At 65.2% G+C, this 55,204-nt stretch carries 55 protein-coding genes and 1 pseudogene (1 of these 56 only partly in view); 32 read left to right on the forward strand and 24 right to left on the reverse strand.

Going from position 1 to position 55,204, the window contains the following annotated elements; translation table 11 throughout:
- Positions 1-13, forward strand: the final stretch of a protein-coding gene (locus ACVIIW_RS07335; protein ID WP_456705105.1) for an Eco57I restriction-modification methylase domain-containing protein. Its footprint begins 1,295 nt before the window's first position; only the last 13 of its 1,308 coding nucleotides appear in the window; the start codon falls outside the window, past its left edge; its stop codon occupies positions 11-13.
- Between the two features lie 224 nt (positions 14-237).
- On the opposite strand, the gene ACVIIW_RS07340 is transcribed toward ACVIIW_RS07335, so the two are convergent.
- The 3 genes from ACVIIW_RS07340 to ACVIIW_RS07350 all read right to left on the reverse strand — a co-directional run bounded on the left by ACVIIW_RS07340 (position 238) and on the right by ACVIIW_RS07350 (position 1,283).
- Complete coding sequence (locus ACVIIW_RS07340; RefSeq protein WP_456700131.1) at positions 238-516, reverse strand: DUF1488 domain-containing protein; 279 nt, start codon at positions 514-516, stop codon at positions 238-240.
- 211 nt (positions 517-727) lie between these two features.
- Complete coding sequence (locus ACVIIW_RS07345) at positions 728-1,024, reverse strand: hypothetical protein (RefSeq protein ID WP_456700132.1); 297 nt, start codon at positions 1,022-1,024, stop codon at positions 728-730.
- Complete coding sequence (locus tag ACVIIW_RS07350; protein ID WP_456700133.1) at positions 1,017-1,283, reverse strand: hypothetical protein; 267 nt, start codon at positions 1,281-1,283, stop codon at positions 1,017-1,019. The genes ACVIIW_RS07345 and ACVIIW_RS07350 overlap by 8 nt, the downstream gene beginning before the upstream one ends.
- 275 nt (positions 1,284-1,558) lie before the next feature.
- Between ACVIIW_RS07350 and ACVIIW_RS07355 the strand changes: the two genes are divergently transcribed.
- The 3 genes from ACVIIW_RS07355 (at position 1,559) to ftsZ (ending at position 3,734) form a co-directional block, all read left to right on the forward strand.
- On the forward strand, positions 1,559-1,693 hold the full coding sequence (locus tag ACVIIW_RS07355) for a hypothetical protein (protein ID WP_456700134.1): 135 nt from the start codon (positions 1,559-1,561) through the stop codon (positions 1,691-1,693).
- A 224-nt stretch (positions 1,694-1,917) separates the two neighbouring features.
- Positions 1,918-2,430: a hypothetical protein gene (locus ACVIIW_RS07360; RefSeq protein ID WP_456700135.1), complete on the forward strand. Its 513-nt coding sequence runs from the start codon at positions 1,918-1,920 to the stop codon at positions 2,428-2,430.
- Positions 2,431-2,477: 47 nt separating this feature from the next.
- The gene (ftsZ, locus tag ACVIIW_RS07365) at positions 2,478-3,734 is read left to right on the forward strand and encodes a cell division protein FtsZ (RefSeq protein ID WP_456700136.1); all 1,257 of its coding nucleotides are present in this window, start codon (positions 2,478-2,480) and stop codon (positions 3,732-3,734) included.
- Positions 3,735-4,028: 294 nt separating this feature from the next.
- Here ftsZ and ACVIIW_RS07370 read toward each other — a convergent pair whose 3' ends face one another.
- Complete coding sequence (locus ACVIIW_RS07370) at positions 4,029-4,832, reverse strand: hypothetical protein (RefSeq protein ID WP_456700137.1); 804 nt, start codon at positions 4,830-4,832, stop codon at positions 4,029-4,031.
- Positions 4,833-4,876: 44 nt separating this feature from the next.
- On the opposite strand from ACVIIW_RS07370, the gene ACVIIW_RS07375 reads away from it, so the two are divergent.
- Positions 4,877-6,199, forward strand: coding sequence for a DUF2235 domain-containing protein (locus ACVIIW_RS07375; RefSeq protein WP_456700138.1), 1,323 nt, complete (start codon positions 4,877-4,879; stop codon positions 6,197-6,199).
- Positions 6,200-6,407: 208 nt separating this feature from the next.
- A pseudogene (locus tag ACVIIW_RS07380) lies at positions 6,408-6,657 on the forward strand (PilZ domain-containing protein).
- 103 nt (positions 6,658-6,760) lie between these two features.
- Here ACVIIW_RS07380 and ACVIIW_RS07385 read toward each other — a convergent pair.
- The 5 genes from ACVIIW_RS07385 to cobS all read right to left on the reverse strand — a co-directional run bounded on the left by ACVIIW_RS07385 (position 6,761) and on the right by cobS (position 12,752).
- Positions 6,761-7,168 carry a hypothetical protein gene (locus ACVIIW_RS07385; RefSeq protein WP_456700139.1) on the reverse strand — a complete coding sequence of 136 codons (408 nt, stop codon included), beginning with the start codon at positions 7,166-7,168 and terminating at the stop codon, positions 6,761-6,763.
- A gap of 125 nt (positions 7,169-7,293) precedes the next feature.
- The gene (locus tag ACVIIW_RS07390) at positions 7,294-8,406 is read right to left on the reverse strand and encodes an NADH:flavin oxidoreductase/NADH oxidase (protein ID WP_456700140.1); all 1,113 of its coding nucleotides are present in this window, start codon (positions 8,404-8,406) and stop codon (positions 7,294-7,296) included.
- A 211-nt stretch (positions 8,407-8,617) separates the two neighbouring features.
- Positions 8,618-9,709, reverse strand: a complete 1,092-nt coding sequence (locus ACVIIW_RS07395) for an esterase-like activity of phytase family protein (protein ID WP_456700141.1) — start codon at positions 9,707-9,709, stop codon at positions 8,618-8,620.
- Positions 9,706-11,610 carry a cobaltochelatase subunit CobT gene (cobT, locus tag ACVIIW_RS07400; protein ID WP_456700142.1) on the reverse strand — a complete coding sequence of 635 codons (1,905 nt, stop codon included), beginning with the start codon at positions 11,608-11,610 and terminating at the stop codon, positions 9,706-9,708. The genes ACVIIW_RS07395 and cobT overlap by 4 nt, the downstream gene beginning before the upstream one ends.
- Before the next feature lie 143 nt (positions 11,611-11,753).
- Positions 11,754-12,752: a cobaltochelatase subunit CobS gene (gene cobS, locus ACVIIW_RS07405; RefSeq protein WP_456700143.1), complete on the reverse strand. Its 999-nt coding sequence runs from the start codon at positions 12,750-12,752 to the stop codon at positions 11,754-11,756.
- Positions 12,753-13,050: 298 nt separating this feature from the next.
- On the opposite strand from cobS, the gene ACVIIW_RS07410 reads away from it, so the two are divergent.
- The 5 genes from ACVIIW_RS07410 (at position 13,051) to ACVIIW_RS07430 (ending at position 17,426) form a co-directional block, all read left to right on the forward strand.
- Positions 13,051-13,710, forward strand: coding sequence for a DedA family protein (locus ACVIIW_RS07410; RefSeq protein WP_456700144.1), 660 nt, complete (start codon positions 13,051-13,053; stop codon positions 13,708-13,710).
- Positions 13,711-14,053: 343 nt separating this feature from the next.
- Positions 14,054-14,995, forward strand: a complete 942-nt coding sequence (locus ACVIIW_RS07415; RefSeq protein WP_456700145.1) for an ABC transporter substrate-binding protein — start codon at positions 14,054-14,056, stop codon at positions 14,993-14,995.
- Positions 14,996-15,060: 65 nt separating this feature from the next.
- A complete protein-coding gene (locus tag ACVIIW_RS07420; RefSeq protein ID WP_456700146.1) occupies positions 15,061-15,771 on the forward strand; it encodes an ABC transporter permease in 711 nt (236 codons plus the stop codon).
- Entirely contained in the window at positions 15,759-16,637 is an 879-nt protein-coding gene (locus ACVIIW_RS07425) for an ABC transporter ATP-binding protein (RefSeq protein WP_456700147.1), read from the forward strand. The genes ACVIIW_RS07420 and ACVIIW_RS07425 overlap by 13 nt, the downstream gene beginning before the upstream one ends.
- A 63-nt stretch (positions 16,638-16,700) precedes the next feature.
- Positions 16,701-17,426, forward strand: a complete 726-nt coding sequence (locus ACVIIW_RS07430; protein ID WP_456700148.1) for a Crp/Fnr family transcriptional regulator — start codon at positions 16,701-16,703, stop codon at positions 17,424-17,426.
- A 97-nt stretch (positions 17,427-17,523) separates the two neighbouring features.
- On the opposite strand, the gene atzF is transcribed toward ACVIIW_RS07430, so the two are convergent.
- Both atzF and ACVIIW_RS07440 read right to left on the reverse strand, forming a co-directional pair.
- Positions 17,524-18,909 carry an allophanate hydrolase gene (gene atzF / locus ACVIIW_RS07435; RefSeq protein WP_456700149.1) on the reverse strand — a complete coding sequence of 462 codons (1,386 nt, stop codon included), beginning with the start codon at positions 18,907-18,909 and terminating at the stop codon, positions 17,524-17,526.
- A gap of 112 nt (positions 18,910-19,021) precedes the next feature.
- Complete coding sequence (locus ACVIIW_RS07440; protein ID WP_456700150.1) at positions 19,022-20,239, reverse strand: citrate/2-methylcitrate synthase; 1,218 nt, start codon at positions 20,237-20,239, stop codon at positions 19,022-19,024.
- Between the two features lie 78 nt (positions 20,240-20,317).
- Between ACVIIW_RS07440 and ACVIIW_RS07445 the strand changes: the two genes are divergently transcribed.
- Complete coding sequence (locus ACVIIW_RS07445) at positions 20,318-21,412, forward strand: citrate synthase/methylcitrate synthase (protein ID WP_456700151.1); 1,095 nt, start codon at positions 20,318-20,320, stop codon at positions 21,410-21,412.
- A 183-nt stretch (positions 21,413-21,595) separates the two neighbouring features.
- On the opposite strand, the gene ACVIIW_RS07450 is transcribed toward ACVIIW_RS07445, so the two are convergent.
- A complete protein-coding gene (locus ACVIIW_RS07450; protein ID WP_456700152.1) occupies positions 21,596-22,228 on the reverse strand; it encodes a J domain-containing protein in 633 nt (210 codons plus the stop codon).
- 159 nt (positions 22,229-22,387) lie between these two features.
- Here ACVIIW_RS07450 and ACVIIW_RS07455 point away from each other — a divergent pair, with 159 nt between their 5' ends.
- Complete coding sequence (locus ACVIIW_RS07455; RefSeq protein WP_456705106.1) at positions 22,388-22,663, forward strand: BolA family protein; 276 nt, start codon at positions 22,388-22,390, stop codon at positions 22,661-22,663.
- Positions 22,664-22,679: 16 nt separating this feature from the next.
- On the opposite strand, the gene ACVIIW_RS07460 is transcribed toward ACVIIW_RS07455, so the two are convergent.
- From ACVIIW_RS07460 to ACVIIW_RS07470, 3 genes are read right to left on the reverse strand one after another with little or no spacing between them, the layout of a single operon-like run.
- Positions 22,680-23,984: an HlyC/CorC family transporter gene (locus tag ACVIIW_RS07460; RefSeq protein ID WP_456700153.1), complete on the reverse strand. Its 1,305-nt coding sequence runs from the start codon at positions 23,982-23,984 to the stop codon at positions 22,680-22,682.
- A gap of 29 nt (positions 23,985-24,013) precedes the next feature.
- The gene (gene aroB, locus ACVIIW_RS07465) at positions 24,014-25,162 is read right to left on the reverse strand and encodes a 3-dehydroquinate synthase (protein ID WP_456700154.1); all 1,149 of its coding nucleotides are present in this window, start codon (positions 25,160-25,162) and stop codon (positions 24,014-24,016) included.
- Between the two features lie 10 nt (positions 25,163-25,172).
- Positions 25,173-25,766, reverse strand: coding sequence for a shikimate kinase (locus tag ACVIIW_RS07470; RefSeq protein ID WP_456700155.1), 594 nt, complete (start codon positions 25,764-25,766; stop codon positions 25,173-25,175).
- Between the two features lie 169 nt (positions 25,767-25,935).
- On the opposite strand from ACVIIW_RS07470, the gene ACVIIW_RS07475 reads away from it, so the two are divergent.
- The 4 genes from ACVIIW_RS07475 to ACVIIW_RS07490 all read left to right on the forward strand — a co-directional run bounded on the left by ACVIIW_RS07475 (position 25,936) and on the right by ACVIIW_RS07490 (position 30,077).
- Positions 25,936-26,082 (forward strand): hypothetical protein, encoded by a 147-nt coding sequence (locus ACVIIW_RS07475; protein ID WP_035669499.1) that lies wholly within the window; start codon positions 25,936-25,938, stop codon positions 26,080-26,082.
- 17 nt (positions 26,083-26,099) lie between these two features.
- Complete coding sequence (gene xerD, locus ACVIIW_RS07480; protein WP_456700156.1) at positions 26,100-27,068, forward strand: site-specific tyrosine recombinase XerD; 969 nt, start codon at positions 26,100-26,102, stop codon at positions 27,066-27,068.
- A gap of 182 nt (positions 27,069-27,250) precedes the next feature.
- Positions 27,251-28,213 (forward strand): acetyl-CoA carboxylase carboxyltransferase subunit alpha, encoded by a 963-nt coding sequence (locus ACVIIW_RS07485; RefSeq protein ID WP_456700157.1) that lies wholly within the window; start codon positions 27,251-27,253, stop codon positions 28,211-28,213.
- A 328-nt stretch (positions 28,214-28,541) separates the two neighbouring features.
- A complete protein-coding gene (locus ACVIIW_RS07490) occupies positions 28,542-30,077 on the forward strand; it encodes a L,D-transpeptidase family protein (RefSeq protein ID WP_456700158.1) in 1,536 nt (511 codons plus the stop codon).
- A gap of 103 nt (positions 30,078-30,180) precedes the next feature.
- Here ACVIIW_RS07490 and secA read toward each other — a convergent pair whose 3' ends face one another.
- On the reverse strand, positions 30,181-33,021 hold the full coding sequence (gene secA, locus ACVIIW_RS07495) for a preprotein translocase subunit SecA (protein ID WP_456700159.1): 2,841 nt from the start codon (positions 33,019-33,021) through the stop codon (positions 30,181-30,183).
- 137 nt (positions 33,022-33,158) lie between these two features.
- On the reverse strand, positions 33,159-33,377 hold the full coding sequence (locus ACVIIW_RS07500; protein ID WP_456700160.1) for a hypothetical protein: 219 nt from the start codon (positions 33,375-33,377) through the stop codon (positions 33,159-33,161).
- On the opposite strand from ACVIIW_RS07500, the gene ACVIIW_RS07505 reads away from it, so the two are divergent.
- The 3 genes from ACVIIW_RS07505 to ACVIIW_RS07515 all read left to right on the forward strand — a co-directional run bounded on the left by ACVIIW_RS07505 (position 33,376) and on the right by ACVIIW_RS07515 (position 36,099).
- Entirely contained in the window at positions 33,376-34,317 is a 942-nt protein-coding gene (locus ACVIIW_RS07505; protein WP_456700161.1) for a peptidylprolyl isomerase, read from the forward strand. The genes ACVIIW_RS07500 and ACVIIW_RS07505 overlap by 2 nt on opposite strands.
- A 124-nt stretch (positions 34,318-34,441) precedes the next feature.
- A complete protein-coding gene (gene argJ, locus ACVIIW_RS07510) occupies positions 34,442-35,683 on the forward strand; it encodes a bifunctional glutamate N-acetyltransferase/amino-acid acetyltransferase ArgJ (protein WP_456700162.1) in 1,242 nt (413 codons plus the stop codon).
- 5 nt (positions 35,684-35,688) lie between these two features.
- Positions 35,689-36,099, forward strand: a complete 411-nt coding sequence (locus ACVIIW_RS07515) for a (deoxy)nucleoside triphosphate pyrophosphohydrolase (protein WP_212427824.1) — start codon at positions 35,689-35,691, stop codon at positions 36,097-36,099.
- Positions 36,100-36,154: 55 nt separating this feature from the next.
- On the opposite strand, the gene ACVIIW_RS07520 is transcribed toward ACVIIW_RS07515, so the two are convergent.
- Positions 36,155-37,024, reverse strand: a complete 870-nt coding sequence (locus ACVIIW_RS07520) for a methyltransferase domain-containing protein (RefSeq protein ID WP_456700163.1) — start codon at positions 37,022-37,024, stop codon at positions 36,155-36,157.
- Positions 37,025-37,067: 43 nt separating this feature from the next.
- Here ACVIIW_RS07520 and ACVIIW_RS07525 point away from each other — a divergent pair, with 43 nt between their 5' ends.
- The 4 genes from ACVIIW_RS07525 to ACVIIW_RS07540 are packed head-to-tail and all read left to right on the forward strand — an operon-like array spanning position 37,068 to position 39,530.
- On the forward strand, positions 37,068-37,865 hold the full coding sequence (locus ACVIIW_RS07525; protein WP_456700164.1) for a ComF family protein: 798 nt from the start codon (positions 37,068-37,070) through the stop codon (positions 37,863-37,865).
- A gap of 47 nt (positions 37,866-37,912) precedes the next feature.
- Complete coding sequence (gene grxC, locus ACVIIW_RS07530; protein WP_456700165.1) at positions 37,913-38,188, forward strand: glutaredoxin 3; 276 nt, start codon at positions 37,913-37,915, stop codon at positions 38,186-38,188.
- Complete coding sequence (locus ACVIIW_RS07535; RefSeq protein ID WP_456700166.1) at positions 38,185-39,063, forward strand: carbon-nitrogen hydrolase family protein; 879 nt, start codon at positions 38,185-38,187, stop codon at positions 39,061-39,063. The genes grxC and ACVIIW_RS07535 overlap by 4 nt, the downstream gene beginning before the upstream one ends.
- On the forward strand, positions 39,060-39,530 hold the full coding sequence (locus ACVIIW_RS07540; protein ID WP_456700167.1) for a DUF1178 family protein: 471 nt from the start codon (positions 39,060-39,062) through the stop codon (positions 39,528-39,530). Before ACVIIW_RS07535 ends, ACVIIW_RS07540 begins: the two co-directional genes overlap by 4 nt.
- Here the strand turns inward: ACVIIW_RS07540 and ACVIIW_RS07545 are convergent.
- The 3 genes from ACVIIW_RS07545 to ACVIIW_RS07555 all read right to left on the reverse strand — a co-directional run bounded on the left by ACVIIW_RS07545 (position 39,527) and on the right by ACVIIW_RS07555 (position 41,939).
- Complete coding sequence (locus tag ACVIIW_RS07545) at positions 39,527-40,426, reverse strand: EamA family transporter (RefSeq protein ID WP_456700168.1); 900 nt, start codon at positions 40,424-40,426, stop codon at positions 39,527-39,529. The genes ACVIIW_RS07540 and ACVIIW_RS07545 overlap by 4 nt on opposite strands.
- Positions 40,427-40,683: 257 nt before the next feature.
- The gene (gene ubiG, locus ACVIIW_RS07550) at positions 40,684-41,457 is read right to left on the reverse strand and encodes a bifunctional 2-polyprenyl-6-hydroxyphenol methylase/3-demethylubiquinol 3-O-methyltransferase UbiG (protein WP_456700169.1); all 774 of its coding nucleotides are present in this window, start codon (positions 41,455-41,457) and stop codon (positions 40,684-40,686) included.
- A gap of 14 nt (positions 41,458-41,471) precedes the next feature.
- Positions 41,472-41,939, reverse strand: coding sequence for a PH domain-containing protein (locus ACVIIW_RS07555; RefSeq protein ID WP_456705107.1), 468 nt, complete (start codon positions 41,937-41,939; stop codon positions 41,472-41,474).
- Positions 41,940-42,091: 152 nt separating this feature from the next.
- Here ACVIIW_RS07555 and ACVIIW_RS07560 point away from each other — a divergent pair, with 152 nt between their 5' ends.
- The 3 genes from ACVIIW_RS07560 (at position 42,092) to prfA (ending at position 47,028) form a co-directional block, all read left to right on the forward strand.
- Positions 42,092-43,348, forward strand: coding sequence for an aspartate kinase (locus ACVIIW_RS07560; protein ID WP_456700170.1), 1,257 nt, complete (start codon positions 42,092-42,094; stop codon positions 43,346-43,348).
- Positions 43,349-43,616: 268 nt separating this feature from the next.
- Positions 43,617-45,884 carry a phosphoenolpyruvate--protein phosphotransferase gene (ptsP, locus tag ACVIIW_RS07565; RefSeq protein WP_456700171.1) on the forward strand — a complete coding sequence of 756 codons (2,268 nt, stop codon included), beginning with the start codon at positions 43,617-43,619 and terminating at the stop codon, positions 45,882-45,884.
- 58 nt (positions 45,885-45,942) lie between these two features.
- Complete coding sequence (prfA, locus tag ACVIIW_RS07570) at positions 45,943-47,028, forward strand: peptide chain release factor 1 (RefSeq protein WP_456700172.1); 1,086 nt, start codon at positions 45,943-45,945, stop codon at positions 47,026-47,028.
- A gap of 15 nt (positions 47,029-47,043) precedes the next feature.
- Here prfA and ACVIIW_RS07575 read toward each other — a convergent pair whose 3' ends face one another.
- Positions 47,044-47,523: a MarR family winged helix-turn-helix transcriptional regulator gene (locus ACVIIW_RS07575; protein ID WP_456700173.1), complete on the reverse strand. Its 480-nt coding sequence runs from the start codon at positions 47,521-47,523 to the stop codon at positions 47,044-47,046.
- Positions 47,524-47,633: 110 nt separating this feature from the next.
- The gene (locus ACVIIW_RS07580) at positions 47,634-48,032 is read right to left on the reverse strand and encodes a hypothetical protein (RefSeq protein WP_456700174.1); all 399 of its coding nucleotides are present in this window, start codon (positions 48,030-48,032) and stop codon (positions 47,634-47,636) included.
- 469 nt (positions 48,033-48,501) lie between these two features.
- Between ACVIIW_RS07580 and ACVIIW_RS07585 the strand changes: the two genes are divergently transcribed.
- The 4 genes from ACVIIW_RS07585 to ACVIIW_RS07600 all read left to right on the forward strand — a co-directional run bounded on the left by ACVIIW_RS07585 (position 48,502) and on the right by ACVIIW_RS07600 (position 53,360).
- A complete protein-coding gene (locus tag ACVIIW_RS07585) occupies positions 48,502-49,836 on the forward strand; it encodes a substrate-binding protein (RefSeq protein WP_456700175.1) in 1,335 nt (444 codons plus the stop codon).
- Positions 49,837-49,936: 100 nt separating this feature from the next.
- Entirely contained in the window at positions 49,937-50,812 is an 876-nt protein-coding gene (locus ACVIIW_RS07590) for a branched-chain amino acid ABC transporter permease (RefSeq protein WP_456700176.1), read from the forward strand.
- An 11-nt stretch (positions 50,813-50,823) separates the two neighbouring features.
- Positions 50,824-52,665: a branched-chain amino acid ABC transporter ATP-binding protein/permease gene (locus ACVIIW_RS07595; RefSeq protein WP_456700177.1), complete on the forward strand. Its 1,842-nt coding sequence runs from the start codon at positions 50,824-50,826 to the stop codon at positions 52,663-52,665.
- On the forward strand, positions 52,662-53,360 hold the full coding sequence (locus ACVIIW_RS07600) for an ABC transporter ATP-binding protein (protein ID WP_456700178.1): 699 nt from the start codon (positions 52,662-52,664) through the stop codon (positions 53,358-53,360). The genes ACVIIW_RS07595 and ACVIIW_RS07600 overlap by 4 nt, the downstream gene beginning before the upstream one ends.
- Here ACVIIW_RS07600 and ACVIIW_RS07605 read toward each other — a convergent pair whose 3' ends face one another.
- The gene (locus tag ACVIIW_RS07605) at positions 53,361-53,786 is read right to left on the reverse strand and encodes an HIT family protein (RefSeq protein ID WP_456700179.1); all 426 of its coding nucleotides are present in this window, start codon (positions 53,784-53,786) and stop codon (positions 53,361-53,363) included.
- A gap of 91 nt (positions 53,787-53,877) precedes the next feature.
- Between ACVIIW_RS07605 and prmC the strand changes: the two genes are divergently transcribed.
- Positions 53,878-54,774, forward strand: a complete 897-nt coding sequence (prmC, locus tag ACVIIW_RS07610) for a peptide chain release factor N(5)-glutamine methyltransferase (RefSeq protein WP_456700180.1) — start codon at positions 53,878-53,880, stop codon at positions 54,772-54,774.
- Positions 54,775-55,204: the final 430 nt, after the last annotated feature.

A 55,204-nucleotide genomic window follows, 5' to 3' on the forward strand; every position in this document is an offset into this window, starting at 1 on the left:
GAGTCGGGTCTAATTGCGTCACAACTAAGGATGACCGCGCCCGCCCAATTTCCGCTATACCCGCCCCGCGAGCATCACCCGGAGGCGCATCCCATGGAGCACGCAGCCAGCCTAGCCCCCAAAAACCTCGTCATCTGCTGTGACGGCACCGCCAACGAGATCGGAGAACATCTCCAACGTCCTGAAGCTCTGTCGCTACAAGACGGAAAAGACCTACGCGATAGCTCACCGCCTCCCCTACCCCCGAAAATCAATGCTCCGCAGCACGATCCCCGGCGGCGTGCCCTCGAACTCCGTCGCCCTATACTTGCTCGCGGCGCGGGCTTCGATGCGGTCGCGAAGGCGGGTGAACTGGGCTTCGCGCTCGTGAGGGCGGGTCTGCGGGCCGCGTTCGAGATCGTCCATGGCGGAGGTCGAGATCGCGCAGGGGATTTCCTTCGCGCCGTCCTGCATCGAGAACTGGACGATGCCGCGGTCCTGTTCATGGCCGATGAAACGGCCGCTGGTGAGGGGCATGGGATACCTCCTTTACGACTCTAAGGTCGTACCGGCCTTGGTTCGCAATTGCCCACGGGCGCAGGGAGCCACTGGCCGGTCGGCTTCATTCAAGCACGGCTGCGGCACGCGCAGCTACAACAACTCACTGCGGTGACTATGGGTCCGATCTGCGCTTCGCTGGTCCGGGACGACAGCACCTTGCGTAACGACAGCTAGGTCGCGGCGGGCCTCAGCCTTCTTCGCCTAATCTCGAAAAATTGTCGAGCAGCGCGGCCACCAGGGCGCGGTGGCGGGTGTCTTCGGGCGGGAGGCTCGCGGCGTAGAGGTTGAGGAGATAGCGCGCCTTCACGGCGGCTTCGGACCAGGAGGCGGCGGGCACCGTCAGCATGCGGCTTTCGAGATCGGCCTCGCGCTCGCGCAGCTCACGGACATTGTTCTCGACCTCCGCCAGCACGCGGCGCAAATCGGTGGCCTTCTGCGCGGCCATGCCGCGATGCTTGTCGAGATCGACGGGTTGATCAGTCATGGGCGACGCTCGCGTCGGCGGCTATCGCATCCGCAAGGTCGACAGAGCCGATCGACAAAAGCTCGGTGGCGCCGCGCATGCCTTCGACCGGAACGGTGATCATGGTGGCGATGCGGCGCCAGACCTCGAACGACAGGCCGTCGATCGTCTCCTCGTCGGTGACGACATCATAGGCGCCCGCCGGCAATTCGCGCGCGATGCCGCGGAGGTGAAACGGATGCTTGAATGTCACGGTTTCATGCCGCGAGCGGATGGTCATGCGCGCCTGCCTTTTCGCAAGTGGGCCCCAACCGACGCCGACTGTAGCGAGCATGCGCCCGTTGCGCGGCAATAGCCAGCACTATCGTCACCGCCGCTCTGCGCGGCGAGGCCGCAAACGTGCGCGGCGTTTTAGGCCTCGCTATTGCGGTGACGCGGGCGTAGGCTCGCTTGCATCATCGCATCTCCCGCCACGGCACCGACCGTCTGCACGCCGTGCGGGCGTGCAGAGCGATCCGGCGAACCGGATGAGCTCAACCATCAGAGGAGGGCGACATGGCCAAGGGACAGCAACGCAGCAATCGCGAAGCCAAGAAGCCGAAAAAGGACAAAGCCAAGGTGATCGCCGCGGCGCCGAGCCGCAAGGACGCGGCCTGGCAGCCGGAAATCGGCCAGGGGAAGAAGAAGTAGGGATCGGAAGTGCGCTTACCCTCCCCTGGAGGGGACCTGGAGGGGGAGGGTAAGAAAGGCAACCGTCTCCTCTCACCCGGAGGCGCATCACGTGGCGACGCCACCCGTAAACAGTCCCCCTCGCCCGTTAACCCTGCATTAACCAACGCAGCCTAGCCTGCTGCAATCGTCCAGCCATCATTAGCCCGAAATGCCCTTCCCGGTTCGCTCCAGGAGAAGCGCCGATGTCTGTTGCGTTGTTGACGTATGCCGATCTGGGTGCCCGCCTCGCGATCTCGCGCGAGGCGGCGCGGTCGTTGGCGCGACGGCGCCGTCTGCCGCGCTCGCGGTCGGCTGACGGCAAGGCCCTGGTGACCGTCGATTTCTCCGAGCTGCGCTACACGCCCCGCCCGCGAACGGGCCGCCGGGCGGACCCCATCGCTGTCTCCATGGCAAGGATCGACGCCATCAAGACCGCGGCCTTCAAGGCGGAGATCGCGCGGCTCCAGGACGTCGCAACCGCCTACAGGCAGGTGTTCGAGCGCGAGCGTGATCGCGCCGAGCGCCTCGCCGTCGAGCTGCAGCAGGCGACCGCCGAGGCGACGGCCGCCAATGCGTGGGCGGCACGGCTGGAAGACGACATGGCGGCGCTGCGGACCGATCGCCGCCCGGGCGGCTTGCTCGCGGGATTCGCGGCGCGTCGGCTGGGACATCTGGCCGCGGCCATCGTGCAGGCAGACCGCGCGGCGCGCGGGTAACACTCTTTCTTCAATCCCCGGCTTGCCGGACCAATCGCGAGGAAAAAATGGCTGGGAATACCGACATCCATGAAATGAAAGCCCGCATCGTCGTGTTCGGCGTCGGCGGCGCCGGCGGCAATGCCGTGAACAACATGATCACGGCCGGGCTCGAGGGCGTCGAGTTCGTCGTCGCCAACACCGACGCACAGGCGCTGGCGATGTCGAAGGCGCGGCGACTGATCCAGCTCGGCACCAAGGTGACCGCGGGCCTCGGCGCCGGCTCGCAGCCGGAACTGGGACGCGCCGCGGCCGAAGAGGCGATCGATGCGATCCGCGAGCAATTGGCCGGCGCGCACATGGTGTTCGTGACGGCCGGGATGGGCGGCGGCACCGGCACCGGGGCGGCACCCGTCGTCGCCAGGACCGCGCGCGAGCTCGGCATTCTCACCATCGGCGTGGTCACCAAGCCGTTCTACTTCGAGGGCCAGCGCCGGATGCGCTTTGCCGAAGCCGGCATCGAGGAGCTGCTGAAGACGGTCGACACCCTCCTGATCATCCCGAACCAGAACCTGTTCCGGGTGGCCAGCGAGAAGACCACATTCGCCGATGCCTTCGCCCTGGCCGACCAGGTGCTCTACTCGGGCGTCGCCTGCATCAGCGACCTCATCGTCAAGGAAGGCCTGATCAATCTCGATTTTGCCGACGTCCTCTCCGTCATGAAGGAGAAGGGCAAGGCCATGATGGGACGGGGCGAGGCCTCCGGCGAGAAGCGCGTGCTGGCCGCCGCCGTCGCGGCGATCTCCAATCCGCTGATCGAGAATCCCTCGATCAAGCGCGCCAGCGGCCTCATCATCTCCATCACCGGCGGCAGGGATCTCATGCTGTACGAGGTCGACGAAGCCGCCACCCGCATTCGCGACGAGGCCGACCCGGACGCCAACATCATCGTCGGCGCGTCCTTCGACGAAAGCCTGGAGGGCATCGTCCGCGTCTCGGTGGTGGCGACCGGGATCGACAATCTCGACCCGGCGCAGGCGCTGCCGGTGGAAACCGCCCTCACACAGCTCGCCGGAAAGCTGCGCAATGACGGCCGGCGCATCGCCGATCGCATCGAGCGCAGCGCACCGCTTCCGCAAGTGGGCAGCCCGCCGCTCCGCCCGCAGCCGCACCACCCCGTGGGGCCTCCGGCCCGGTTGGGTCCGGACCATGCGCGCCACGCGGCGATTCAGCCGCTCGATCCCTACGGCCGCGCGCCCGCGCGCAATGCGCCCGACGAGACCGTTCTCGATATCCCGGCCTTCCTGCGCCGCGCCGCCAACTGAGCGGTGGCGAGCCGGGTCGCCAATGCCGGAACCAACGCTTGCGACGCGACAACGCGCTGAGACCAGCCGTGTTCTCGTCACGCATGCGGTGGGCTCCCTCTCCCGCTTGCGGGAGAGGGTTGGGGAGAGCGTGGCTCCGCAATGGGACCCTCCCAATGTGGAGAGAGCCCCCACGCGGCGCTTCGCGCCGACCTCCCCCGCAAGCGGGAGAGGTTGAGCGAGCCCGCGGCCCGATCGGTCCAACCAAAAGCTATTCTGCACCAGAAGTCCGCGCGCCTGGAGCGCGCGGCTGCTTCACGCGGCCGTGCTGCGCGGGCTCTCCGCGACGTCCTTCTTGTCCGGCTCCTTGTCGCGCGACAGCCAGGCCGGAAAGCGAAGCAGGCGTTCGTTGGGGTCTTTCGGCAGCTCGATCGGCGGCGCTTCAACGGCCGAACTCGGCAAGTCCAGCGCCGCCTGCCCCGAGCGCACCGCATCCGCGCGCTGATCCAGCTCGCGCAACAGGGGATCGAGCACGCTGTCGATCTCGGTCGCCACCGATACCAGGAAACTGTTGAGCTCGCGCGCTTCGGGCACCACGGCCGTGGCCTGCTCGATCGCCTTGGAGAGACCGTCGACGACGGGCGCAAACGCGCCGGCGGCTTGCTTGATTCGCGTCTTGATGACTTCGATCTCGGCCAGGACGCGCTCACGCTCCCGCCTTTTCTTCTCCTCGCCGAGGCGCGCTTCGATTTCGGCGATCTGGGCCGCCAGGGTCGTGGCTTCGGATGCGAGCGCATCGCGCCTGCCGCGCGCGCGATCGAGATCGCGGCTGAGATGGTCCACTAAGTCGTCCTTTCCGAACATGGCTTTGCTCCCTAGGACAGGCGTCTTGCCCTGTAGGACGGCCTTGGCGCGAACCGCCAGCCTCGCCACCAACCGGATGGCCGGATCGGCCGAAACAGGCATCAACTTCAGTCGCGTCACATGAGCCGACATGGTGATCCCCCCATCGTCAACATTAGGCGACCGCATGGTTAACAGGGGGTTAACATCAACAGACGATGCGGCGATGGGACTGCATCCCCGCGGCGTCGCCTTCGTCTCCTCGCTCGCCCCCATTTCCGCTATACTCGCCCCGGTAGCATCACCCGGAGGCGCATCCCATGGAGCACGCAGCCAGACCCGAACCGAAAAACCTCGTCATCTGCTGTGACGGCACCGGCAACGAGATCTCGGAGAACATCTCCAACGTCCTGAAGCTCTATCGCTGCCTGCGCAAGACCGAGAGGACGCATCCGCGGCAGATGGTGTTTTACGATCCCGGGGTCGGCACGGTGACGGAGCCGTCGACCTGGAACAGGTGGAAGTCCAACATCAAGACGGTGCTGGGGCTCGCCACCGGCTACGGGCTCGACGACAACGTGCTCTCGGCCTATGGCTTCCTGGTCGAGCATTATGCGCCCGGCGACAAGATCTTCCTGTTCGGGTTTTCGCGCGGCGCCTACACGGTGCGCGTGCTGGCGGGGCTGATCCACAAGGTCGGGCTGATCTCGCCGGAGCAGGCGAACCTCGCAGGCTCGGGCCTCATCGCCTACAAGCAATATTCCGGGCTCGGGCGCGGCAACGACATCGAGGACCTCAAGGACATCGCGGTCGACGAGCAGGGGCCGCTGCCGAAGGACGCATTCGACCTCGCCGCGCAGTTCGCGCGCATCACCTCGACGCGCTGGCCGACCATCCATTTCATCGGCGTCTGGGACACGGTGGCGAGCGTGATCGTGCCGCGGCGCGACGTGTTCTTCCTGGTGTTCAGCCTGGAGGAGCTCGCCTTCACGCTGCGCAATCCCAGCGTCAACATCTTCCGCCAAGCGATCGCGATCGACGAGCGGCGCTGCATGTTCCGCCTGAAAGCGTACGAGGAGCCGCAGCAATTCTGGAGCCATCGCTACGTGCGAGACGAGAAGAAGGTGCCGCAGGACATTTTGCAGGTCTGGTTCGCCGGCGTGCATTGCGACGTCGGCGGCGGCTATCCGGAAGCCGAGAGCGCGGAATCGAAATATCCGCTGCTGTGGATGATCGAGGAGGCTGCGAAGGCGGGCCTGAACTTCAACCCGCGCACCGTGAACCAGCTGGCCTGGGGCATCCAGCGCAAGGCCTCGCCGTTCAGCTATGTCGCGCCCGCGTACACCGGTAGAGCCGGCAAGCTGCACGATTCCATGAGCGCGGCCTGGCGCGTGCTGGAGTATCTGCCGAAGAGCGCGACATACAAGGAGTGGCCGGAGCGCAAGGTCTTTGCAGGGTTCTACATCCCCGACAGCGAACCGCGCTTCATCCCCCAAGGCGCGCATGTGCATGAGAGCGTGCTGAAGCGCATGGCGGTCGAGCCCGGGTATCGGCCGGTGAATTTGCCGCGGGAGTACGTGACGGTGCCGATGCCGGTGGCGCCGGGCGTGGATCTGACCGCGGGCGGGGAGGTTGTGAGCTAAAGTAGTGCCACCCTCCCCTGGAGGGTGGGCATCCCGCTACCGCCGCTTTCTCCGATCACCGCTACTTTTCATTAAAATTCTCCGCCGCGCCTTAGGCTGATCGCAGAAATTGCTCCGCCATCATTGGAACCCTGCCACCGCGCCTTGCTTTGGCATGAGCGAAAAACTTTTTCGGATCATGCCGCCGCGGACTTGGAGGAGAGTGCCAATGCATCCGCGTCGACATGCCCGTGTCAAACCCGCCGGCCTGGTGTCCCGCCAGGCCAAGATCATCACCGACCCGCGCGCGCCCGTGATCGTCTGCACGCTGATCGACTATTCGCCGGGCGGGGCCTGCGTCGATCTCGGCGGCCAGGTGAAGATTCCCGATCGGTTCGAGCTGCTGCACGTGAACACCAAAAAGCGCTGCAAGCCGCATCGCCTGGAAGCGCGGCACGCGGGTGGGCGTGGTGTTTTGAGAGTGATGGATTCGCAAGCCTCACTCCGTGGGAGGCGCCCCCTCCCCCGCAAGCGGGAGAGATTAAAGGAGCCCGCGGCACGACTGTTCTCTAGCAACTGTTCTTAGGCCCGCATCCTTGCCTTCGCGCCCGCGACGATCTGCATCGCCACGCCGGCGATCCAGGCGATCAGCACCAGCAGGGTCAGCGCGTCGTGCGGCTCGAGGCGGAGCACGATGACGGCGACGGAGGCAAGTGACGCCAGCGTGGCGCACAGCGTGCCGGCGGAGCTCAGGAATTCCGCGGCATCGATCTGGCTGTGCGCGTCATCGAAGGGCAGTTGCGGCGTGTCGATGCCGAGATAGAAGCCGACGACGCCGAGCAGCATCATCAACAGCAGAAAGCCCTGCGTGGTGAGCGAGGTGAAGGCCGATCCGACATAGGCGCCGACGAACAGCCCGCACGCGGCACCGGCCATCGCGAGGCCCAATCGCTCGAACACGTGGGCGGTCTTGCGAACACGAAACCGCATGGCGGACCTCCGTGATGCCCCTGACATCGGGAGGTTAGGCCCATTTTGCGACCGGTGGAAGGCGAGGAGAGTTACGGATACGTGAGGACTCCGTGACTTCGCCCGTTGTCACGGGGTGACGAAAATCACCGCGCCCCGAACGTCGTCTTGCCGAACAGCGCCTTCTGCGTCGCAGGCTGCGAGCGCCAGTATTGCGGCGGGGCTTCGACTTCGCCGCCGACTTCCGCAGCGGCGTGCCAGCCCCAGCGGGGATCGTAGAGCATGCCGCGGGCGAGTGCGATCATGTCGGCCTTCCCGGAGGCGATGATCTCCTCGGCCTGCCTGGCTTCCGTGATCAGGCCGACCGCGATGGTGGGCAGCCCGGTCTCACGCTTGATCGCTTCTGCGAACTGCACCTGATAGCCGGGGCCGAGCGTGATCTTCTGCAGCGGCGAGACGCCGCCGGAGGAGGCGTCGATCCAGTCGACGCCGCGCGCCTTCAACGCTCTGGCAAACTGGATGGTCTGCGCCAGGTCCCAGCCGCCCTCGACCCAATCGGTCGACGACACCCGCATACCGACAGGCTTGTCGTGCGGGAACACCGCGCGCACCGCGTCGTAGATCTCGAGCGGGAAGCGCATGCGGTTTTCAAGTGACCCGCCATAGTCGTCGGTGCGCTTGTTGGAGATCGGCGACAGGAATTGATGCAGCAGGTAGCCGTGCGCGCCGTGCAGCTCGATGGCGTCGATGCCGATGCGCTCCGCGCGTTTCGCCGCCTCGACAAAGGCCTCGCGGATGCGCGTCAGACCGGCCGCATCGAGCGCGACCGGCGCCGCCTCGCCTTCCTTGTGCGGGATCGCCGACGGCGCCACCGTCTGCCAGCCGCCTTGCTGCTCGGCGATCAGCTGGCCGCCGTCCCAGGGCCGCGCACTCGACGCCTTGCGGCCGGCATGGGCGAGCTGCATCCCGATCGCGGTGGAGGAATGCTTGCGCACGGAGGAGAGGATCTGCTTCAGCGCGGCCTCCGAGGCGTCGCTGTAGAGGCCGAGGCAGCCCGGCGTGATGCGGCCGATCGCCTCGACATGGGTCGCCTCGATGCAGAACATCGCCGCGCCCGACAGCGCGAGATTGTTGATGTGGGTGAAATGCCAATCGGTGGGAACGCCGTCTTCGGCCGAATACTGGCACATCGGCGACACCACGACGCGGTTCTTCAGCGTCAGGCCGCGCAGCTTGATCGGGGAAAACAGGGCGCTCATGCAGAATCCGGGACGGGAGGAATGGAAGCGATTGCATGAAGTTTAGTGGCGCACGCGCGAATTGCGAGCTGCGCGGGCGGCATGGCAGCCGTGACGCCATGCATGCGGGTGTGGTGTGATGTCGCCCCCTACGGATGAATGGGTCGCAGGACGGCGCGGGGCGTTCAAGCCGATCGCCGGCTCGCGGGTGTGAACGCGGGTTCGCGTGCGCTCACTCCACCAGCGTGAACTGCAACAGCAGCGTCCGCTGCAGCATCGAGAAATTATCGTCCGACACCATGGTCAGAACGGTCTCGCCGTCGGGCGTGACGTGGAAGTCGATGCCCTCCATGTTGTCGATCTCGTGGCCGAGATCGGCCTCGAACACGACGGGGCCGTCGACCAATGCGCCCGGCGCGATCGCCTTCAACGGTAACGAGCGGATGCGGATGTTGATGCCCGTGAACCAGGAGAATTTGCGCTCGAGGATGAGCAGCTCGCTCGATGGCAGCAGCACGGCATCGCTGATGAACTGCTTGTCGGAGCGCCTGATGCTGAACTGGCCGGGCGATGGACCGCCGAGCAGGAAGCCGATCAGATTGCCGTCGGCGTCGAAGCCGCCTTCGGACATCGCGATCAGCGTGCCCGCGAGCGGCTGGCCTTTCATGTCCCGGGGTACGAACACCAGCGCCTCGAGCCCCTTGTTGTAGGGCAGCTTGCGGATCGCCTGTGGCGTCGGCAGCACCTCGCCGCGGGCGCGCGTGCCACCCTTGGCAAAGTCGAAACGCATGATCTGGTTGACGCGTTCGAGCCCGACATAGACGAGCGAGCCGTCACGCGCGAGCGACTCGGTATCGTACCAGAGCCGCTTCTCCGTGATCGGACGCCCCTCGCCGTTCAGCATCGGCGCAGCCTCGACGTCGTCGAGCCCGGCCATCTTGCCGCCGGAATAGCGGATGGCGCCCGTGAACCAGGTGCCCTGATCCGACAGTGAGAGGAAGCGCTCGCCTTTGTCGTCGAGGAAGCGAAGAGCAGAGAGGCCGCCGAAGCCGCGATGCGGCGAGGTCAGCACCAGACCGCTACGATAAGCGAGCTGCCCGAAGCGCGTGCGCGCACGGTCGCGCGGCTCGAAATCGGGAATCGGCCGCGCGTTGACCTCGATGCCGACAGGTGCGGTGACCGCGTGCTCGGGCTGCGCCGGCCTTTGGTCCGGCTGAGCCTGCTTGGCCGTCGACTGCGCCTGCGCGAGCCGCGACAGAGCGAGAGTGGAAAATCCCGCCGCCGCGTGGCCGAGAAAGAAGCGGCGGGATGAGTGCGTGCTCACGAATGCAATTTGCGTCGCGGGCGACCGGCCGGCTGTGAGGGCGCCGTGTTGGTTTCGCTGAAGAGTTCAGCGAGCTTCTCGGTGATGGCGCCGCCGAGCTCTTCGGCGTCCACGATCGTCACGGCGCGGCGGTAGTAGCGCGTCACGTCGTGGCCGATGCCGATCGCGATCAGCTCGACCGGCGAGCGGGTCTCGATCTCCTCGATGATGTGGCGCAGATGCCGCTCGAGATAGTTGCCGGGGTTGACCGACAGCGTGGAATCGTCGACCGGCGCGCCGTCCGAGATCATCATCAGGATCTTGCGCTGCTCGGGCCGGCCGAGCAGGCGCTTGTGCGCCCAGTCGAGCGCCTCGCCGTCGATGTTCTCCTTCAGCAGGCCCTCGCGCATCATCAAGCCGAGGTTTTTCCGCGCACGGCGCCAGGGCGCGTCGGCGGACTTGTAGATGATGTGACGGAGATCGTTGAGACGGCCGGGATTGGCCGGCTTGCCGGCGGCGAGCCACGCCTCACGCGACTGCCCGCCCTTCCAGGCGCGCGTCGTGAAGCCCAGGATCTCGACCTTGACGCCGCAACGCTCCAGCGTGCGCGCGAGAATGTCGGCGCAGGTGGCGGCAACCGTGATCGGGCGGCCGCGCATCGAGCCGGAATTGTCGAGCAGCAGCGTGACGACAGTGTCGCGGAACGTCGCCTCCTTCTCGTGCATGAAGGACAGCGGGTGATAGGGATCGGTCACCACGCGCGAAAGCCGCGCGGGGTCGAGGATGCCCTCTTCGAGATCGAACTCCCAGGCGCGATTCTGCTGCGCCATCAACCGGCGCTGCAGCCGGTTGGCGAGGCGCGCGACGATGCCCTGCAGATGCGCGAGCTGCTTGTCGAGATAGGCGCGCAGGCGCTCCAGCTCGTCATGGTCGCAGAGATCTTCGGCGGCGATGACCTCGTCGAATTTCGGCGCGAAGGCGTGGTATTCCGGCCCGCGCGGCTCGTTCCTGCCGTGCGAATTCGGACGTGTCGCCTCGCCCGGCGTCTCGTCGTCGCCGAGCTCGCCGTCGTCGAAGCTATCAGACGTCGAGGCCTGCGCGCTTTCCATCGCGCTGTCGCTCATCTCCTCGGATGAGGCCTGCGCCTGGTCCGCGCTCATCTCCTGCGCGGCGTCGGAATCGGGCGATCCCTCCGCGCCGGACTGATCGTTGTCGCCGTCCTGGTTCTCGTCGTTGTCGTCATTGTCCTCGCTGTCGGCGCTGCGCTCGTCGCCGAGCTCGAGCGCGGTCAGGAGATCATGCACGGCATCGCTGAACTTGGTCTGGTCCTCGACCACGCGGTCGAGCCGGTCGAGCCGCTTGCCGATCTTGTCTTCGAGGATGGGCCGCCAGAGATCGACCATCTTCCGCGCGGCGGCGGGCGGCGCCAGGCCCGTGAGGCGCTCGCGCACCAGCATCGCCAGTGCGTCGGCCAGCGGCGCGTCGGCGCGGTCGGTGATCTCGTCGAACTTGCCGCGATGGAAGTGGTCGTCGAGCATCGCGGTGAGGTTTTTCGCGACGCCAGCCATGCGGCGCGCGCCGATCGCCTCGACGCGGGCCTGCTCGACCGCCTCGAACACGCCACGTGCCTGCGGATTGCCCGGCATCAGCTTGCGATGCAGCTTGGCGTCGTGGCAGGCGAGCTTGAGCGCGATGGAATCGGCGTGGCCGCGCACGATCGCCGCATCGCGTTTTGTCATCTTTCGCGCGGGTTCGGGCAATCGCGCCTTGCCGGGCGCAAGACCCGGGCGCTCGGCCGCGAAGCTCACGTCGAGCTCGGGCGTCTTCGCGATGGCCTTCAGACAGGACGCCACCGAGCGCTTGAACGGCTCGGTCGGGGCTTCCTTGGTGTTACGGAATTTGGAGTTGGAGGGCGTGCTCATCTCGATCTCACCGTCGTCCCGGCGAAAGCCCGGATCCATAACCACCGGCGGTCATGACTTCAGAGAAATTGGCCACGTCGCTTCAATCGAGACATCACGCGGCATGGGCCCCGGCTTTCGCCGGGACGACATACCGAGAGAGATCAGCTGAGCGCCACGTTGACTGCGGATTCCGGCAGCTCCGCGTTGAAGCAGCGCTGGTAGAACTCGGCGACCAGGGGCCGCTCGAGCTCGTCGCACTTGTTGAGGAAGGTGACGCGGAACGCGAAGCCGATATCGCCGAAGATGTCGGCATTCTCGGCCCAGGTGATCACCGTGCGCGGGCTCATCACCGTCGACAGGTCGCCGTTGGCGAAGGCGTTACGGGTGAGATCGGCGAGGCGCACCATCTTGTTGACGATGTCCTTGCCTTCCTGGGTGCGATAGTGCTTGGCCTTGGCCAGCACGATCTCCACTTCCTCGTCGTGGCTGAGATAGTTGAGCGTGGTGACGATCGACCAGCGGTCCATCTGGCCCTGGTTGATCTGCTGGGTGCCGTGGTAGAGGCCCGAAGTATCGCCGAGGCCGACCGTGTTGGCGGTCGAGAACAGGCGGAACGCCGGATGCGGCTTGATCACCTTGTTCTGGTCGAGCAGCGTCAGGCGTCCCGAGACCTCCAGCACGCGCTGGATCACGAACATCACGTCCGGGCGGCCGGCGTCGTATTCGTCGAACACCAGCGCGACGTTGTTCTGGAGTGCCCAGGGCAGGATGCCGTCGCGGAATTCGGTGACCTGCTTGCCGTCGCGGACCACGATGGAGTCCTTGCCGACGAGGTCGATACGGCTGATGTGGCTGTCGAGATTGACGCGCACGCAGGGCCAGTTCAGGCGGGCGGCGACCTGCTCGATATGGGTGGATTTTCCGGTGCCGTGATAGCCGGTGACCATCACGCGGCGATTGCGGGCGAAGCCGGCGAGAATGGCAAGCGTGGTGGCGCGGTCGAAACGGTAGTCGGAATCGACTTCAGGCACATGAGGATCGACTTCGGAATAGGCCGGCACTTCGAGATCGCTGTCGATCCCGAACACCTGGCGCACCGACACCTTCATGTCGGGCATACCGGAAACTTCCTCAACTTTGGACATTGCGGCGGTCGTCATCAATCCTCCGAGGCCCCGGGCGGTCCCGAGACCAGTTATTTGCACAAGGCTGCGGCTGGGTGCGGCTGCGAACCTACCAGAGACAACGTGCCGGCAGAAGCCCGCGGCCCAATCAAAGTTCCGTTGTCTTTTCATTTAGATAGGCAAGGAACGCGATTTTTGGAAGGCTGCCCTGCAAATCGCGCCCAAATTTCGGCCCGGATAGGCACGCCCGGCCCGGGCGAATGGCACTTTCACCACCGCTCCTTACTTGTGTAAGGGTCTGAACCCGAATGCTCCAGCCCGCTACAGAGACGACGTGACGTCCTTCCTTGATCCCCTCATTTCCTTCGTTTCGGTCCATGCGTGGCTCGCCTACCTGACCCTGTTCCTGGCGGCCCTGCTCGAAGCGGTGCCAGTGGTGGGATCGGTGATCCCCGGCTCGACCATCATCCTGGCGCTGAGCGCATTGGTTCCCGGCGGGGACCTGAAGCTGCAATGGGTGCTGCTCGCAGCCGCCACCGGCGCCGTGCTGGGCGACGGCTCGGCCTATTGGCTCGGACACCGGCAGCAGCGCAAGATCCTCAACACCTGGCCGCTGGCCAATCATCCGCGCGTGATCCAGGAGAGCGAGACCTTTTTCCACCGCTTCGGCGCCTGGGCCGTATTCTTCGCCCGCTTCGTGCCGCCCATTCGCGCCTTCGTGCCGATCACGGCGGGTGCGCTCGACATGCCGCCGGCAAAGTTCTATGCGGTCAACATCCCCGCGATCCTGGTCTGGGCGCCGGTTCATGTGCTGCCGGGCGTGCTGGCAGTCTCGGCCTTCCACGACTATTTCGGCGTGCCGCACCAGGGGCATCTGGGCAAGCATCTCTGGATTCTGACCGTCGTGGCGGTGGCGATCGTACTGGGCGTGGCGGTCTGGATTTATCGCCGTCGGCAGAACGGCGTCGTCGCCGAGGCGAAGCCGCGGGCCTGATGGCGCAACGCCGGCCGTCGAGTCGCGTCCACCACGTTGCGTCTCTCGAGCACGATGGCGGGATCGCCGGCGTTGGATGAGGGCCGCAAGCACACAGCACAACAGGCGGGCAAACAGAGCTCTCTGTTGCCCAAACTGTGATCCGCCACGGCTCCGCAATGCGCAAATGTTCGTCAGCGAGGCGCGTTGTCGATTAATTGCTTCCCGGCGCATCGGCTTCGGATGACCCTCTCCCGATCACAGGCTGGCCATTGCGGTCGCCGAGATGACCGAAGGTGGTTGAATGCGCTCGAAACCAGCTGTTCGCAGGGTCTTGTTTGCGATCTCTGCCTGTGCGGTCATCTTGAATCCTGCTTCCCAAGCCACAGCCGAAGAGGTTCTGAAGGCACGGCTTGCGCAGAACCTGGGCCCGATCTCGGGCCTCGCGATTGTCGCCAAGGCGAACGGCCTGTTCGGCAAGCAGGGGCTCGACATCTCGGTCGCGAATTTCACCAGCGGAAAGCAGTGCCTGGACACGGTGATCGGCGGAGGCGCCGATATCGCGACCACGGCCGAAGCTCCGGTCACGGCGGCCGCGATGGCGCAGCAGCCGATCGCCTTCGTCGCCGGCATGGAGTACTCGGATCTGAAGACGATGACGGCCGCGTCCGCCGCAATCAGGACGAAAGAGGATTTGCGCGGCAAGCGCATCGGCTTCACGGCGGGAACCGGTAGCGAGGTCTACACCTCGGTTCTGCTGAAGGCGGCGGGATTGACGGCCAAGGACGTCATGCTTGTCAATCTTCGCCCCCAGGAGATGCTTCCCGCTCTGGCGGCCGGGAGCATTGAAGCCTTCGACACCTGGGAGCCGCACGTCGCGAATGCAAAGAAGGCGCTCGGTGAGGGTGCCGTCCTGCTCGATACGAAGGGAATCTACTCCGAAACCTTCAACATCGTCGTGACACGATCCTATCTGGAGGCAAACCCGGCAGTGTTGAGCAAATTCCTGGCTGCGCTCATTGAAGCGGAAGGCTGGGTCAAAGCCCATCCGGACGAAGCGATCGACATCGTTGCCGCGGCGACCGGCATGAAGCGCGATGAGCTTGCGCCGATCTGGTCGGATTACGTCTATCACCTGCGCCTCGACGACAAGCTGCTGGAGACTCTGAAAACGCATGCTGCCTGGCGGCTCGAAACCGGCAATCACCCGCCGGGAGCGGCGATGCCCGATTTCTCGAAGATCATTGCGGCGGCACCGCTGAAGGCGCTTGATCCCGCACGTGTGACGCTTTCGGTCGATCCATGAGCACCGGAGGGAGCAGCCGCACGACCTCGGCCGAACGTCTGAGCGTGCTTGTCGGCGCGCTCTCCGTGCCGGCCTTCGTCGGCGTATGGGAGTTGATCGCTCGGTCGCGGATCGTCAACGCGGTGCTGTTTCCACCGCCTTCCACGGTCGCGGTGGCCGTCCTTGATTGGATCCACAGCGGCCAGTTTTTGGGCGACCTCTCTGCGAGCTTGTTCCGTGTCACCGCAGGTTTCCTGATCGGGACGGCGGGCGGGATCATGCTCGGCGTCCTGACGGGCCGGTTCAGGCTGGTCTCGAGCCTGCTCTCCCCGTTGTTTCACATCCTCCGCCCAATCCCACCGATCGCCTTTGTGCCCATCGTGATCCTGTGGTTCGGGTTGTCCGAGGCCGGCAAGCTCTTTCTCGTCGTCTGGGGTGTGTTCTTCACCGTATGGCTCGCGACCCATATCGGCGTTCAGAAGGTCGATCGCGGGCTCGTTCGCGCCGCGCAGATGCTCGGCACGCCACGCCGGCAAATGCTCACGGAGATCATCCTGCTGGGCGCGCTTCCCTATATCGTCGTCGGCCTGCGCACCGCCGTCAGCATCTCCTTTTACACGCTCGTGGCCGCCGAGCTGGCGGGCGCGTTTGCCGGCATCGTCTACCGAATCGAGATTGCGCAACAGAACATGCAGACCGGGCAGGTCATGGGAGGGCTGGCGGCGCTCGGATTGCTCTCCTTCATCGCCGATCGTTCCTTCGCGGCCATTGCCGAGCGGGCCGTATGGTGGCGCTGATGCAGACCCCGCTTCGCCCGACCTCACCGCTGCGGCTCGTCGATGCTCCGCCGCAGCCTTCATCGGCCGCGCAGGAAGCGATCATCCGGGTCGACGATCTGAGTATCGTGTTCGATGTGCCGCGCGGCGAGGTCGTTGCGGTGGACCGGGTGTCCCTGGCCGTGCTGCCGGGTGAATTCGTCTCCCTGGTTGGTCCGTCGGGCTGCGGCAAGTCTACGCTCTTGAATGCGATGGCTGGCCTCGAACGGCCGTTCGAGGGCGAGGTCAAGGTCGCCGGCGAGCCGATGGTGGCGCCTCGACCTGAAATCGGGATGGTGTTCCAGCAGCCGCACCTGTTCCCCTGGAAATCGGTGCGCCGTAACATCGCTCACGGACCGCGCGCGCTCGGCAAGTCGAAAACGGAGGCGCTGCGGATCGCCGACGACCTGATCGACATGATCGGGCTGACGAGATTCGCGAACGCCTATCCGCATACGCTTTCAGGCGGCATGCAGCAGCGGGTGGCGATTGCTCGTGCCCTTGCAAACCAGCCGCGTGTGCTGCTCATGGACGAGCCGTTCGGTGCCCTGGACGCGCAGACCCGGGCTGTGATGCAGGATAATCTCCTCGAACTTCGCGACCGGATCCACGCCACGATCGTTTTCGTCACACATGACATCGACGAAGCCATTCTCCTGTCTGATCGCGTGCTGATCATGAGCGCCGGGCCGGGCCGCATCCTGCGGGATCTGTCCGTGGCCCTGCCAAGGCCGCGCTCCAGCGCTATTCTGACCGACGCTGCCTATTTCGCCCTCAAACGGGATTGCCTTGACCTGATCCGGACCGAAGGCCGCAAGGCGTTCGAGCAAATGGAAGCGGCGACCTGAACCGCCCGCAGCGGCTGGCATAGCTCTTGAATGGATCTGCTCCAGCAACGAGGGAGCGGGCAGATGTCAGCGGCAACTCTCAGGACCACGGCCGGGATCATGCTGGCGGAGTCGGATGCTCTGGTCAGGTCGCTGCCAGGCCTCCTCGATCCCCTTGATGAGGCTGACCGGCGCCGGGTGCTGGCCATCGGTCGCCACGAGGTTCGGGAAGCCGGCAAGCATATCTGGCGCCAGGGCGACACCCAGAACGGCATCTACCTGATCGAATCCGGCCGGATCCGCAGCTATTACGCAGCACCCTCCGGGCGTGAGGTGACGCTGGCCTACTGGTTCGGCGGCAATTTCGTCGGCGGGCCGGATCTCTTCGGAGCCGGCGCGCATATGTGGTCGTCGGTTGCCGTCGAGCGCAGCCTGCTGCTGTTTCTGCCTGGCCCCGCTCTGCGCGAGCTTGCACTTCAGTCGGCGACCATCGCGGTTGCGCTGCTGGATGCACTGGCCTTCAAGGCGAGATGTTACTCGGCCATGGCGCAAATGCTCGGCACACGATCGGTGACCGAGCGGTTGCAGCGCCTGCTGATCTTTCTGTCGAATATCTACGGCTCGCAGCACGGCCGCGAGATCGTGCTCGGCATTCCTTTCACCCACGGCGATCTCGCCAACCTGATTGGCGCGACGCGGCAGTGGGTGACGGTGCAGCTATCTCGCATGCAGGCGCGAGGCATCATCCGCTACGACAGAAGCCTGATCGTCATTCTGAATTTGCGCGCGCTCGACCTCGAAATCGTCTAAAGCGCGATGAGATTAGGATGAATCGTCATCGCACTTTGGGTCATTGTTTGAGCATGATCTTTTCGGAAAACCGCTGCACGCTTTTCCGGATCATGCTTTAGCCCGCGGCACGCGAATAGACATTCAGACCGAACAAGGCGGCGCCATCGTCGCGCTGCCATCGCGAGGCGAAGTCCAGGAGCGCGTGATCATGCCATGCGGGTGCCAGCAGGGTGACGCCCATCGGCATGCCGCCGGCGAGCGTCGCGTTGGGAAGCGACACCGCACACAGATCCAGGAGATTGACGGCGTAGGAGTAGTGTCCCAGACACGTATTGAGCGTGATGGGATCTTCCAGCATCTCCGCGATGGTGAAAGGACGCGGCGCAGTCGGCACGATGAGGACGTCGATCTGCTCGAAGAGCCCCCGGACCTGCCGCCGCAACTGCAGGAGTCGATGTTGCGCAGCGAACGCATCAGCCGCTGTAAACTCCGCCGCGCGCTGCAACACCTTGCGCGTCACCTCCAGCAGATGGCCGTGATCGACGTCGAAGAGCTTGCTGATCGCCGCGTAGCGTTCCGCGATCCACGGGCCCGAGAACAGCATTTCGCCGGCCTCGGCGAAGGGCCTGAAGTCGATCTCGCGGGCCTTGCCTCCCAGGCCCACCAGCCGCTCGCAAGCCTGCTCGTAAAGCCCATCGCACTCGGGCGACCCGAATGAATTGAGCTGAAAGGCGGAAATGCGTCCGAAGCGGAATTCGTCGGGGACGGCGGATGACGGCTCGCGCGCGTCACGGCTGTAGGGATCTTCCTCGTCGAAGCCCTCGATCAGTTCGAGCAACAATCTGCCCTCGGAGACCGAATTGCAGAAGATCGACGGACAATCGAGCGTCGGGCAGTTCGGAACGAGCCCGCGGGATGAGACAAGCCCGACGGTCGGCTTGATTCCGATGATGCCGTTGAAACCTGCCGGTACCCGGCCTGAGCCGCCGGTGTCGGTGCCGAGTGAGAAAGCAACGTGCCCGGCAGCCACGGCGACGGCCGAGCCCGAGCTCGACCCGCCGGAGATGTAGCCGTCATCAGCGATGCTGGGGCAGGTGCCGTGCGGTGATCGGGCGCCGGACAGCCCGGTTGCGAACTGATCCAGGTTTGTCTTGCCGATACAGATTGCGCCGGCCGCGACGAGGCGCTCGACGCACCGAGCCGATCGCTCTGCAACGTAGGCGAAGGAGGGACAGGCCGCCGTGGTCGGCATGCCCGCCACGTCGATGTTGTCCTTCACGCCGAACGGCACACCGAGCAGAGGCAGGAATTCACCCTGCGCGGCACGCCGTGCGAGAGACTGGGCCTCCGTCAGCACCTCTTCCTTCGGCCTGACATGGATCCAGCAATTGCGGTGCTGGTCGCGTTCGATCCGCGCGTATGCCGTCGCGATGGTCGAACTCAGTTCGGATATCGTGCGAACGGGACGGCTTCGGCGAGATAGAGCGGCGGCTTGCGACACAAATGGCTCCCTGGAAGATCGAAGGAGCCGCAAACTGCCCGGAGCTGGACGGGGCGGAAAGCAATTAAGCGCCTCGGGCTGCCGCCGTGGTCAGGACCGCAAGCGGGAGCGGTCAGGAGCTTCCCGCCCGTCTTCCCGGCGCAGGTCCCACATACCTTGCCCGCGGCCGGATCAGCTTGCCGAACTGCAATTGCTCGCTCGCATGCGCGATCCAGCCGACGCTGCGGGCCATGGCGAACAGGGCGAGTTCGCTGCCGACAGGCAGGCGCAGTGCGTGCACGAGCACGGCGAGCACATAATCGATGTTGACGAACTCTCCGGTCGCCTCCGCGATCCGCTCCGGCACCTCTTTCGTGAATTTGCGCGGTGCGCCGGCGCGCGCGAGCGCGTTCAACAGGGATTGCGCGCGGGGATCGCCGTGCTTGTAGACGCCGTGGCCAAAGCCCGGGAAGCGCTCACCGAGCGCAACGCGCTCGCGCACCATCGGCTCCGCATCGCGGTCGACCAGGGTCTTGACGAGCTGCGAGGCCAGCACGCCGGCGCCGCCGTGCTTCGGGCCTTTCAACGCGGCGAGACCGGCGATGACGGAGTCGAAGAGATTGAGGCCGGTCGACGCCGCGCAGCGCGCGGTGAAGGTCGAGGCGTTCAATTCGTGGTCGGCCAGCAGCACGAGAACGCGGCGGATCAAGTCCGGCGCATGTTTGTTGTCGGCCGCCCAGGTCCGCGCGATTTGCTGATGCAGCGGCTCCGATGACGGCTCGGAATTCAACATCGTGGCAACAAGCAGCCGGACGATGCGTCCGCCGACCATCGCGCGGCCATCAGGCGCGCGGGTGAAGGCTCGGGAATCGGCGCTGGTTGCCAGCGCGAGCACCGCGATGGCGCGATCGATTGGCGCGGCACGGCGCGCGGCGTCCGCGATGGCGCGCATCTCGTCGGAGATTTTCGGCTGATTTTCGGCAGCAAAGGGATCTACGTCGGAGACGTCCCAGAGCAGCGTTGCGGCGTGCTCCAGCGTGTCGTTCTCGGCGAGATCCACGCAGTTGACGCCCCGGTAGATGGCGCCCTCCTCCGTGATGGTCGATATCTCCGTGTCCATCACGGGCAGATCGGCGTCAAAGCTGCGCAGGCCGCGCGGCTCCGGCGACGGCACCCGCCGCTCCTTCAAGGCGCGGACGTCCTCGGCGCGATAGCGGTTCCTGCGCGAATCCGGCGTCGGCTCGGAGCGGATCAGGCCGCGACTGACATAGGCGTAGAGCGTGGCCGGCGAGATCGCGAGTTCGGCAGCCGCTTCCCGGGCGGAGAGATAGAGGCCATCAAAATTTTTCATATTGATTGATGTAATCAAGATTGATCAATCTGTCGAGTGGTCCAATTCTCCTTTGGTGCAGCGCAAGGGAGATTTGCCATGAACATCCACCTCACGAAAAGCCAGATCGGGCTGGACGGCGTTCCCGCAGCCGAAACCGTGCTGAGCCATGTCGACGGCGAGCGCGGCGAACTGATCATTGCCGGCGACCATGTCGGCCGCCTCGCCGCTATCTCGAGTTTCGAGGGCGTCACCGCCCGGCTCTGGAATGGCGCGACCGGGAGCACGCTGAGCGAAGCCAATGTCCGGGCGAGCCTGGGGGCTGCGCGCGAGCGGGCCTTTGCGCGGCTCTCAGAGTTGCTGCCGGCGGCTCGGGGTATGGGCATCGTCGACGGATTTCGTGCGGCGGTCGCGGGCCTGCGCGCCGAGCACGGCCTCGCGCACGAAGCCACCATCGTCGGCGCATTTCCGGTGATCGCGGGCGCACTGGTCCGGCGCGCGAAAGGGCTCGATCCGGTCGCGCCAGATCCGACCGTGAGCCACGCGGCCGATACTCTGCGCATGCTGCATGGGCATGCGCCCGCTTCGGGCGAGGTCGCCGCGCTCGATGCTTATCTCGTCACCGCCAGCGACCACGGCATGAACGCCTCGACTTTCGCCACGCGGGTGGTCGCCTCGACACAGGCCGATCTGTTCGCCGCCGTCACCGCCGGTTATTGCGCGCTAACGGGACCGCTGCATGGCGGCGCGCCGGAGCCGGTGCTGGAAATGCTCGATGCGATCGGCTCGCGCGAGCGCATCCAGCCCTGGGTCGACGCGGCGCTGGCGCGCGGCGAGCGGATGATGGGTTTCGGCCACCGTGTCTATCGCGTCCGCGATCCGCGCGCCGACGTGCTCAAATCCGCGGTCGAGGCGCTCGCGTCCGCCGGCACCGATTTGCCGTTCGCCGGCGAGGTCGAGGCCTATATCCGCGCAGCGCTGCGCAAGAAGAATCCGGAACGGCCGCTGGAGACCAATGTCGAGTTCTTCACCGCGATCCTGCTCGACGCGCTGGCGATCCCGCGGCAGGCGTTCACGCCGATCTTCGCCGTCGCGCGCGCCGCCGGCTGGACCGCGCATGCGCGCGAGCAGCAGCGGACCGGGCGACTGATCCGGCCGAGCTCGTCCTATGTGGGCGCGATGCCGGAGGCGTGAGGAATTGCGACTTCCTCCCCCCTCTCCCCTTGTGGGAGAGGGTGGCTCGCCGCAAAGCGGCGAGACGGCTGAGGGTTCTCCCCGCGAGGACCCTCGTTCAAATGAATTTGCGGAAGCAACCCCTCATCCGGCGCTTCGCGCCAGCTGCTCCCGCAAGGGGAGAAGGAGGAGAACGGCGAGGCCCTACGCCTCCCGCACCACCGTCTTCAGATAATTATACGCCTTGATGATCTCGATCAGGCGGTCCTCGGTGGAGCGGTCGCCGCCGTTGGCGTCGGGATGGTGCTGCTTCACCAGGGCCTTGTACTTGGCCTTGACGTCGCCGAGCGTGGAATTCGGGCCGAGGCCCATGACCTGAAGCGCCTTGCGCTCCGCGTTCATGACCTTGCGCGTTTCGGCCTTGGGCTCGGCCTCCGGACCCTTCCGCCAGCTGGCGCGGCCGTTGATCTCACTGAACATGCTGAACGGATCGGACGCCATATCGATCTCGGCTTCCGCACCCTTCTTGCCGCCATTGGCGCCCATCTTCCAGGTTGGACGATGGCCGGTCAGCGCGTCCTTCTGATAGCGCGCGACGGCGTCGGCATTCATGCCTGAGAAGAAATTGTAGTTCTGGTTGTACTCGCGCACGTGGTCGAGGCAGAAGTGCCAGTATTCGCGCTGGTTATCACGACCCTTCGGCGCGCGATGCGCGCCCTTGTTCTGGCACCCGGTCCATTCGCAGGCCACCACGGTGTCGCGCGGCTTCACCTCGGGCTGCTTGCCCCGCGGCTTTACGCGGATGGAGTCGAAGAACTTTGATGGATCGATCGGCATGGCTGACTTTGACTACGCAACGCAAAAACCTTCAAGTCTTGACATTGCATTTAGCTACACACGCGGAGCCGAAGTTTCACTTCGGCATCCTCAAGTACGGCCGCCATAGGCGGCCTATGGGCAATTGACGGGCCGGATTCGCAAGCCTTAATGGCGCTCATGGTTATGAAAGACACTATCAGCAACAAGTTGCAGGAAGCTTTCACCCCCGAAAGCCTGCAGGTCGTCGACGAGTCACATTTGCATGAAGGCCATTCCGGCCATCGGCCGAGCGGCGAGACGCACTTCCGCGTTTATATCGTGTCTCAGGCCTTCAAAGGGAAGAGCCGGATCGACCGTCACCGCATGATAAATGCGGCGCTGGCGGCGGAACTTTCCGGCAGTGTGCATGCGCTGGCAATCCACGCGCAGGCGCCGGGGGAAGGCGGAACGTAAGCTCCGCCGCGCTGCGTCAAAACGACGTCCCTGCCCGTCTCGGCTTGGCTCCCTCCATTTCCGCCTCACGCGACACCAGTGAAATACGGAGCGCGGTGATGCGGTTGCGTTCCCGGCGGAGGACGCGGAAGCGGAAACCGTGGAAGGTAAAGCTCTGGCCGCGGTCGGGAATCGAGCGCGCTTCGTGAATGACAAGGCCGGCAACAGTGGTTGCCTCTTCGTCGGGCAGGCGCCAGTCCATGGCGCGGTTGAGGTCGCGGATCGGCACCGAGCCGTCGACCACGACGGAGCCGTCCGGCTGGGCGCGCACGCCGGCGACCACGACGTCATGCTCGTCGGAGATGTCACCGACGATCTCTTCCAGGATGTCTTCCAGCGTCACGAGACCTTCAACTTCGCCGTACTCGTCGACCACGAGCGCGAAATGCGTCTTGCGCCGGCGGAACGCCTTCAGCTGCTCGGAGACGGGGCGCATTTCCGGCACGAACCACGGCGGCAGCGCGATGGTCGAGGCGTCGATGCGCGACGTATCGCCGTCGGATGCCCGGATCGCGCGCAACAGATCCTTGGCATGAAGCACGCCGATGATGTTCTCCGGCTTCTCGCGCCAGAGCGGGATGCGGGTGTATTCGGTCGCCAGCACCTCGCGCACCAGCTCCTCCGCCGGCAGATCGGCGTTGATCATCATCATCTCGGTGCGATGGATCATGACGTCGGAGACCTGGAGCTCGCGCAGGTCGAGGAGGCCGCCGAGCATGTCGCGGTCCTGCTTCTCGACCTTGCCCTCATGATGCAGCAGGTCGACCGCGCCGCGCAGGCGCTCGGTCGGCGACAGGATCGCCTGGTGCTCGCCGGCGAGGCCGAACAGGCGCATCAACACGCGCACGATCACTTCCACCACGCGCAGCAGCGGCCCCAGCACATACATCGTCAGCCGCATCGGGCGTGCGACCGCCAGCGCCATCCGATCAGGCGCGTTGATGGCGATGGTCTTGGGCAGCACTTCGGCGAAGATCACGACCAGGGCCGTCATCACGCCGGTGGCATAGAGCACGCCGACATCGCCGAACCACGCCGTGAAGATGGAGGTGGCGAGCGCGGAGGCGGTGATATTGGCGATGTTGTTGCCGAGCAGCAGCGCACCGATCAGGCGCTCACGCATATCGAGCAGCTGCGAGACCACGTCGGCGTCGCGGTTACCCTGCTTGGAGAGCCGCAGCATACTGGCGCGCGAAGCACCGGTCAGCGCGGTCTCGCTCGCGGCGAAGAAGCCCGAGACCAGCAGGCAGATGATGACGATGGTGAAGCCGAGCCAGTCCATGCAGCACTCTACCGCGATTCAGCCGCGCATCACGCCTTCGGAGCGAGCTTTTCTTTCAGGAAGTCGCGCACCGGCGCCGGCTCGACATCCTTGGCGATGACGGCGCGCCCCACGGCCTCCAGCAGGATGAAGGTAAGCTTGCCGCGCTTGACCTTCTTGTCCTGCGCCATCAGCGCCATCAGCGCGTCGGCGTCCGCAAGGCCTTCCTGCGCAAAGCCGGCGATGTCCTGCAGGCGCGTCGGAAGACCGGCCTCGGTGAGGTGACGCTCGACGCGGCTCGCATCAGCCTCGCCGATCATGCCAAGTTTTGCGGAAAACTGCGCCGCCAGCGTCATGCCGATGGCGACGCCCTCGCCATGGAACAAGCGATCCGAAAAGCCGGTCGCGGCTTCCAGTGCGTGGCCGAAGGTGTGGCCGAGATTGAGCAGCGCGCGCTCACCGGTCTCGCGCTCATCGCGCGAGACCACGGCCGCCTTGGCACGGCAGGAGGTCGCGATCGCATGCTCGCGCGCCGAGCCGCCCTTGAAGATGTCGGAATGATTCTTCTCCAGCCAGGTGAAGAAGGCTTCGTCACCGAGCACGCCGTATTTGGCGACCTCGGCATAGCCGGCGCGGAATTGCCGCGGCGACAGCGTGTCGAGCACGGCGGTGTCGGCGATGACAAGCACCGGCTGGTGGAAAGCGCCGAGCAAATTCTTGCCCTGCGGCGAGTTGATGCCGGTCTTGCCGCCGACGCTGGAATCGACCTGCGCCAGCAGCGAGGTCGGCACCTGCACGAAATCGACGCCGCGGCGCAGGATCGCGGCGGCAAAGCCGGCGAGATCGCCGACCACGCCACCGCCGAGCGCGATGACGAGGTCGTTGCGCTCGATTTTCGCGGCGATCAGGGCCTCGCTGACCTTTTCGAGGCCGGCATAGGTCTTTGAGATTTCGCCTTCCTCGACCACGACGCGCGAGGTCGGAATGCCGGCGGCTGCAAGCGAGGCTTCCGTCGGCGCGAGCCAGTATTTTGCCACCGTGCGATCCGTCACGATCGCGGTGCGCACACCGGGCCGCAAGGCGGCAACGCGCTCGCCCAGCGAAGAGAGCACGCCGCGGCCGATGACGATGTCATAGGCCCGATCGCCGAGCGCGACGTCGACATTGACGGGGTCGGAATGTTTGAGGGGCGCAGTCATCGAACGGCACTCACGATGTCGGCTGGAGGCACAGATGGGCGTGCAGCGTCGCGATGGTCTCATCGACGATGCGGTCGTGCGGCACGTCGCGCGAGGCGATGGTGAGGTCGGCCTTGCCATAGATCGGCTCACGCTCGGTGAGGAGCCGTGTGACGGTGCCTTCGGGGTCGGCGGTCTGAAGCAACGGGCGGTCGGCGCGACGTCGCACGCGGCGCATGATGACGTCGTGGTCCGCCCTGAGCCAGACCGAGACCGCCTTTGCCGCGATGCGGGTTCGCGTCTCCTCGCGCATGAACGCGCCGCCGCCGGTCGCCAGCACGATTGGCCCACCTTCGAGCAGGCGCGCGATCACGCGGGCCTCGCCGTCGCGGAAGTAGGGTTCGCCATGGATCGTAAATATTTCCGGGATGGTCATGCCGGCGTGGGCCACCTCGATTTCGACATCAGCGTCGAAAAAACGCAGACCAAGCCGCCCTGCCAGCCTCCGGCCAATGGTTGATTTGCCGACGCCCATCATGCCGACCAGCACGATCGAACGCCCGCCGAGCGCCGACAGGATGTCGGCCTCAGGGCTCGGTTGTGCTGGCAACGCGACGTCGGACATCGGATCTTGCTCTGGATCTCGCTCAACTGGCCGCCAAGGCGGCATCCCGGCCACCTATACGACCCCGTCGGGGCCCTCGCCAGAGGACTCTTGCCACGAAACGGCGAACATGTTGGATGATTTCATTGGTTAATTTGCCAAACCTGAGACCTCGCCGAGACCTTTCCCGATGCCCAGCCTGTTCCGCTTCCTGACGGTCGTCGCCGTGATCGCCGGCATCGTCTATGGCGTGGTGTTCGCGCTGGCGAACTTCGTCAATCCGAAGCCGCGGGAAATGACGGTGACGATCCCGCCGGATAAGTTTCTCAAGAAATAGGAGCTAGCCTGCGGGGCATGCGCAACTCCTCCACCGGCAAGCCCTCCGACACCAGGCTGACCGCCCTGTTCCTCGACATGCTCGCGGCGGAACAGGGTGCCGGGCCCAACACGCTCGATGCTTACAGGCGCGATCTCAACGATTTCTCCGAGTTTCTGACCCGCGTCGGTCACAGTTTTGTGGACGCCGAGACGCAAGTCCTGCGCGACTATCTTGGCGACCTCGATACGCGCGGCTTCAAATCCTCCAGCGTCGCGCGGCGGCTGTCGGCGATGCGGCACCTGTTCCGCTTCTTGCTGAACGAGCGCATCAGAACCGACGATCCGGCGGCGATCCTGTCAGGCCCCAAGCGCGGGCGCGGCTTGCCAAAGGTGCTGTCGATCTCGGATGTCGATCGCATGCTCAGCCGCGCCAAGGAGATGAGCGAGGCGGCGGACGCCTCGCCCTCGCAACGGCTGCGGGCATTACGGCTCTATTGCCTGCTCGAGGTGCTCTACGCCACAGGCCTGCGCGTCTCCGAGCTGGTGGCGCTGCCACGAACGGCGGCCAAGCGCGACGCCCGCATGATCGTGGTGCGCGGCAAGGGCGACAAGGAACGGCTGGTGCCGCTGAACGAGGCCTCGCGGCAGGCGATGGCGGATTATCTCGCGGCGACGGACGCGGCCAAAGGCGAGAAGAAGGGCAGCCTCGCCGCCTCGAAATGGCTGTTTCCCTCGTTCGGCGAAAGCGGGCATTTGACGCGTCAGCATTTTGCCCGCGACCTCAAGGAACTCGCAGTCGCTTCGGGGCTGCAGGCGCGCCTGGTCTCCCCACACGTGCTGCGCCACGCCTTCGCCAGCCACCTGCTGCACAACGGCGCGGATTTGCGCATTGTGCAGACCCTGCTCGGCCATACCGACATCTCGACCACCCAGATCTACACCCATGTGGTCGAGGAGCGGCTGAAGAGCCTGGTCCGCGACCTGCACCCGCTGGCGGAGAAGTAGCGGCAGCGGCGCGGCTGCGGGCGAAACCGCCTTGACTTCGGCCACATCTCCGCAGAAAGAGCCGTGGCCTTATCAGTGATTTGCCGCGCTCCCGGGAGCGCACAAGTCAAGCCCTTGAAGAAGCTACACTTCTTTGACTGACCTCGCTTCGCCTCGTTGTCCCGTCCCCCTATATTGAAACGATGCCAGACCAGATGCGCAGCTATCTCGACTTCGAAAAGCCCGTCGCCGAGCTCGATTCCAAGGTCGACGAGCTCAGGACGCTCGCGGCCTCCGGCACCGACATCGCCGAGGAGATCGGCCGCATCGAGGACAAGGCCGCGCAGGCGCTGGCCGACCTCTATCTGAACCTGACGCCGTGGCAGAAGACGCTGGTGGCGCGGCATCCGCAGCGACCGCATTTCAATGACTTCATCAAAGGGCTCATCACCGAATTCACCCCGCTCGCCGGCGACCGCAAGTTCGGCGAGGACGAGGCCCTGGTCGCGGGCTTCGGCCGCTTCCGTGGCGAAGCCATCTGCGTGATGGGCCAGGAAAAGGGCGATTCCACCGAGAGCCGCATCAAGCACAATTTCGGGATGGCCCGGCCGGAGGGTTATCGCAAATGCGTGCGGCTGATGGAGATGGCCGAGCGGTTCGGCCTTCCCGTGCTGTCGCTCGCCGATTCCGCCGGCGCCTATCCCGGCATCGGCGCCGAAGAGCGGGGACAAGCCGAAGCCATCGCCCGCTCGACGGACGCCTGCATGGCGCTGACGGTGCCGAACGTCGCCATCATCACCGGCGAAGGCATGTCGGGCGGCGCCATCGCCATCACCACCGCCAACAAGGTCCTGATGCTGGAGCACGCGATCTACAGCGTGATCTCGCCGGAAGCCGCCTCCTCCATCCTCTGGCGCGACGGCAGCAAGGCGCAGGAAGCCGCCAACAACATGAAGATCACGGCCCAGGACATGCTCCGCTTCGGCGTGATCGATGCCATCATCAAGGAGCCGGTTGGTGGCGCCCACCGCGACCCCGCCGCCGTGATCGCCACTACGGGCGATGCCATCGCCAAGGCCTTTGACGAGATGCGGGGCCTGGACGGCGACGCCATCCGCAAGCAGCGCCGGCAGAAATTCCTCGATATCGGCCGGAAACTGGGCTGATTCGGGCTGGATTCGGTGCCGCATCAGGTGAGGCGGGATTGGTAACGCCGCGTTAACCCTTTTTTTGCCCAAATCGGCCATCTCAGTACCGGTTCAGCTGCAAAGTCCAAGTTCCGACCCAGTTTAAGTCTCTGTTGACCACGCCGTCTCGCCAACGGGCTCGTGATCCCAGGTCGGGTTGCGACCCTTGGGTGCGGAGGTTAGAATTTTAATCAATGGCTTCAGGGCATAAGCGCTGGGGCTTGGTCTGAAACGGTCCGGTTCTCCGGTCAGGCCAGGCTCCAAAATCGGGGTTCGCGCTTCCGCCCGGCACGTTGTGGGGTCCATCTTGAATTCTCGTTCGCTTGCTCGTGCGCTCTTGGCATCGGTCGCGCTTGCCGCCAGCATTGTGCTCGCCGGCTGCGATACCGATCAGGTTTCGCTCGCGACCAACGCCAAGGCCAACCAGCCGGTCCCGCCGAAGCTCGTTGCCGCGATGGGCGAGAAGGACATGGATCTGCAATCGCCGATCCTGATCCGCCTGTTCAAGCAGGAGGCCGAGCTCGAGATCTGGAAGCAGACCCGTTCCGGCCAGTTCGCCCTGCTCAAGACCTATCCGATCTGCCGCTGGTCGGGCGACCTCGGTCCCAAGGTGCGCGAAGGCGACCGTCAGGCGCCGGAAGGATTCTACTCGATCAACCCGAGCCAGATGAATCCGCAGTCGGCCTATTACCTCTCGTTCAATACCGGCTTCCCCAACGCCTTCGACCGCGCTTTGGGCCGTACCGGTTCGCAACTGATGGTGCACGGGGACTGCTCGTCACGCGGCTGCTACGCCATGACCGACGAGCAGATCGCGGAGATCTATTCGCTCGGGCGGGAATCCTTCTTCGGCGGCCAGAAGGCGTTCCAGTTCCAGGCCTATCCCTTCCGGATGACGCCGGTGAACATGGCCAAGCACCGCAACAATCCGAACATGCCGTTCTGGCGGATGATCAAGGAAGGCTACGATCATTTCGAAGTGACGCGACGGGAGCCGAAGGTCGACTTCTGCGAGAAGAAATACGTATTCGACGCGGCACGCGCGCCCGACGCCAAGCGCGATCCCGTGTTCGACGCTTCCGCGAAGTGCCCGGCCTATATCGTCCCCGAAGACATCGCCAGCGCCGTGCGCGAGAAGCAGCAGCGCGACGAAGCCGAGTACAACAAGCTCGTGGCCAAGGGCACGCCGGTGGCACGCATGAATACCGGCATCGACGGCGGCATGAACAAGATCTTCGCCGCCAAGATACCGGAAGGGTCGACCGGCCTGTCGGAAGGCGCCGAAGGCAATACGCTGCAGATGCTGGCGATGTCGAAGGCCCCGGGCACGATTCCCGGCACGGTCAACCCGCCGAAGCCGAACTTCGAACCGACCGCCTCTGCGCCGCAGGAAGAGCCCGTCGTTGCCGTCAGCGCGCCCGCGACCAACGCCCGCGTCGCGACCGCAGCGCCCGACGAGAAATCCGGCGGTTTCTTCTCCAATCTCGGCCGCAAGATGGGCTTGGGGACCGCCGACACGACGGCGACCACGCCGCCGCCGCAAGCGACCGCCTCGGTGGCCCCGGCGCCCGCCGCGCCGAGCACGGCTTCCAAGCTGAAGGCCGCGGTGACGCACTTCGTCCACCACGAAACCGCCAAGGACAAGCCGGCCGTCGCCGCCAAGCCGGCCGTCGCCGCCAAGCCGGCCGAGCCGGCGAAGCCCACCGAGACCAGGGTTGCCGCAACGCGCCCCGCGCAGAAGCCGTCGATGAGCGATGCTGCGGCTGACGGCGCCCAAATGGCCGGCGCCGCGCCGGTAGTGTCGTCGAACTCGTTCGATAGCCGCTTTGGCGCGGTGAAGTAGACGGGCGTCTCGTCCGCGGTGGGGCCCGCCTTCGCCACTACGAGGGCGGGAGTGTGAGGCGCGAGCATCGCACCCCACACACGCGCGGGAACGCTGCTAGCGGCTAAGCGTACCGCCCGTGGCAGTGCTTGTACTTCTTGCCCGAGCCGCACGGGCAATCCTCGTTGCGGCCGACCTTTCCCCAGCTTGCCGGGTTCTTCGGATCGCGCAACGCGGCGTCGGTATGCTGCGGGGCCAGCGTGACGCTGGCGAGCGCCATCTCGTCCTCGCCGGTGTTCGGGTCGAACTTGTGCGCCTCCATCTGCGGCAGCACAGGGGCTTCCTGCTCCGGCGGGACGATCTCGACCCGCATCAGCTGCGCGGTGACGGCCTCGCGCAAGTGCGCGCTCATCTCCTGGAAGAGATTGAAGGCTTCGGTCTTGTACTCCTGCAACGGATCGCGCTGCCCGTAGCCGCGCAGGCCGATGACCTGGCGCAGATGGTCGAGCATGATCAGGTGCTCGCGCCAGAGATGGTCGAGCGTCTGCAGCAGGATGGTCTTCTCGACGTAGCGCATCACGTCGGGCCCCCATTGCCCGACCTTGGCCGCCATGTGCTCGTCTGCCCTGGTCTCGATGCGGTTGAGCAGCTCCTCGTCGGCGATGCCCTCTTCCTTGGCCCAGTCCTCGACCGGCAGGTCGAGATCGAGCACGCGCTTCAGCTCTTCCTTCAGGCCGGCGACGTCCCACTGCTCGGCATAGGCATGCTCTGGCACATGCTTGGCGACGAGGTCCTCGATGAAGGCGTGGCGCATGTCGGCGACGGTTTCGGCGACGCTCTCGTCCTTCATCAGGTCGACGCGCTGGTCGAAGATCACCTTGCGCTGATCGTTCTGGACGTTGTCGAACTTGAGCAGGTTCTTGCGGATGTCGAAGTTGCGGGCTTCGACCTTCTGCTGCGCCTTCTCCAGCGCCTTGTTGATCCAGGGATGGATGATCGCCTCGCCCTCTTGCAGGCCGAGACGCTGGAGCATGCTGTCGAGGCGATCCGAGCCGAAGATGCGCATCAGATCGTCTTCCAGCGACAGGAAGAACTTCGAGCGGCCGGGATCGCCCTGACGGCCGGAACGGCCGCGGAGCTGGTTGTCGATGCGGCGGGATTCGTGCCGCTCGGAGCCCATGATGTAGAGGCCGCCGGGCTTCTTCACGGTCTTGGCCGGCTTGTTGCCCTTTGCCGGCTCGATCTCGACGGTCTCTTCCGCGTTGAGCACGATGTCACGGAAGCGCTCGACGTCGGCCTTGATCTGCTCGATCTTCTTGGCCTTCTCGGCCTCGTCCTCGATGCCTGCGGTCTCCTTGGGGATGCGCATCTCGAGCGAGCCGCCGAGCTTGATGTCGGTGCCGCGGCCGGCCATGTTGGTCGCGATCGTGATCGCGCCGGGAACGCCGGCTTCCGCGACGATATAGGCTTCCTGCTCGTGGAAGCGCGCGTTCAGCACCGCGAACAGCTTGGCCGGCTTGCCGGCGCGCGCCGCCGCATAGAGCTTGTCGAGCGCGTTGTCCTTGCCGAAATCGATCTGCTTGTAGCCGTTCGATTTCAGGAATTCGGCAAGGACTTCCGACTTTTCAATCGAGGCCGTACCCACCAGCACCGGCTGGAGCCGGGCGTTGGCGCGCTCGATCTCGGCGAGGATCGCCTGGTATTTTTCCTTCTGGGTGCGGTAGACCTCGTCGTCCTCGTCGAGGCGGCCGACCGGCACGTTGGTCGGGATTTCCACGACTTCGAGCTTGTAGATGTCGAAGAGCTCGTCGGCTTCGGTCAACGCCGTTCCGGTCATTCCGGCGAGCTTTTCGTACATTCGGAAATAGTTCTGGAACGTGATCGAGGCGAGCGTCTGGTTCTCGGGCTGAACCGTGACGTGCTCCTTGGCCTCCAGCGCCTGGTGCAGGCCTTCGGAATAGCGCCGGCCGGCCATCATGCGCCCCGTGAACTCGTCGATGATGACGACCTCGTCGTCGCGGACGATGTAGTCCTTGTCGCGGGTGAACAGCGTGTGGGCGCGCAGCGCCTGGTTGATGTGGTGCACGACGGAGACGTTCTCGACGTCGTAGAGCGAGTCGCCCTTGAGCTGGCCGGCATCGCGCAGCAGCGTCTCGATCTTCTCCATGCCGGCTTCCGTCAGCGTCACCGTGCGCTGCTTCTCGTCGACCTCGTAGTCGGTCTTGTCGAGCTTGGGGAGGAAGCCGTCGATGGTGTTGTAGAAGTCGGAGCGGTCGTCGAGCGGGCCGGAAATGATCAGCGGCGTCCGCGCTTCGTCGATCAGGATGGAGTCGACTTCGTCGACGATCGCGTAGAAGTGCGGCCGCTGGACCATGTCCTCGAGGCGGTACTTCATGTTGTCGCGCAGATAGTCGAAGCCGTATTCGTTGTTGGTGCCGTAGGTGATGTCGCAGGCATAGGCCGCCTTGCGCTCGGCATCGTCGAGGCCGTGGACGATCACGCCGGTGGTCATGCCGAGGAAGCCGTAGATCTGGCCCATCCAGCCGGAGTCACGGCGAGCGAGGTAGTCGTTGACGGTGACGACGTGGACGCCCTTGCCGGCGAGCGCGTTGAGATAGACCGCAAGCGTCGCGACCAGCGTCTTGCCTTCGCCGGTCTTCATCTCGGCGATGTCGCCCTCGTGCAGCACCATGCCGCCGATCAGCTGAACGTCGAAATGGCGCTGGCCGAGCGTGCGCTTGGCCGCCTCGCGCACGGTCGCGAAGGCCGGGACCAGCAGGTCGTCCAGCGTCTTGCCCTCGGCGAGCTGCTTTTTGAATTCGTCGGTGCGGGCCCTGAGCGCCTCGTCGGACAGCTTCGAGACCTCAGCTTCCAGCGCGTTGATCGCGTTGACGCGGGACTGGTATCCCTTCACCCGCCGGTCGTTGGCGGAGCCGAAAAACTTGCGGGCGAGCGCGCCGATCATGCCTAGTTCCTGTGTTCGCGATTTAACCGCGTTGCAGCCAAGAAGTTGTCACCCATTGGCCTATCAACTCACCGTGACGCCCTATGGCGCCAGAGCCCGAACTGCGGGGGTCATCCGCCATATGGGTGGGAATTGGGTTAGTCTGGGTTCAACGGCCAAAAACGCAGCAAAATAAACGCCATCGCCATGGTCGCGACCGCGCAGAGATATGGCCCGGTCAGCACCTTGTCAACGGCGGCCAATCTTGCCGCTAATTCATCATTTTGACAGACTTTTCGCGTTGCCAAGCCCCCCTGAATTGGGCGAGTGTCCGCCCCGCTCGAGCAGCCCCCTGCTTCAACAAAAGGATTTTCCATGACCACCTCGTTCCCGGTAACCACCGGCCTGCGTTTCCGCCATGCGTCCGCCCTGGCGGGAGGCCTCGCCCTGGCGCTGACCCTGGCGTTCGCGGGCCCGCTCCGGGCAGCCGACGATCCGGTCCTGGCGAAGGTCAATGGCGCTGAGATCAAGAAGAGCGACGTGACCATGGCCGAGGAGGAACTCGGACCGAGCCTCGCCCAGATGGACCCGGCGACCAAGGACGAGAACGTCCTGTCGTTCCTGATCGACATGAAAATCGTGTCCAAGGCCGCCGAGGACAAGAAGATTGCCGACGGCGACGAGTTCAAGAAGCGGATGGCGTTCGCCCGCAACCGCCTGCTGATGGACAGCCTGCTCGCCCAGGAAGGCAAGGCCGCCACCACCGACGACGCCATGAAGAAGGTCTATGAGGAGGCCTCCAAGCAGATCACCGGCGAGCAGGAAGTGCGCGCCCGCCACATCCTGGTCGAGACCGAGGACGAGGCCAAGGCGGTGAAGGCCGAGCTCGACAAGGGCGCCGATTTCGCCGAGCTCGCCAAGAAGAAGTCCAAGGATCCGGGCTCCGCCGACGGCGGCGACCTCGGCTTCTTCACCAAGGAACAGATGGTGCCGGAATTCTCGGCCGTCGCGTTCTCGCTGGAGCCCGGCAAGATCTCCGACCCCGTCAAGTCACAGTTCGGCTGGCATATCATCAAGGTCGAGGAGAAGCGCAACCGCAAGGCGCCGGAGTTCGACCAGGTCAAGGCCCAGATCGAGCAGTACGTCACCCGCAAGGCCCAGGCCGATTACGTCGGCAAGCTGCGCGCAGAAGCCAAGGTCGAGCGGACCGACCAGCCTCCCGCAGACGCTGCCAAGGATGCCAAGCCGGCCGACGCGGCAAAGCCCGCCGATGCGAAGCCCGCCGACAGCAAGATGGCGCCCCCCGCCAAGAAGTAAGAATTCGCTGTCACTTCGCCGACGCGAAGAGTATTTAAGCCTACCTGATGCCCGGCCTCGCCAAGAGGGCCGGGCATCTGCATGTCCAGACCTCACCAAGGCACAAGCCAAGGCGCCCCCCGCGATGTCCACCTCCGTCTCCCCGCTCGCCCCGACAACCGTTCCTGACATGCCCGTGATCGCGGGGGTCCGTCTCGCGACGGCCGAGGCGGGCATCCGCTACAAGAACCGCACCGACGTGCTGCTGGCGATCATGGACAAGGGAACCGCGGTCGCCGGCGTCTTCACCAGATCGAAGTGCCCGTCCGCGCCGGTCGAATGGTGCCGTGCGAAACTGAAGGGCGGCAAGGCGCGCGCCCTCGTCGTCAATTCCGGCAATGCCAACGCCTTCACCGGCAAGACCGGTCGCGCCTCCACCGCGCTGACGGCCAAGATCGCGGCCAAGGCCGTGGGCTGCAGCGAGAGCGAGATCTTCCTGGCCTCGACCGGCGTGATCGGCGAGCCGCTGGACGCGACCAAGTTCGACGGCGTGCTCGGCCGCCTCGCTGTGTCCGCGGAACCCGGCGACTACCTCGCCGCCGCCAAGGCGATCATGACCACCGACACCTTCCCCAAGGTCGCGACCGCGACCGTGAAGCTCGGCAAGGCCAAGGTCACCATCAACGGCATGGCCAAGGGCGCCGGCATGATCGCCCCGGACATGGCGACGATGCTCTCCTTCATCTTCACGGACGCGCCGATCGCACCCGCCGCGCTGCAGGCATTGCTGAAAGCCGGCGTCGAGGACACCTTCAATGCGGTCACGATCGACGGCGACACCTCGACCTCGGACACGCTGCTGGCGTTCGCCACCGGCGCCGCTGCCGAGCACGGCGCGCCAAAAATCAGCCGCGCCAGCGATCCGCGTCTGAAGGCCTTCACCAAGGCCTTCAACCAGATCCTCGCCGACCTCTCCGAGCAGGTCGCCCGCGACGGCGAAGGCGCGCGCAAGCTGGTCGAGATCACCGTCGAAGGCGCCAGGACCAAGGCCTCCGCACGCAAGATCGCGATGTCGATTGCGAATTCGCCGCTGGTGAAGACCGCGATCGCCGGCGAGGACGCCAATTGGGGCCGCGTGGTGATGGCGGTCGGCAAGGCCGGCGAGCCGGCCGATCGCGACAAGCTGTCGATCTCCTTCAACGGCATCCGCGTCGCCAGGAGCGGCGCGCGCGATCCTGATTATGACGAGGCCCAGGTATCGGAGGCGATGAAGGCCCCGGAAATCGCGATCAAGGTCTCGCTTGGCCTCGGCAAGGGCCGCGACCGTGTGCTGACCTGCGACCTCACGAAGGAGTATGTCGCCATCAACGGGGATTACCGGTCTTAAGGATCATGGCCGATCTCAAGCTGACACTGGTGGTGGCCTGCGCGCTCGTCGACGCCGACAAGCGCGTCCTCATCGCGCAGCGCCCCGAAGGCAAGACGCTGGCCGGCCTGTGGGAGTTTCCCGGCGGCAAGTGTGAGCCCGGCGAGCGGCCGGAGCAGAGCCTGATCCGGGAGCTCCACGAGGAGCTCGGCATCACCGTCGCCGAGCCCTGCCTGGCGCCGCTGACCTTTGCGAGCTACGGCTACGAGACCTTTCATCTCCTGATGCCGCTCTACATCTGCCGGCGCTGGGAGGGGATCGTCGAAGCCCGCGAAGGCCAGACGCTGGCCTGGGTGCGCGCCAACAAGCTGCGCGACTATCCGATGCCGCCGGCGGACATTCCGCTGATCCCGCATTTGATTGACTTGCTGATGTAAGAGGGGCTGTCGCCAACACTCTCAACGTCGTGCCCGGCCATGACGGAGAAGGAGCTTACGTCTCTCCCGCCTTCTTCACCGCCTCCGCCAGGCTCGCCTTGGCCGAACCCGGCTTCAGCGGCTGCTGCTGGCTCGCATGCGGCGCCCAGCCCGACAGCCAGATGATGTCGAACGTCGCGCGGATACGGCCGTCGGCATCGGCAAAACGCTCGGCATAGATTTGAGCCATCCGCAGCAGCGTCGCGCGGCGGCTCGGGGTGCGCCGCCGCTCGATCAGCACATTGGTCGCGCCCATGCGGCGGAGGTCCTGCATCAGCGCGAACGCGTTGGAATAACGCACCACGACGCGATCGACGTCGGTGACCGGCAGCGCAAAGCCGGCCCGTTGCAACAGCGCGCCGATGTCGCGCAAATCGGCGAACGGCGCCACGCGCGGCGAGACACCGCCCTCGCATTCGGCCTCCGCCGCGGCAAACGCCTGCCGCAGCTCGGTGAGAGTGTCGCCGCCGATCATCGCGGCGAGCAGCAACCCATCCGGCTTCAGCGCGCGACGGATCTGCGCAAGCACGCCAGGCAGATCATTGACGAATTGCAGCGCCAGCGCGGAGACGACGAGATCAAGGCCGTCGGGCGCAAAAGGCAATGTCTCCGAGCCGGCCGCATCGAGCGCAATCCGCTGGATCGAAGGCAAGCGTGCGCGCAGCCCCGCGAGCCCCTCGCCGGGCGTCCAGAGATCGGCCGGCGCGTGAAACTCGCGCATCACCGCGGCCAGCCGGTCGGACATGTCCTCGGCGACGCGGTCGAGCAGGAAGGTCACCTCGCCTTGCGCCTGCGCACGCCGCTGCCGCGCACGCAGCAAGGCACGGTCGAACAGAGCGGGCGGGATTTGGGGGGTCTGGGCCATGCCGCTGGTTACGCCGATCATGCTGGCTCTGGCAATCCGCCATATGCGGCGCTAGCCTCCTCTCATGGACGCCGACGCCGCCCCAACCCGCTCCATCGCGTCGTCCTTGCGTGCCGCATGGACGGCTGGCCGCCACGTTCTGGCGCATGTGGCAAAGCTCGCGCTCGACGTTGCGCTGCCGACGCTGTGCGTGTCCTGCCGCGAGCCTGTCGACGGCGAGGGCGTCTGCGCGGCGTGCTGGGCCAAGCTGTCGTTCATTGAGCGGCCCTATTGCCCGCGGCTCGGCATTCCCTTCGTCTACGACCCCGGCCCCGACATGCTGTCGATGGAGGCGATCGCGAGCCCGCCCGCCTACCGGCGAGCGCGCGCGGCAGTGCGCTATGACGAGGTCGCACGCACGCTGGTGCACGCGCTGAAATACCAGGACCGCACCGACCTCGCGCCCGCCATGGGCCGCTGGATGGCGCGCGCGGGCGGCGAGCTGCTCGCGGGCGCCGACATGCTGGTCCCGGTGCCCCTGCATTGGCGCCGGGCCTGGCGGCGACGCTACAACCAGTCCGGTGCGCTGGCTCAGATCATCGCGCGGCAGAGCGGGGTGAAGGTGAAGGCTGAGGTGCTGCGCCGCGTGCGCGCCACCGAGCAGCAGATCGGGCTGTCGCGGGCCCAGCGCGCGACCAATGTGCAGGGGGCATTCCAGGTATCCCCCGACCGTCAGGCCGAGGTCCAGGGCCAGCGCATTATCCTGATCGACGATGTCCTGACCTCGGGTGCGACACTTGACGCCTGCGCACGCGCGCTGCTCCGCGCCAAGGCCGCCCAGGTCGACGTCCTGGTGTTCGCCCGGGTTGTCGAGATCAGGTAAACTCCCATATAATTCAACAAATTCATGACATGAGAGCGCTTGATACCATGACCGCTGCTGTCGAGATCTATACCAGGCCGGGATGCGGCTATTGTTCCGCTGCCAGGTCGCTTCTGACCCGCAAGAAGGCGACCTTCACGGAATTCGACGTCGCCAAGAACCCGTCCTGGCGCGAGGAGATGTACGACCGCGCGGGCGAGGGTTCGACCTTCCCGCAGATCTGGATCGGCGGCACCCATGTCGGCGGCTGCGACGACCTCTACGCGCTCGATCGCGAGGGCAAGCTCGACGGGCTGCTCGAAAGCGTCAAGGCGGTCTCATGAGTGCCGTGAGGACCTTCACCGCCGCCATGGTGCAGATGCGCACCGGGTTGCTGCCCGAGCCGAGCCTCGCGCAGGCCACCGGGCTGATCCGGCAGGCTGCGGCCAATGGCGCGGACTACGTGCAGACCCCCGAGGTCAGCAACATGATGCAGCTGAACCGCACGGCGCTGTTCGAGCATCTGCAGAGCGAAGAAGAGGACATCTCGCTGAAGGCCTATCGGGCACTCGCGGCGGAACTGAAGATCCACATCCATGTCGGCTCGCTGGCGCTGCGCTTCTCGGAAGAAAAAGCGGTGAACCGCTCCTTCCTGATCGGGCCCGAGGGCCAGGTGCTCGCAAGCTACGACAAGATCCACATGTTCGACATCGTCCTGCCGGATGGCGAGAGCTATCGCGAATCCGCCAACTACCAGCCGGGCGAGACCGCCGTGATCTCCGACCTGCCCTGGGGCCGCGTCGGCCTGACGATCTGCTACGACGTCCGCTTTCCCGCGCTCTACCGCGCGCTGGCCGAGAGCGGAGCCTCTTTCATCACGGTGCCGTCCGCCTTCACCCGCAAGACCGGCGAGGCGCACTGGCACATCCTGTTGCGCGCGCGCGCGATCGAGACCGGCTGCTTCATCTTCGCAGCCGCGCAGGCTGGCACCCACGAGAACAAGCGCGAGACCTACGGCCATTCGCTGATCATCGATCCCTGGGGCGAGATCCTCGCCGAGGGCGATGTCGAGCCCGGCATCATCATGGCCAAGATCGATCCGGCCAAGGTCGAGACGGCGCGCCGCGCGATCCCCTCGCTCCAGCATGGCCGGCGCTTCGGTGTCGCCGATCCGAAGGCCGGGCCGGATCATCTACACCTCGTACGGGGATCGGCATGATCCGCTACGCGCTCCATTGCGACCGCGACCACGCTTTCGAGAGCTGGTTCCAGAGTTCGTCGGCTTACGATTCGCAGGTGAAGCGCAAGCTCGTGACCTGCCCGATCTGCGGCTCGGCCAAGGTGCAAAAGGCGATCATGGCGCCGCGCATCGTCGGCAAGAAGGGCCGCAGCCGCGCAACGCCGGAGCCGGCCGCCGCGCCCGAGACTGCACCGGCAGGACCGGCCTCGCTGATGATGGCGCAAGAGAAAGAGTTGCGCGCCAAGCTGAAGGAGCTGCGCGATCACATCGTGAAGAATGCCGACAATGTCGGCGAGCGCTTTGCCAGCGAAGCCCGTGCGATGCATTACGGCGACAAGGAGCACCGCCCGATCTACGGCGAGGCCTCGCCCGACGAGGCGAGGTCGCTGATCGACGAAGGCATCGAGGTGTCGCCGCTGCCGACCTTGCCGGAAGACCGGAACTAAGTCCCCACCAGCACCGCCACGCCGACAATGATCAGCGCGATGCCTGCAAGCTCGCGCGGCGCGATCGGCTGCTGGAACGAGTAATACGCCACGCCCTGCGCGAACAGCACCTCGATCAACGCGAGCGTGCGGACATTGGCCGCGGCCGTCAATGCGAACGCGAGGAACCAGAACTGCGAGGCGAAGGCGCCCGTGAAGCCCGCGAGCAGCGACGGCTTCCACAGCCCCAGGATCGACTGAAGCACCTTTGGCGCGCGCCAGAGCAGATAGATCGTCAGGATCAGCGTTTGCACGAACAGGCCGAGCACCAAGGTGAACGAGGCCGCGGTCACGAAGGAGACGCCGTGAACGTTGATGATCGCGCCGCGAAAACCGACCGCAGAGAGCGCGAACGCCGCCGCCGCGACGAGCCCGGTGATGGTCGGCTTCAGCTCCGCAAAGCTCTTCTCGCCGCCGGGGCGCAGCGCGGTGATGACGACGCCCACGGTGGCGATCACGATCGCCAGCACTTTCAGCCAGGTCAGGTGATCGCCGAGGAAGACGAAGCCGAAGATCGCGGTCTGGATCGCCTCGGTCTTCAGATAGGCCGTGGTCACCACGAAGGAACGGTCGTTCATGGCGAGCAGCATCAACCCGGTGCCGACGATCTGGCTGAGCGCACCCAGCAACAGCCATGGCCAGAACATCGATGGCGGCACGCCGAGACGATCGCCGGTCGCGACGAGCACGAGCCCCAGGAAAAGGAGCGAGAACGGGAAGCCGAACAGGAAGCGGATATTGGTCGCACCCCACGTCCCCAGCGGCTTGGTCAGCGACCGCTGCATCGCATTGCGCGCCACCTGGCCGAGCGCGGCAATGACGGTGAAGGGAATCCAGAGGCTGGTGACGGTGAACATCGGGTGGGGCTATTGCAGGAAAGGTCAGGCCAACCTGCAAGCTACGGCCGACGCGGTCAACCACACCGCCGTCATGGGAGCGATGCTCCTACCACACGTACGCTGTCGTCCCTGCGAAAGCAGGGACTGATGCCGCGGAATCTGTCGGTGGGACGCGGTGTGAGATGCGCGGGTCGGCAGCCTTCGCAAAACTTCGTCCCTGCGTTCGCAGGGACGCCGCCCGGGGAGTAGGAGCACGCATCTCGGTCATGCCCGCCTCATACCATCCCTTCCGCCACCACCATGTAGTTCACATCCATGTCCGACGAGAGCGTCCATTTGTCGGCGAAGGGGGAGTAGACGACGCCGGTCTGCTCGGTGATGACGAGCCGGTTGTCGAGGAGGTGTTTGGTCAGCTCGTCGGGCGTGACGAACTTGTTCCACTCGTGGGTGCCGCGCGGCAGCCAGCGCAGGACGTATTCGGCGCCGACGATGGCCAGCGCAAAGCTCTTCCAGTTGCGATTGAGCGTCGAGACCACCATCAGCCCGTTCGGCTTCAGCATCGCGGCGCAGCGCTTCACGAAGACGCCGACGTCGACGACGTGCTCGACCACTTCCATCGCCAGCACGATGTCGAAACGCTCGCGCGGATCGATCTCTTCCACCGTGGTGCAGCGATAGTCGATCGACAGATGGCTCTTGTCGGCATGCAGCTTCGCCGCAGCAATGTTGCTCACCGAGGGATCGACGCCGATCACCTGCGCCCCCAGCCGCGACAGCGGTTCGCACAACAGGCCGGCGCCGCAGCCGATGTCGAGCACGCGGAGGCCACCGAGGCAGTTCAGGCTGCGCACATTGCGCTCGAACTTGCGGCAGGCTGCGTCGCGGATGTAGCCGAGCCGCAGCGGATTGATCCGGTGCAGCGGCGCCATCTTGCCCTTCGGATCCCACCACTCGGCCGAGAGCTTTGAAAACTTCGCGATCTCGGCGGCGTCGACGGTCGAGCCCGGCTGGGCGGAGGCGATTGCGGAAGTATCTTGCTGCATGCTCATGGCCAGGCGCGGTCCTACCGCGTGGTGATCGAACTACGGAAAGCGAGCGGAGAGGCGATGGTCTTGATCGTCTCGATCCCCTCGCCGACGCCGCGAATGGTCACGTCGCCGTAGTTGAGAATTCGTCCAAGAATCGTCTGGTCGACATCGACACTCTCGACCTTATCCAGCGCCATTTCAAAGGTGCGGCGCTTGATGAAGCCGGTCTTGTGCACAACCCTGAGATTGGTGACGTCGGTCTCCGTGGTGAAGCGATGGAACCAGCCCTTCAGGGTCCAGAACAGCGCGGCCAAGGCCGCGACGCCGGCGGCGGTCAGACACACCAAGACGATCCAGTCGACGGTGGTCATCCGCGAGGCCACCAGGAAACCAAGGGCCACGATCCAGGCCAAAATGGCCGGGAAATAGAAGATCCAGTGCGCATTGGTCGAATACAGCACCCGCTCGCCGGGCTGCAGGATTTCGTCAATATAGCGCGCCATAACCTCTGACAACCCATTGCCCGGATTGGGCCTTGCAGGAACCCGCTTGCCCCGGGCCCCGCCCCTCTGTATACGCGCGGTCGGTATCCCCCAGGGCATCCGTCCGGCGTGGGTCACCATACTGATCCTCAAGAGGGAATGCACGCGTCGTCATGAGCCGCCTCGTGATGAAATTCGGCGGCACGTCCGTCGCCAACATCGAACGTATCCGCAACGTCGCACGCCATGTGAAGCGTGAGGTGGACGCCGGCCATGAAGTGGCAGTGGTCGTCTCGGCGATGTCGGGCAAGACCAACGAGCTGGTGGCCTGGTGCACCGAGGCCTCGCCGATGCACGACGCGCGCGAATACGACGCCGTCGTCGCCTCCGGCGAACAGGTGACTTCGGGCCTGCTGGCCATCGTGCTCCAGGGCATGGGTATCCAGGCCCGCTCCTGGCAGGGCTGGCAGATCCCGATCAAGACCAGCGACGCCCATGCCTCGGCCCGGATCGAGGACATCGACGGCAGCGAGATCATCTCCCGTTTTAGGGATCGCAAGGAGGTCGCCGTTATCGCCGGCTTCCAGGGCATCGATCCCAGGACAAATCGCATCACCACGCTCGGCCGTGGCGGCTCCGACACCTCGGCCGTGGCCGTTGCCGCGGCGGTGAAGGCCGACCGCTGCGACATCTACACCGACGTCGACGGCGTCTACACCACCGACCCGCGAATCGTGCCGAAGGCCAAGAGGCTCGACAAGATCGCGTTCGAGGACATGCTGGAACTGGCTTCCCAGGGCGCCAAGGTGCTCCAGGTGCGTTCGGTGGAACTCGGCATGGTCCACAACATGCCGATCTTCGTCCGCTCCAGCTTCGACAAGCCCGAGGATATCGACCCGCATGCCAACCAGCCGCCCGGCACGCTGATCTGCGGCGAGGAGGAGATCATGGAAAATCACGTCGTCACCGGCATCGCCTTTTCGAAGGACGAGGCCCAGATCTCGGTGCGTCAGATCGAGGACAAGCCCGGCGTCGCGGCATCGATCTTCGGGCCGCTGGCGGAGGCCAATATCAACGTCGACATGATCGTCCAGAACGTGTCCGAGGACGGCAAGACCACCGACCTCACCTTCACGGTGCCGGCCGCCGACTACGTCAGGGCCAAGGACACCATTACCGCCGCCAAGGGCACGATCGGGTATGCAAGGCTGGATACCGCCACTGACGTCGCCAAGATCTCGGTGATCGGCAGCGGCATGCGCAGCCATGCCGGCGTCGCCGCCCAGGCGTTTTCGGCGCTCGCCAGACGGAATATCAACATCCGGGCCATTACAACCTCCGAGATCAAATTCTCGGTTTTGATCGACACCGCCTATACCGAGCTTGCAGTGCGCACGCTGCACACGCTCTACGGTCTCGATCAGGCCTAGACGAATTTTCTCTTAGCGGTCGCAGCAAACGCCGGGGTGTACACACCTTCGCGTTTGGCAGGCGTTTTGCTTGGCAAAACAAGCCTCAATTCGCTATACGGCGAACAGGGTGGGCTGCCGCAGACTGTGTCCCAGTTCAGGCCGCTGATTCGGCGCAAGCTGTGGTTTGCGCCTGCGCCGGACAAACAATTTGATTGTTTTTCTGGAGTTTTAGGCCAGCCGCCGGCCAATATCGCCGGGCCCGGCAGACGGAGGAGATTGACGGTTCATGCGGAGCGCGTCGGGAGGTCCCCGCGTCTTGTTGAGACGGCTCCGCGAAACCATGGCGGAGCAAGTCTCGGCCCAGGAGCGGCTGGACAAGATCGTGGTGCTGATCGCCGCCAACATGGTGGCTGAGGTGTGCTCGGTTTATGTGCTGCGCATCGACAACACCCTCGAGCTCTATGCCACCGAAGGCCTCAACCGCGAGGCCGTGCACCATACAGTGCTCAGCGCCCACGAAGGTCTGGTCGGCCTCGTTGCCAGCGAGGCGACGCCGCTCAATTTGAACGACGCCCAAAGCCACCCGGCCTTCTCGTTCCGCCCGGAGACCGGCGAAGAAATCTACCACTCCTTCCTCGGCGTGCCGATCCTGCGCGCCGGCAACACGCTCGGCGTGCTGGTGGTGCAGAACCGCGCCAAGCGCACCTATGTCGAGGAAGAGCTCGAGGCGCTGCAGACCACCGCCATGGTGCTGGCGGAGCTGATCGCATCAGGCGAATTGTCCGCGCTGGCCCAACCCGGCCTGGAGCCGGCCGCACGCCATTCGACGCAGAAGGCCGGCGCCATCCTCTCGGAAGGCATCGCGCTCGGCCATGTCGTGCTGCATGAGCCGCGCGTCGTCATCAAGGACTACATCGCCGAGGACCTGCCGAAGGAAATCAAGCGGCTCGACACCGCGCTCGCCAAGCTGCGCTCGGATCTCGACCGCATGCTGGAGCGCGGCGACGTCGCCGAAGGCGGCGAGCATCGCGACGTGCTCGAAGCCTACCGCATGTTCGCCAACGACCAGGGCTGGTCGCACAAGCTGCACGAAGCCGTGGCCACCGGCCTCACGGCGGAGGCCGCAGTCGAGCGCGTCCAGTCCGACACCCGCGCCCGCATGCTGCGCGTCACCGATCCCTATCTGCGTGACCGGCTGCACGATCTCGAGGATCTCGGGTACCGCCTGATGCGGCAGCTGGTCGGCCAGGACCATGCGCCCTCGCGCGAGCAGATGCCCGACAACGCCATCGTGATCGCGCGCGCCATGGGGCCCGCCGCGCTGCTCGACTATGACCGCAAGCGCCTGCGCGGCATCGTGCTGGAGGAAGGCACCGCCAACTCGCATGTCGCGATCGTGGCGCGCGCGCTCGGCATTCCCGCCGTGGGCGAGGTGCCGAACGCACCCGGCATTGCCGACCCCGGCGACGCCATCATCGTCGACGGCACGTCGGGCGCGATCTATGTGCGGCCTTCGCAGGAAGTCGAGGCAGCCTATGCCGAACGCGTGCGCTTCCGCGCCCGCCGTCAGGCGCAATATCTGGCCCTGCGTGACCGCCCTTGCGTCACCAAGGATGGCCAGAAGGTCGAGCTGCTGATCAATGCGGGGCTTGCGATCGACCTGCCGCATATCGAGGACACCGGCAGCGCCGGCATCGGCCTGTTCCGCACCGAGCTGCAATTCATGGTCGGCCAGAGCCTGCCGCGCACCAGCGACCAGCTCGCGCTGTACCGCGCCGTGCTGGATGCCGCGGGCAGCAAGCCCGTCACCTTCCGCACCCTCGACATCGGCGGCGACAAGGCGCTGCCCTATATGGAGACGGTGATCGAGGAGAATCCCGCGCTCGGCTGGCGCGCGATCCGGCTGGGGCTCGACCGTCCCGGCCTGTTGCGGGGCCAGATCCGCGCGCTGTTGCGCGCCGGCGGCGGCCGTGCGCTGCGGATCATGTTCCCGATGATCTCGGAGGTCGCCGAGTTCGATTCGGCGAAGGCGCTGGTCGAGCGCGAGCTGACCTATCTGCGCCAGCACGGCCATACGCTGCCGGAGCGCATCGACATCGGCACCATGGTCGAGGTGCCGGCGCTGCTCTATCAGATGGACGAACTCCTGAAGAAGGTCGACTTCATCTCGGTCGGTTCCAACGATCTGTTCCAGTTCCTGTTCGCGGTCGATCGCGGCAATGCCAAGGTCTCCGAGCGCTTCGACACCATGTCGGCGCCGATCCTGCGTGCGCTGCGCGACATCGCGCAAAAATCGCAGGCTGCGAAGAAATCGCTGTCGCTCTGCGGTGAAATGGCCTCGAAGCCGATCGGCGCGCTGGCGCTGATCGCGATGGGCTACCGCTCGCTGTCGCTGTCGGCCACCGCGCTCGGCCCGGTCAAGGCGATGGTGATCGACCTCGACGCCAGGAAGGCCGAAGCGATGCTCGGCCCGCTGCTGGATGCGCCGACGGGAAGCGTCTCGATCCGGCAGAAGCTGACGGAATTTGCCGAGGCCGAAGGCTTGGCGTTGTAGCGGACCTGCCGCTCGTTCTTCGCCGCCTCACGTCCCGCCGCCTTTTGAGAGCAAACCGATGTCGTCACTCCCCGAAGCCAAACTGGATGTCCTGCTCGCACACCACGCCTCGCTCGAGGCCGAAGCGCTGGGACAGCTCTCCTCCGAGCGCTATGTGCAGGTCACGCGCGAGCTCGCCGAGATCAATCCGCTGATCGACGCGGTGAAGACCTATCGTTCCGCGGTGAAGGAACTCGCCGACACCGAGGCGCTGATATCAGATCCGGCCACTGATGCCGAGATGCGCAGCATGGCGGAAGCCGAGCGCGACGAGCTCAATTCGAAGATCGAGGACCTCGTCCAGAAGATCCGCGTCGCGCTGCTGCCCAAGGATGCCATGGACGACCGCAACGTGGTGCTGGAAATCCGCGCCGGCACCGGCGGCGACGAGGCGTCGCTGTTCGCCGGCGATCTGTTCCGGATGTACGAGCGCTTTGCGAGCTTGCAGGGCTGGAAGGTCGAAGTGATCTCGGCGAGCGAAGGCACCGTCGGCGGCTTCAAGGAAATCATCGCGGAGGTCCAGGGCCGCGGTGCGTTCTCCAAGCTGAAGTTCGAGTCCGGCGTGCATCGGGTCCAGCGTGTGCCCGACACCGAGACACAGGGGCGCATCCACACATCCGCTGCAACGGTCGCGGTGCTGCCCGAGGTCGAGGACGTCGACGTCGAGATCAAGAACGACGATTTGCGGATCGAGACCATGCGCGCGCAAGGGGCCGGCGGCCAGCACGTCAACAAGACCGAATCGGCGATTCGCATCACCCATATCCCCACCGGCATCGTGGTGATGATGCAAGACAGCCGCTCGCAGCATAAGAACCGCGCCTCCGCCATGAACATCCTGCGCTCGCGCATCTACGACGCCGAACGGCAGCGCGTCGACGCCGCGCGCTCGGCCGAGCGCAAGGAGAAGGTCGGCTCCGGCGACCGCAGCGAGCGCATCCGCACCTATAATTTTCCACAAGGGCGCGTCACCGACCACCGCATCAACCTGACGCTCTACAAGCTGCCGCAGGTGATCGCGGGCGAAGCGCTCGGCGAATTGACCGATGCGCTGACCACGGAGCACCAGGCGGCACAGCTCGCCGCGCAAGGAGCCGGGGCTTGACCGGCGGCTCGTCGCTCACGCCCCGCCGGACTCGCCGAACGACTTCAAAAGACGGTTCAGAGCCGGGCTGGCGGCACGGCGAAGTTCCTCGAGGTTCTTCCGCGAGAGCGCCTGGAGCTTCTGCTCGCCTTTCTTCGTCAGCTTGAGATGGACGCGCCTGGCATCTTCGCGATCAGCGACGCGACTGACCAGGCCCAGTTTTTCGATCCGATCAATCAGCTCGACAGCGGAGTGATGCCGGATCAACAGAAACTTCGCGACATCACCGACGGTTGCGGGACCGGGACGGACAAAACCCTTGATGCCGAGCAGCGCCTGGTGCTGCGTCGGCGTCAACCCCTGCTTTGCAGCCGCCGCCTCGCTGAATGCCAGAAAGCTCCGGATCTGGTAGCGGAACTGTGCCAGCGCTGCGTAATCGGAAGCCCGCATCGCGCTGCCGGCGCGCCCGGCTGACGTCACCACACCGGACCGCTGCGCCTTCTTCGCCTGAACCATGCCCACCTCGACCATGCCACCCGCCGCCACGGGAGACTTAGCCTAAAGTAGCAAGCGACCGCCGCCGGACCAACCGGCCGGATTCAGGGATGCACAGCTATCCAAGCGCCTTATTCGAAGCTGGACAGCAGGATTTTCACCAGGATGACCTGAAACGCGATCGGGATGCGGACGCTCTTTCGCCGGATCGAACGCTGAAGTGCGCCGACGATCTCGGCCCCGCTCAGGCTGCCGGCCGACGCATTGTTGATCAGCTCTGCCCACATCTGCGACAGCGAGCCGCCCGCTGGAAGCACCGGCTTGATGGTGACGCCGGATCCCTGCGCCCAATCGACGATCTCGCGCATGGTGTGCGGACCGCAATTGCGCGCAGTCGCAAGGCGCTCGGCCGTCAGCGCGCGCAGCAGTTCGCGCGAGGGCGACCAATTCCCTTTCGGGGGCTGCTCGCCGGTGAGCTCGACTGCGAGCTCCTTCAGCACGTTCTGGGCCCGCACGCTCAGTCGCTTCATCGGCGCCGGCGCGCGCTTCGCCTGAACGGATCCGACGGCCGGTCCGCGCTCGCGGGTTGGCCGGTTGCGTGGCTCGGACAATCTGGGGGCATCGCCGGATTGAGACGGGACGCGCTGGTCGCCGCCCTCCCCGGAAGGCCGCGCAGCCTCCTGCCGCTCCGCCTCTTGCGGCCAGGATCGTCGCTTTTCGGCACCTGCCACTGTCGTCTGCCGCGCCATTTCTTTCGCCGAACCCGCCAGCTTCGTACTCACAAAGACTAATATATATCGCTCTCCGATATGTTTTCACGACATAATTTTGGTCGTTCGACCAAAGGCGAAATTGACAGACGGCCTTCACAAGCAATGCTTAGGTCCAAGAGCTACACGCGGATGTGACGTGCCCGGCGCGGGCAGGCCCATGGGGCCGGCCGCCGCCGGATAAGTCGTGTTTGCCTGCAAACAAGAACGACGTTCGGAGGAAACGACCATGACTGACGATCTCATCCGCCGCGGTCTCTCGCGCCGTGGCCTGCTCCAGACCACCGCGGGCCTGATCGGCGGCTCGATGCTGCCGGCGATGCCGGCATTTGCCGACGACAAGCCGGCGATCGGCACCTATCCCGCGGGCGTATCCGGTTCCACCGCCTTCATCGGCATCTCCGTGCCGCGCACGGGAACTTACGCCGTGCAGGGCGAGGACGAGCTCAAGGGCTATCAGCTCGCGATCGAGCACATCAACGAAGGCCACGAATTGATCAAGAAGATCTCGCCCAAGACCAGCAAGGGCGTGCTCGGCAAGGAGCTGAAGTTCGGCGTTGCCGACTCCGCGGCCAAGCCCAATGAGGCGGTGCAGGCGCAGCAGCGCTTCATCAGCGAGAACAAGGCGATCATGATCACCGGCGGCACCTCGAGCGCCGTCGCGGTCGCGCTCAACAAGCTCGCCCAGCGCGAGCATGTGATCTTCGTGTGCGGCATTTCCGGCTCGAACGACACCACCGGCAAGGATTGCGTGCGTTACGGCTTCCGCCAGAATTTCTTCGGCCAGACTGCGGCTGCGGCGATCGGGCCGGTGATGGTGCGGGAGTTCGGCAAGGGCAAGAAGGCCGCCTATCTCACGCCTGACTACACCTATGGCCATACCGTCACCAAGTCGATGCAGGACTTCCTCGCGACCGCCGGCTGGACCACTGCGACCAACCAGGTCGCCCCGCTCGGTGCGCCCGACTATTCCTCATATCTGCTGAACGTCGCCAATTCCGGCGCCGACGTGCTCATCAACGTCAATTGGGGCCACGATGCGGTGCTGTCGACCCAGCAAGCGAAGCAGTTCGGCGTGCTCGACAAGATGAAGCTGGTCGTGCCCTACCAGGTGCCCTTCATCGCGCGCGAAACCGGCGGCCTGATGCAGGGCGTCTATGCCGCGACCGATTATTGGTGGACGATCGAGGACAAGTACCCACTGGCCAAGATGTTCAACGAGGTCTTCGAGAAGAAATACGGATACAAGCCGGAATGGGGCGCCGAGAACGCCTATGTCAGCTTCGCCCATTGGGCCCGCATGTGCGAGGAAGCCGGCAGCTTCAATCCGCCCGACGTCATCAAGGCCTATGAGAAGGGCGAGACCATCCCCTCGCTCGTCGGCGACGTGCATTACCGCCCCGAGGATCACCAGTGCGTCCGACCCGTCATCATCGTCAAGGGCAAGCAGCAGAAGGACATGAAGAACAAGGAAGACTGGTACGACGTCGTCGAGATCGTCCCGGGCGAGAGCCTGATGCAGAAGCCCGACGCCTTCGGCTGCCATCTCGGCGACTACACCTGAGCCCGAGCTAACCCCCTGTGACGCCGTAGGCCGTGACTCTGGACCTGCGGCGTCACCTTTTTGACGCAAGCTCTTCGCGCGTCACAACAGCGATCGCCGCATGATAAGTTGGCCCAATCTCGTTTCGCAGCTTTTCAACGGGCTCGCGCTCGGCGCCCTGCTTGCGCTGATCAGCTCCGGCCTGACCATCATCTACGGCACGCTCGGCGTGCTCAACCTCGCGCATGGCGCGATGTTCATGATCGGCGGCTATGCCGGCTTCGTCACCTACCAGTACACGGATTCGTTCATCCTCGCCGTGATCGCGGGCTCGCTGTTCGTGATGCTGCTCGGCGTGGTGATGGAAAGAACCATCATTCGGCATTTCTACCACCGCCCGCACGAGGACCAGTTGCTCGTCACCTTCGGGCTCGGCATCTGCTTCGTCGAGATCATCCGGCTGATCTTCTCCAGCCAGTCGCAGATCGTGCTGCCGCCGGCACTATTCCAGGGCATCACCAATCTCGGCTTCATGTTCTATCCGACCTATCGCCTCGCGGTCGTCGGCATCGTCGCGATCGCGCTCGGCGCGCTGTTCATCATCCTCTACCGGACCCGGCTCGGCATGATCGTGCGCGCCGGCATCGAGGATTCGGTGATGGTCGATTCGCTCGGCATCAACGTCTACCGCGTCTTCATGATCGTATTCGGCATCGGCGCAATGGCTGCAGGCTTCGCCGGCATCGTCAACGCGCCGGTGGTGTCGCTGACACCCGGTATCGGCGACGACATCCTGGTCCAGACCTTCGTGGTGGTGGTGATCGGCGGCGTCGGCTCGTTCCCCGGCGCGATTCTCGGCGGCCTGATCGCCGGGGAGATCATCAGCGTCACCTCCATGTTCAACCCCGGCTATGCCTATGTGATGCTGTTTGCGGCGATGACGCTCGTGCTCGTGCTACGACCGCATGGCCTGCTCGGCGTCCAGGGCCGCGAGTAAGTGATCCGCTGATGCTCAAGCAACGTCCGTTCCTGATCGAGACACTGACGGCCATCGGCCTGATCGTGGCACCCTTCGTGCTGCCCCATCTCGGCTTCGCGCCGAACACCGTGAACCGGATCCTGGTCTGGGGCCTGTTCGGCCTCGGCTTCGACATCCTGTTCGGCTTCACCGGCCTGTTGTCGTTCGGCCAATCCGCCTTCTACGGCACCGGCGGGTTCGTCGCCGCCTACCTGCTGACCCGCGCCGGCTTCAGCAACGTGCTCGGCGCGCTGGTCATCGGCATGATCGCGGCGGCAGCGACCGGCTACCTGATCGGACTGATCGCGCTGCGACGTACCGGGATCTACTTCGCCATGATCACGGTGGCGATCGCGGAAGTGTTCTTCTTCGTCGAGTTCAATCCGCTCTCCGATTTCACCGGCGGTGAAAACGGCCTGCCGGGCGTACCGACGCCGAGCTTCAATCTCGGCTTCACGACCGTCCATTTCACAGATGGGTGGTCGCTCTATCAGTTCATCGCGCTGTGCTATTTCATCGGCGTCATCATCGCGCTCAGGATCGTGCGGTCGCCGGTGGGGGCGATCTTCAGCGCCATCAGGGACAACCCGCTGCGCGCCACGGCCGTGGGTCACAACATCCACGGCTACAAGCTGACCGCCTTCGTGATCGCCGCCGCGTACGCCGGCTTCGCCGGTGGCCTGCTCGGCGTGCTTCAGGCCTTCATGCCACCCGACGCCTTCACCTTCGACACATCAGGCCAGCTCGTGATGCAGACGGCCATCGGCGGCCGCGGCACGCTGTTCGGGCCGCTGGTTGGCGCAACCGTCTGGCTCTTCCTGCAGGATTTCCTCCAGTCCGCGCTGGGCTTAGGCGCCGCCTGGAAGCTCGTGCTCGGCGTCGTGTTCGTGCTGCTGGTCTGTTTCCTGCGCGGGGGCATCATCGGCGGCCTCGTCGATCTCTACGGCCTCTTCTCCGGCAGGCGTCGGAAGGTTGCGGAGAGGGAGGAGGACTCCCAGGCCGGGCCTGCACTGGAGGCGCCGCCCGCGCCGATGCAGGCCAGGGAGGTCCAGCACCCCGCCTATTCCGGTCCGATCCTGAAAGCCACCGGTCTCACCAAGCGCTATGGCGGCCTCGTCGCCAACAGCGACATCGATTTCAGCGTCGATCAAGGCGAGCTGCGCGGCATCATCGGGCCCAACGGCGCCGGCAAATCGACCTTCTTCAAGATGCTGACCTGCGAGATCCCGCCGACCTCCGGCCGGATCATGTTCGAGGGACGCGACATCACGGGATTGAAGGTCACTGACGTCTGCCAGCTCGGACTGACCAAGAGCTACCAGGTCAATCAGCTCTTCACCGGCCTGACGGTGCGGCAGAACCTGACGATCGCAGCACTCGCCGAGCTGCGCGGAAAATTCCGGCTTGACCTCTTCCGCTCGCTGTCGGGCGTCAAGGGCCTGACGGAGCAGGTGGAGCACACGCTGGCGCTGGTCAACCTGACGCGCCGTGCCGACACGCAGGTCGCCGAGCTCGCCTATGGCGAGAAGCGCAGGCTGGAGATCGGGCTTGCCCTCGCCACCTCGCCCCGCCTGCTGCTGCTCGACGAGCCGCTCGCCGGCATGAGCCCGCGCGAGCGGGTCGAAACGGTCAAGCTGCTCAAATCGATCGCGCGCGGCCGCACCATGATCATCATCGACCACGACATGGATTCGCTGTTCGAGCTGGTCGAACGCGTGACGGTGCTGCAGGAAGGCTGCGTGCTGGTCTCCGGCACGCCCGAGGAAATCAAGACCAACGCCGCGGTGCAGGAAGCCTATCTCGGCGGCGTGCACGGAGAGATCGCCGCATGAGCCTGATCGAGGTCGACGGCCTGAACAGCTATTACGGGGACTCCCACATCCTGTTCGACGTCGCCATGCGCGTCGAGCAGCACGAGGTGGTGGCACTGCTCGGCCGTAACGGCGCCGGCAAGAGCACGACGCTGAAGAGCTTGATGGGCGTGGTGACGCCGCGCAGCGGCAGCGTGAAGTTCGACGGCATCGACATCGCCGGACGCAGGAGCCACAAGATCGCACAAGCGGGCATGCAGCTCGTCCACGAGGAGCGCCGCATCTTCGGCAGCCTCTCGGTCGAGGAGAACATCCTCCTCGCCGGGATCACCGCGCCGAAACGCTGGCCGCTCGGGCGCATCTACGAGATGTTTCCGCGGCTGAAGGAGCGGCGCAGCAACCGCGGTACCGAGCTCTCCGGCGGCGAGCAGCAGATGCTGGCGATCGCGCGGGCGCTGGTGCGCGATCCCAAGATCGTGCTGCTGGACGAGCCGTTCGAGGGGCTCGCGCCGGTCATCGTCCACGACCTCGTCAAGGCCTGCCGCGAGCTCGCGGCAGCCGGGCAGACGATCGTGCTGGTCGAGCAGAATTTGGCTGCGACGCTGGCGCTGGCGAGCCGAATCTACATCATCAACAATGGCCACATCGTGCACGAGGGCCCTGCGAACGAGCTCAAGGCCCAGCCGGAGCTGCTACAGCGCTATCTCGGCGTTTGATCAGCCGCTCAGCGCCGCGATCATCCGCTTGGCATGATCAGCAAGGACGGCCATGTCCTCCTTGCGTGTCTGCGCCGGCAAAAGTTCGACGCCGGCCCTGACCGGCATCACATGCATGTGCAGATGAAACACCACCTGCCCGCTGGCCGGCTCGCTGAACTGCTGCAGGATGATGCCTTCCGCATCGAACGCCTTCATGGCCGCGACCGCGATCCGCTTCGCGGTCCGCGCGACTGCGGCGAGATCATCGTCGGCGATGTCGAGGATGCCACGCGCCGGCGCCCTCGGAATGACCAGCGTATGGCCGGGCGAGCGCGGCATGATGTCGAGAAATGCGAGGCTGCGCTCGTCCCTGAACACCTCGAAGCAGGGAATCTCGCCGCGCAGGATCTTTGCGAAGACATTCCGATCGTCATAGACCGTCATGGATGTCCTCCCTTCGGCTGCGCGGTCATCAAACGCGCTCCTTTCCGTTGACGCAAGCAAGGTCGCCGATCTATCCACGATGCCAGGCAGGATGGTTCCATTGGCGACAGGCTTCGATTCCGGACACAGCATCGAGAGCGCGCGGCGCGCGCTCTCGGCGCGGCTGCAGGAGGCCGGCATCGAGGAGCCGTCTCTCGATGCGCGCCTGCTAGTCGGCGCCGTGCTGGGGCTGGATCTGACCGGCCTGATCACCCAAGCAGCGCGAGACCTCACGCCAGAGGAGGCTACGCGGCTCGAAGGATACGCGCAGCGAAGGCTCGCGCATGAACCGGTCGCCCGCATTCTCGGCGTCAGGGAATTCTGGGGGCTGCCATTCCGGCTGTCCGAGGCGACGCTGGTACCACGGCCGGATACCGAGACAGTGGTCGAGCTGGCGCTCGAGATATTTCGCGAACGCACGATCCCGGGACGGCGCCCGCGCATCGCCGACATCGGCACCGGGTCCGGCGCGATTCTGCTCGCACTGCTGCACGAGATCCCGGACGCATTTGGCGTCGGCACCGATCTCAGCCTCAGCGCCCTCGACACCGCCAGAGCGAACGCGGATGCCCTCGGACTGGCCGATCGCGCCGCCTTCGTCGCCTGCTCCTATGCGTCGGCGCTTGGCGGCCCGTTCGACCTGATCGTGTCGAATCCGCCCTACATTCCCGCGGGGGAAATTCCGAAGCTGAGCATCGAGGTGCGCAACCACGATCCGCATCTGGCGCTCGACGGCGGCAATGACGGCTATGACGCCTATCGCGCCCTGATCCCGCAGGCCGCCGAACGGCTCGTGCCCGGCGGCGCCCTGATCGTCGAGGTCGGCCAAGGCCAAGCCGGAAATATTGAAACCTTGATGGCCGCCGCCGCGTTATCGATCGACAGGCCGCCCAGATCGGACCTGGCGGGTATTGCCAGGGCCGTCTCGGCCCGAAAAATGCCCCCATAAAAGCCGGATTGGGCGCGAAAAACCTCTTGGAATATCCCGTGGGAACGACTACGTTCCGGTCAGCACATCGGTACCGGCCCCGTAGACCTACGGACGAAAGCCGGGCTCTCGGGCGAGAGCTTTACTGATTAAAGGTTCCAAGCCGCAGGTCCTGTTGAGCGCGATAGCACGTCAAGCTGCGCTGCTTACCGACCGCAAAGTGAACGAAAGCCTGATATTGCGCTTGAAGACTTACGCAACAAAGCTGGGCTTGTTTCGGCAGGTGATATGAGTGGGTTCGCTGGCAATGAATGCTGGCGGGTGGGGAACGCGTCTTTGTTGAACGCGACGGTCGACGAACATCGGCAGGGTCTGATTCGCTCTTGCGCGCGGTGCGCGCGAGAGATGTGAACCGCTGTCATCGGGTCACTCTCTGCAATCGGTAATGCGT

It is taken from the genome of Bradyrhizobium sp. USDA 4449 (assembly GCF_054056275.1).

Bases quoted from the DNA above. Each gene is read 5' to 3' on its own strand.
- ACVIIW_RS07340 (WP_456700131.1), bottom strand. From the start codon at position 516: ATGCCCCTCACCAGCGGCCGTTTCATCGGCCATGAACAGGACCGCGGC.
- ACVIIW_RS07345 (WP_456700132.1), bottom strand. From the start codon at position 1,024: ATGACTGATCAACCCGTCGATCTCGACAAGCATCGCGGCATGGCCGCG.
- ACVIIW_RS07350 (WP_456700133.1), bottom strand. From the start codon at position 1,283: ATGACCATCCGCTCGCGGCATGAAACCGTGACATTCAAGCATCCGTTT.
- ACVIIW_RS07355 (WP_456700134.1), top strand. From the start codon at position 1,559: ATGGCCAAGGGACAGCAACGCAGCAATCGCGAAGCCAAGAAGCCGAAA.
- ACVIIW_RS07360 (WP_456700135.1), top strand. From the start codon at position 1,918: ATGTCTGTTGCGTTGTTGACGTATGCCGATCTGGGTGCCCGCCTCGCG.
- ftsZ (WP_456700136.1), top strand. From the start codon at position 2,478: ATGGCTGGGAATACCGACATCCATGAAATGAAAGCCCGCATCGTCGTG.
- ACVIIW_RS07370 (WP_456700137.1), bottom strand. From the start codon at position 4,832: ATGGGGGCGAGCGAGGAGACGAAGGCGACGCCGCGGGGATGCAGTCCC.
- ACVIIW_RS07375 (WP_456700138.1), top strand. From the start codon at position 4,877: ATGGAGCACGCAGCCAGACCCGAACCGAAAAACCTCGTCATCTGCTGT.
- ACVIIW_RS07385 (WP_456700139.1), bottom strand. From the start codon at position 7,168: ATGCGGTTTCGTGTTCGCAAGACCGCCCACGTGTTCGAGCGATTGGGC.
- ACVIIW_RS07390 (WP_456700140.1), bottom strand. From the start codon at position 8,406: ATGAGCGCCCTGTTTTCCCCGATCAAGCTGCGCGGCCTGACGCTGAAG.
- cobT (WP_456700142.1), bottom strand. From the start codon at position 11,610: ATGAGCACGCCCTCCAACTCCAAATTCCGTAACACCAAGGAAGCCCCG.
- cobS (WP_456700143.1), bottom strand. From the start codon at position 12,752: ATGACGACCGCCGCAATGTCCAAAGTTGAGGAAGTTTCCGGTATGCCC.
- ACVIIW_RS07425 (WP_456700147.1), top strand. From the start codon at position 15,759: ATGGTGGCGCTGATGCAGACCCCGCTTCGCCCGACCTCACCGCTGCGG.
- ACVIIW_RS07430 (WP_456700148.1), top strand. From the start codon at position 16,701: ATGTCAGCGGCAACTCTCAGGACCACGGCCGGGATCATGCTGGCGGAG.
- ACVIIW_RS07440 (WP_456700150.1), bottom strand. From the start codon at position 20,239: ATGAAAAATTTTGATGGCCTCTATCTCTCCGCCCGGGAAGCGGCTGCC.
- ACVIIW_RS07445 (WP_456700151.1), top strand. From the start codon at position 20,318: ATGAACATCCACCTCACGAAAAGCCAGATCGGGCTGGACGGCGTTCCC.
- ACVIIW_RS07450 (WP_456700152.1), bottom strand. From the start codon at position 22,228: ATGCCGATCGATCCATCAAAGTTCTTCGACTCCATCCGCGTAAAGCCG.
- ACVIIW_RS07455 (WP_456705106.1), top strand. From the start codon at position 22,388: ATGGTTATGAAAGACACTATCAGCAACAAGTTGCAGGAAGCTTTCACC.
- ACVIIW_RS07460 (WP_456700153.1), bottom strand. From the start codon at position 23,984: ATGGACTGGCTCGGCTTCACCATCGTCATCATCTGCCTGCTGGTCTCG.
- aroB (WP_456700154.1), bottom strand. From the start codon at position 25,162: ATGACTGCGCCCCTCAAACATTCCGACCCCGTCAATGTCGACGTCGCG.
- ACVIIW_RS07470 (WP_456700155.1), bottom strand. From the start codon at position 25,766: ATGTCCGACGTCGCGTTGCCAGCACAACCGAGCCCTGAGGCCGACATC.
- ACVIIW_RS07475 (WP_035669499.1), top strand. From the start codon at position 25,936: ATGCCCAGCCTGTTCCGCTTCCTGACGGTCGTCGCCGTGATCGCCGGC.
- xerD (WP_456700156.1), top strand. From the start codon at position 26,100: ATGCGCAACTCCTCCACCGGCAAGCCCTCCGACACCAGGCTGACCGCC.
- ACVIIW_RS07485 (WP_456700157.1), top strand. From the start codon at position 27,251: ATGCCAGACCAGATGCGCAGCTATCTCGACTTCGAAAAGCCCGTCGCC.
- secA (WP_456700159.1), bottom strand. From the start codon at position 33,021: ATGATCGGCGCGCTCGCCCGCAAGTTTTTCGGCTCCGCCAACGACCGG.
- ACVIIW_RS07505 (WP_456700161.1), top strand. From the start codon at position 33,376: ATGACCACCTCGTTCCCGGTAACCACCGGCCTGCGTTTCCGCCATGCG.
- ACVIIW_RS07500 (WP_456700160.1), bottom strand. From the start codon at position 33,377: ATGGAAAATCCTTTTGTTGAAGCAGGGGGCTGCTCGAGCGGGGCGGAC.
- argJ (WP_456700162.1), top strand. From the start codon at position 34,442: ATGTCCACCTCCGTCTCCCCGCTCGCCCCGACAACCGTTCCTGACATG.
- ACVIIW_RS07515 (WP_212427824.1), top strand. From the start codon at position 35,689: ATGGCCGATCTCAAGCTGACACTGGTGGTGGCCTGCGCGCTCGTCGAC.
- ACVIIW_RS07520 (WP_456700163.1), bottom strand. From the start codon at position 37,024: ATGATCGGCGTAACCAGCGGCATGGCCCAGACCCCCCAAATCCCGCCC.
- ACVIIW_RS07525 (WP_456700164.1), top strand. From the start codon at position 37,068: ATGGACGCCGACGCCGCCCCAACCCGCTCCATCGCGTCGTCCTTGCGT.
- grxC (WP_456700165.1), top strand. From the start codon at position 37,913: ATGACCGCTGCTGTCGAGATCTATACCAGGCCGGGATGCGGCTATTGT.
- ACVIIW_RS07535 (WP_456700166.1), top strand. From the start codon at position 38,185: ATGAGTGCCGTGAGGACCTTCACCGCCGCCATGGTGCAGATGCGCACC.
- ACVIIW_RS07540 (WP_456700167.1), top strand. From the start codon at position 39,060: ATGATCCGCTACGCGCTCCATTGCGACCGCGACCACGCTTTCGAGAGC.
- ACVIIW_RS07545 (WP_456700168.1), bottom strand. From the start codon at position 40,426: ATGTTCACCGTCACCAGCCTCTGGATTCCCTTCACCGTCATTGCCGCG.
- ubiG (WP_456700169.1), bottom strand. From the start codon at position 41,457: ATGAGCATGCAGCAAGATACTTCCGCAATCGCCTCCGCCCAGCCGGGC.
- ACVIIW_RS07555 (WP_456705107.1), bottom strand. From the start codon at position 41,939: ATGGCGCGCTATATTGACGAAATCCTGCAGCCCGGCGAGCGGGTGCTG.
- ACVIIW_RS07560 (WP_456700170.1), top strand. From the start codon at position 42,092: ATGAGCCGCCTCGTGATGAAATTCGGCGGCACGTCCGTCGCCAACATC.
- ptsP (WP_456700171.1), top strand. From the start codon at position 43,617: ATGCGGAGCGCGTCGGGAGGTCCCCGCGTCTTGTTGAGACGGCTCCGC.
- prfA (WP_456700172.1), top strand. From the start codon at position 45,943: ATGTCGTCACTCCCCGAAGCCAAACTGGATGTCCTGCTCGCACACCAC.
- ACVIIW_RS07575 (WP_456700173.1), bottom strand. From the start codon at position 47,523: ATGGTTCAGGCGAAGAAGGCGCAGCGGTCCGGTGTGGTGACGTCAGCC.
- ACVIIW_RS07580 (WP_456700174.1), bottom strand. From the start codon at position 48,032: ATGAAGCGACTGAGCGTGCGGGCCCAGAACGTGCTGAAGGAGCTCGCA.
- ACVIIW_RS07585 (WP_456700175.1), top strand. From the start codon at position 48,502: ATGACTGACGATCTCATCCGCCGCGGTCTCTCGCGCCGTGGCCTGCTC.
- ACVIIW_RS07590 (WP_456700176.1), top strand. From the start codon at position 49,937: ATGATAAGTTGGCCCAATCTCGTTTCGCAGCTTTTCAACGGGCTCGCG.
- ACVIIW_RS07595 (WP_456700177.1), top strand. From the start codon at position 50,824: ATGCTCAAGCAACGTCCGTTCCTGATCGAGACACTGACGGCCATCGGC.
- ACVIIW_RS07600 (WP_456700178.1), top strand. From the start codon at position 52,662: ATGAGCCTGATCGAGGTCGACGGCCTGAACAGCTATTACGGGGACTCC.
- ACVIIW_RS07605 (WP_456700179.1), bottom strand. From the start codon at position 53,786: ATGACGGTCTATGACGATCGGAATGTCTTCGCAAAGATCCTGCGCGGC.
- prmC (WP_456700180.1), top strand. From the start codon at position 53,878: ATGGTTCCATTGGCGACAGGCTTCGATTCCGGACACAGCATCGAGAGC.